Source organism: Allosphingosinicella deserti, assembly GCF_003012735.1.
GTDB lineage: Bacteria > Pseudomonadota > Alphaproteobacteria > Sphingomonadales > Sphingomonadaceae > Allosphingosinicella > Allosphingosinicella deserti.
Window position 1 is genome coordinate 111123 of sequence record NZ_PXYI01000002.1, and the last position, 52798, is coordinate 163920.

General features: G+C 65.6%; 61 protein-coding genes (2 of these 61 only partly in view). 28 read left to right on the forward strand and 33 right to left on the reverse strand.

All coding sequences use genetic code 11. From position 1 onward, the window contains the following. Both C7I55_RS04805 and dinB read right to left on the reverse strand, forming a co-directional pair. On the reverse strand, positions 1-246 hold the start of the coding sequence (locus C7I55_RS04805) for an oxygenase MpaB family protein (RefSeq protein ID WP_106511787.1). 693 nt of this gene lie to the left of the window's left edge; 246 of the gene's 939 nt are visible here — the first part of the coding sequence; the start codon lies at positions 244-246; its stop codon lies beyond the left edge, outside the window. A 33-nt stretch (positions 247-279) separates the two neighbouring features. After that, entirely contained in the window at positions 280-1356 is a 1077-nt protein-coding gene (dinB, locus tag C7I55_RS04810) for a DNA polymerase IV (protein ID WP_269845194.1), read from the reverse strand. A gap of 190 nt (positions 1357-1546) precedes the next feature. Between dinB and C7I55_RS04815 the strand changes: the two genes are divergently transcribed. Continuing rightward, a complete protein-coding gene (locus C7I55_RS04815; RefSeq protein WP_146150925.1) occupies positions 1547-1783 on the forward strand; it encodes a hypothetical protein in 237 nt (78 codons plus the stop codon). 319 nt (positions 1784-2102) lie between these two features. Here the strand turns inward: C7I55_RS04815 and C7I55_RS04820 are convergent, their stop codons facing one another. Together C7I55_RS04820 and C7I55_RS04825 are read right to left on the reverse strand one after the other, a co-directional pair. Further along, on the reverse strand, positions 2103-2561 hold the full coding sequence (locus C7I55_RS04820; RefSeq protein WP_146150926.1) for a hypothetical protein: 459 nt from the start codon (positions 2559-2561) through the stop codon (positions 2103-2105). A gap of 158 nt (positions 2562-2719) precedes the next feature. Continuing rightward, positions 2720-3142 carry a hypothetical protein gene (locus C7I55_RS04825; RefSeq protein ID WP_106511790.1) on the reverse strand — a complete coding sequence of 141 codons (423 nt, stop codon included), beginning with the start codon at positions 3140-3142 and terminating at the stop codon, positions 2720-2722. Between the two features lie 171 nt (positions 3143-3313). Between C7I55_RS04825 and C7I55_RS04830 the strand changes: the two genes are divergently transcribed. Both C7I55_RS04830 and C7I55_RS04835 read left to right on the forward strand, forming a co-directional pair. Continuing rightward, a complete protein-coding gene (locus C7I55_RS04830) occupies positions 3314-3616 on the forward strand; it encodes a hypothetical protein (protein ID WP_233222058.1) in 303 nt (100 codons plus the stop codon). A 55-nt stretch (positions 3617-3671) separates the two neighbouring features. Then, positions 3672-4082 (forward strand): low affinity iron permease family protein, encoded by a 411-nt coding sequence (locus tag C7I55_RS04835; protein WP_106511792.1) that lies wholly within the window; start codon positions 3672-3674, stop codon positions 4080-4082. 38 nt (positions 4083-4120) lie between these two features. Here C7I55_RS04835 and C7I55_RS04840 read toward each other — a convergent pair whose 3' ends face one another. After that, entirely contained in the window at positions 4121-4357 is a 237-nt protein-coding gene (locus C7I55_RS04840) for a DUF6894 family protein (RefSeq protein WP_106511793.1), read from the reverse strand. Between the two features lie 179 nt (positions 4358-4536). Here C7I55_RS04840 and sucC point away from each other — a divergent pair, with 179 nt between their 5' ends. The 3 genes from sucC to C7I55_RS04855 all read left to right on the forward strand — a co-directional run bounded on the left by sucC (position 4537) and on the right by C7I55_RS04855 (position 7536). Beyond that, a complete protein-coding gene (gene sucC / locus C7I55_RS04845) occupies positions 4537-5736 on the forward strand; it encodes an ADP-forming succinate--CoA ligase subunit beta (RefSeq protein WP_106511794.1) in 1200 nt (399 codons plus the stop codon). 124 nt (positions 5737-5860) lie between these two features. Then, the gene (locus C7I55_RS04850; protein WP_106511795.1) at positions 5861-6610 is read left to right on the forward strand and encodes an electron transfer flavoprotein subunit beta/FixA family protein; all 750 of its coding nucleotides are present in this window, start codon (positions 5861-5863) and stop codon (positions 6608-6610) included. After that, positions 6607-7536 (forward strand): electron transfer flavoprotein subunit alpha/FixB family protein, encoded by a 930-nt coding sequence (locus tag C7I55_RS04855; protein WP_106511796.1) that lies wholly within the window; start codon positions 6607-6609, stop codon positions 7534-7536. The genes C7I55_RS04850 and C7I55_RS04855 overlap by 4 nt, the downstream gene beginning before the upstream one ends. Before the next feature lie 193 nt (positions 7537-7729). Here C7I55_RS04855 and rplT read toward each other — a convergent pair whose 3' ends face one another. From rplT to C7I55_RS04870, 3 genes are all read right to left on the reverse strand, one after another. Continuing rightward, the gene (rplT, locus tag C7I55_RS04860; protein ID WP_106511797.1) at positions 7730-8095 is read right to left on the reverse strand and encodes a 50S ribosomal protein L20; all 366 of its coding nucleotides are present in this window, start codon (positions 8093-8095) and stop codon (positions 7730-7732) included. Positions 8096-8107: 12 nt separating this feature from the next. Then, entirely contained in the window at positions 8108-8311 is a 204-nt protein-coding gene (gene rpmI, locus C7I55_RS04865; RefSeq protein ID WP_106511798.1) for a 50S ribosomal protein L35, read from the reverse strand. A 153-nt stretch (positions 8312-8464) separates the two neighbouring features. Then, a complete protein-coding gene (locus C7I55_RS04870) occupies positions 8465-9397 on the reverse strand; it encodes a ribose-phosphate pyrophosphokinase (protein ID WP_106511799.1) in 933 nt (310 codons plus the stop codon). Between the two features lie 101 nt (positions 9398-9498). Between C7I55_RS04870 and gltX the strand changes: the two genes are divergently transcribed. The 7 genes from gltX to ribH all read left to right on the forward strand — a co-directional run bounded on the left by gltX (position 9499) and on the right by ribH (position 15322). After that, complete coding sequence (gene gltX / locus C7I55_RS04875; protein WP_106512417.1) at positions 9499-10836, forward strand: glutamate--tRNA ligase; 1338 nt, start codon at positions 9499-9501, stop codon at positions 10834-10836. 198 nt (positions 10837-11034) lie between these two features. Further along, the gene (locus C7I55_RS04880) at positions 11035-11715 is read left to right on the forward strand and encodes an energy transducer TonB (RefSeq protein ID WP_106511800.1); all 681 of its coding nucleotides are present in this window, start codon (positions 11035-11037) and stop codon (positions 11713-11715) included. A gap of 58 nt (positions 11716-11773) precedes the next feature. Further along, positions 11774-12124 carry a hypothetical protein gene (locus tag C7I55_RS04885; protein ID WP_106511801.1) on the forward strand — a complete coding sequence of 117 codons (351 nt, stop codon included), beginning with the start codon at positions 11774-11776 and terminating at the stop codon, positions 12122-12124. Positions 12125-12141: 17 nt separating this feature from the next. Beyond that, positions 12142-13092, forward strand: a complete 951-nt coding sequence (gene ribD / locus C7I55_RS04890) for a bifunctional diaminohydroxyphosphoribosylaminopyrimidine deaminase/5-amino-6-(5-phosphoribosylamino)uracil reductase RibD (RefSeq protein ID WP_106511802.1) — start codon at positions 12142-12144, stop codon at positions 13090-13092. A gap of 100 nt (positions 13093-13192) precedes the next feature. After that, complete coding sequence (locus tag C7I55_RS04895; protein WP_106511803.1) at positions 13193-13795, forward strand: riboflavin synthase; 603 nt, start codon at positions 13193-13195, stop codon at positions 13793-13795. Further along, positions 13796-14902: a 3,4-dihydroxy-2-butanone-4-phosphate synthase gene (gene ribB / locus C7I55_RS04900; protein ID WP_106511804.1), complete on the forward strand. Its 1107-nt coding sequence runs from the start codon at positions 13796-13798 to the stop codon at positions 14900-14902. It begins immediately after the preceding gene. Then, positions 14903-15322, forward strand: coding sequence for a 6,7-dimethyl-8-ribityllumazine synthase (gene ribH, locus C7I55_RS04905; protein ID WP_106511805.1), 420 nt, complete (start codon positions 14903-14905; stop codon positions 15320-15322). A gap of 25 nt (positions 15323-15347) precedes the next feature. Here the strand turns inward: ribH and C7I55_RS04910 are convergent, their stop codons facing one another. The 3 genes from C7I55_RS04910 to C7I55_RS04920 are packed head-to-tail and all read right to left on the reverse strand — an operon-like array spanning position 15348 to position 17518. Beyond that, a complete protein-coding gene (locus C7I55_RS04910) occupies positions 15348-16301 on the reverse strand; it encodes a zinc transporter ZntB (protein ID WP_106511806.1) in 954 nt (317 codons plus the stop codon). After that, positions 16298-17158 (reverse strand): UTP--glucose-1-phosphate uridylyltransferase GalU, encoded by an 861-nt coding sequence (gene galU / locus C7I55_RS04915; protein ID WP_106511807.1) that lies wholly within the window; start codon positions 17156-17158, stop codon positions 16298-16300. Before galU ends, C7I55_RS04910 begins: the two co-directional genes overlap by 4 nt. A 24-nt stretch (positions 17159-17182) precedes the next feature. Next, positions 17183-17518 (reverse strand): hypothetical protein, encoded by a 336-nt coding sequence (locus C7I55_RS04920; protein ID WP_332888409.1) that lies wholly within the window; start codon positions 17516-17518, stop codon positions 17183-17185. Here C7I55_RS04920 and C7I55_RS04925 point away from each other — a divergent pair. Next, the gene (locus C7I55_RS04925) at positions 17517-18077 is read left to right on the forward strand and encodes a TlpA family protein disulfide reductase (protein WP_106511808.1); all 561 of its coding nucleotides are present in this window, start codon (positions 17517-17519) and stop codon (positions 18075-18077) included. The two genes, C7I55_RS04920 and C7I55_RS04925, sit on opposite strands and share 2 nt — an antisense overlap. 45 nt (positions 18078-18122) lie before the next feature. On the opposite strand, the gene dapD is transcribed toward C7I55_RS04925, so the two are convergent. Beyond that, the gene (gene dapD, locus C7I55_RS04930) at positions 18123-18944 is read right to left on the reverse strand and encodes a 2,3,4,5-tetrahydropyridine-2,6-dicarboxylate N-succinyltransferase (RefSeq protein WP_106511809.1); all 822 of its coding nucleotides are present in this window, start codon (positions 18942-18944) and stop codon (positions 18123-18125) included. Further along, on the reverse strand, positions 18941-19615 hold the full coding sequence (locus C7I55_RS04935) for a pyrimidine 5'-nucleotidase (protein WP_106511810.1): 675 nt from the start codon (positions 19613-19615) through the stop codon (positions 18941-18943). Before C7I55_RS04935 ends, dapD begins: the two co-directional genes overlap by 4 nt. 112 nt (positions 19616-19727) lie before the next feature. Here C7I55_RS04935 and C7I55_RS04940 point away from each other — a divergent pair, with 112 nt between their 5' ends. Beyond that, positions 19728-22040 (forward strand): S8 family peptidase, encoded by a 2313-nt coding sequence (locus C7I55_RS04940; RefSeq protein WP_106511811.1) that lies wholly within the window; start codon positions 19728-19730, stop codon positions 22038-22040. A 33-nt stretch (positions 22041-22073) separates the two neighbouring features. On the opposite strand, the gene C7I55_RS04945 is transcribed toward C7I55_RS04940, so the two are convergent. The 10 genes from C7I55_RS04945 to C7I55_RS04985 form a co-directional block, all read right to left on the reverse strand. Beyond that, positions 22074-23054, reverse strand: coding sequence for a DUF4424 domain-containing protein (locus C7I55_RS04945; protein WP_106511812.1), 981 nt, complete (start codon positions 23052-23054; stop codon positions 22074-22076). A gap of 26 nt (positions 23055-23080) precedes the next feature. Continuing rightward, the gene (locus C7I55_RS04950; RefSeq protein ID WP_106511813.1) at positions 23081-23353 is read right to left on the reverse strand and encodes an usg protein; all 273 of its coding nucleotides are present in this window, start codon (positions 23351-23353) and stop codon (positions 23081-23083) included. Between the two features lie 228 nt (positions 23354-23581). After that, positions 23582-23947 (reverse strand): HesB/IscA family protein, encoded by a 366-nt coding sequence (locus C7I55_RS04955; RefSeq protein WP_106511814.1) that lies wholly within the window; start codon positions 23945-23947, stop codon positions 23582-23584. Between the two features lie 7 nt (positions 23948-23954). Beyond that, positions 23955-24425: an SUF system Fe-S cluster assembly protein gene (locus C7I55_RS04960; RefSeq protein WP_106511815.1), complete on the reverse strand. Its 471-nt coding sequence runs from the start codon at positions 24423-24425 to the stop codon at positions 23955-23957. Then, a complete protein-coding gene (locus C7I55_RS04965) occupies positions 24422-25636 on the reverse strand; it encodes a cysteine desulfurase (RefSeq protein WP_106511816.1) in 1215 nt (404 codons plus the stop codon). Before C7I55_RS04965 ends, C7I55_RS04960 begins: the two co-directional genes overlap by 4 nt. Then, complete coding sequence (locus C7I55_RS04970; protein WP_106511817.1) at positions 25636-26736, reverse strand: SufB/SufD family protein; 1101 nt, start codon at positions 26734-26736, stop codon at positions 25636-25638. The genes C7I55_RS04965 and C7I55_RS04970 overlap by 1 nt, the downstream gene beginning before the upstream one ends. Further along, positions 26733-27476, reverse strand: coding sequence for a Fe-S cluster assembly ATPase SufC (gene sufC, locus C7I55_RS04975; RefSeq protein WP_106511818.1), 744 nt, complete (start codon positions 27474-27476; stop codon positions 26733-26735). Before sufC ends, C7I55_RS04970 begins: the two co-directional genes overlap by 4 nt. Continuing rightward, a complete protein-coding gene (locus tag C7I55_RS28020; RefSeq protein ID WP_158266287.1) occupies positions 27463-27615 on the reverse strand; it encodes a hypothetical protein in 153 nt (50 codons plus the stop codon). Before C7I55_RS28020 ends, sufC begins: the two co-directional genes overlap by 14 nt. Next, positions 27612-29084, reverse strand: a complete 1473-nt coding sequence (gene sufB / locus C7I55_RS04980; RefSeq protein ID WP_106511819.1) for a Fe-S cluster assembly protein SufB — start codon at positions 29082-29084, stop codon at positions 27612-27614. Before sufB ends, C7I55_RS28020 begins: the two co-directional genes overlap by 4 nt. Next, positions 29081-29557, reverse strand: coding sequence for an RrF2 family transcriptional regulator (locus tag C7I55_RS04985; protein ID WP_106511820.1), 477 nt, complete (start codon positions 29555-29557; stop codon positions 29081-29083). The genes sufB and C7I55_RS04985 overlap by 4 nt, the downstream gene beginning before the upstream one ends. A 154-nt stretch (positions 29558-29711) precedes the next feature. Here C7I55_RS04985 and C7I55_RS04990 point away from each other — a divergent pair, with 154 nt between their 5' ends. The 5 genes from C7I55_RS04990 to C7I55_RS05010 all read left to right on the forward strand — a co-directional run bounded on the left by C7I55_RS04990 (position 29712) and on the right by C7I55_RS05010 (position 36021). Beyond that, positions 29712-30929, forward strand: coding sequence for a hypothetical protein (locus tag C7I55_RS04990; RefSeq protein ID WP_106511821.1), 1218 nt, complete (start codon positions 29712-29714; stop codon positions 30927-30929). A 93-nt stretch (positions 30930-31022) separates the two neighbouring features. Then, positions 31023-32060 (forward strand): quinone-dependent dihydroorotate dehydrogenase, encoded by a 1038-nt coding sequence (locus C7I55_RS04995; protein WP_106511822.1) that lies wholly within the window; start codon positions 31023-31025, stop codon positions 32058-32060. A gap of 107 nt (positions 32061-32167) precedes the next feature. Then, on the forward strand, positions 32168-32401 hold the full coding sequence (locus C7I55_RS05000) for a DUF2061 domain-containing protein (protein ID WP_106511823.1): 234 nt from the start codon (positions 32168-32170) through the stop codon (positions 32399-32401). Between the two features lie 39 nt (positions 32402-32440). Beyond that, positions 32441-34171 (forward strand): gamma-glutamyltransferase, encoded by a 1731-nt coding sequence (ggt, locus tag C7I55_RS05005; protein ID WP_106511824.1) that lies wholly within the window; start codon positions 32441-32443, stop codon positions 34169-34171. Positions 34172-34227: 56 nt separating this feature from the next. Further along, positions 34228-36021: an AMP-dependent synthetase/ligase gene (locus tag C7I55_RS05010; protein WP_106511825.1), complete on the forward strand. Its 1794-nt coding sequence runs from the start codon at positions 34228-34230 to the stop codon at positions 36019-36021. Positions 36022-36045: 24 nt separating this feature from the next. Here the strand turns inward: C7I55_RS05010 and C7I55_RS05015 are convergent, their stop codons facing one another. From C7I55_RS05015 to C7I55_RS28705, 4 genes are all read right to left on the reverse strand, one after another. Beyond that, a complete protein-coding gene (locus C7I55_RS05015) occupies positions 36046-36462 on the reverse strand; it encodes a hypothetical protein (protein ID WP_106511826.1) in 417 nt (138 codons plus the stop codon). A 73-nt stretch (positions 36463-36535) separates the two neighbouring features. Beyond that, on the reverse strand, positions 36536-37264 hold the full coding sequence (gene gloB / locus C7I55_RS05020) for a hydroxyacylglutathione hydrolase (RefSeq protein WP_106511827.1): 729 nt from the start codon (positions 37262-37264) through the stop codon (positions 36536-36538). A 102-nt stretch (positions 37265-37366) separates the two neighbouring features. Further along, complete coding sequence (locus C7I55_RS05025) at positions 37367-37783, reverse strand: VOC family protein (RefSeq protein ID WP_106512419.1); 417 nt, start codon at positions 37781-37783, stop codon at positions 37367-37369. A 56-nt stretch (positions 37784-37839) separates the two neighbouring features. Then, complete coding sequence (locus C7I55_RS28705) at positions 37840-38148, reverse strand: DUF1272 domain-containing protein (RefSeq protein ID WP_106511828.1); 309 nt, start codon at positions 38146-38148, stop codon at positions 37840-37842. 128 nt (positions 38149-38276) lie between these two features. Between C7I55_RS28705 and C7I55_RS05035 the strand changes: the two genes are divergently transcribed. Next, positions 38277-39311, forward strand: coding sequence for a GlxA family transcriptional regulator (locus C7I55_RS05035; RefSeq protein ID WP_106511829.1), 1035 nt, complete (start codon positions 38277-38279; stop codon positions 39309-39311). On the opposite strand, the gene C7I55_RS05040 is transcribed toward C7I55_RS05035, so the two are convergent. Both C7I55_RS05040 and C7I55_RS05045 read right to left on the reverse strand, forming a co-directional pair. After that, positions 39268-39852, reverse strand: coding sequence for an NUDIX domain-containing protein (locus tag C7I55_RS05040; protein ID WP_106511830.1), 585 nt, complete (start codon positions 39850-39852; stop codon positions 39268-39270). The two genes, C7I55_RS05035 and C7I55_RS05040, sit on opposite strands and share 44 nt — an antisense overlap. A gap of 21 nt (positions 39853-39873) precedes the next feature. Beyond that, the gene (locus tag C7I55_RS05045; RefSeq protein WP_106511831.1) at positions 39874-40740 is read right to left on the reverse strand and encodes a DMT family transporter; all 867 of its coding nucleotides are present in this window, start codon (positions 40738-40740) and stop codon (positions 39874-39876) included. Positions 40741-40808: 68 nt separating this feature from the next. Here C7I55_RS05045 and C7I55_RS05050 point away from each other — a divergent pair, with 68 nt between their 5' ends. After that, the gene (locus C7I55_RS05050; protein ID WP_106511832.1) at positions 40809-42206 is read left to right on the forward strand and encodes an aminotransferase-like domain-containing protein; all 1398 of its coding nucleotides are present in this window, start codon (positions 40809-40811) and stop codon (positions 42204-42206) included. A 13-nt stretch (positions 42207-42219) separates the two neighbouring features. Here the strand turns inward: C7I55_RS05050 and C7I55_RS05055 are convergent, their stop codons facing one another. Together C7I55_RS05055 and C7I55_RS05060 are read right to left on the reverse strand one after the other, a co-directional pair. Continuing rightward, entirely contained in the window at positions 42220-44019 is a 1800-nt protein-coding gene (locus C7I55_RS05055; RefSeq protein WP_158266288.1) for a DUF885 domain-containing protein, read from the reverse strand. A 37-nt stretch (positions 44020-44056) separates the two neighbouring features. Next, positions 44057-44608 (reverse strand): GNAT family N-acetyltransferase, encoded by a 552-nt coding sequence (locus tag C7I55_RS05060; protein WP_106512420.1) that lies wholly within the window; start codon positions 44606-44608, stop codon positions 44057-44059. Positions 44609-44855: 247 nt separating this feature from the next. Between C7I55_RS05060 and C7I55_RS05065 the strand changes: the two genes are divergently transcribed. Genes C7I55_RS05065 through C7I55_RS05085 form a run of 5 tightly spaced genes read left to right on the forward strand, consistent with a single transcriptional unit; the run spans position 44856 to position 49056 of the window. Further along, positions 44856-46139 carry a glycosyltransferase family 2 protein gene (locus tag C7I55_RS05065; RefSeq protein ID WP_199192729.1) on the forward strand — a complete coding sequence of 428 codons (1284 nt, stop codon included), beginning with the start codon at positions 44856-44858 and terminating at the stop codon, positions 46137-46139. A gap of 59 nt (positions 46140-46198) precedes the next feature. Then, complete coding sequence (locus C7I55_RS05070; RefSeq protein ID WP_199192730.1) at positions 46199-46840, forward strand: class I SAM-dependent methyltransferase; 642 nt, start codon at positions 46199-46201, stop codon at positions 46838-46840. After that, on the forward strand, positions 46837-47241 hold the full coding sequence (locus C7I55_RS05075) for a GtrA family protein (protein WP_106511835.1): 405 nt from the start codon (positions 46837-46839) through the stop codon (positions 47239-47241). The genes C7I55_RS05070 and C7I55_RS05075 overlap by 4 nt, the downstream gene beginning before the upstream one ends. Next, complete coding sequence (locus C7I55_RS05080; protein WP_106511836.1) at positions 47238-47894, forward strand: class I SAM-dependent methyltransferase; 657 nt, start codon at positions 47238-47240, stop codon at positions 47892-47894. The genes C7I55_RS05075 and C7I55_RS05080 overlap by 4 nt, the downstream gene beginning before the upstream one ends. 4 nt (positions 47895-47898) lie before the next feature. After that, a complete protein-coding gene (locus C7I55_RS05085; RefSeq protein WP_158266289.1) occupies positions 47899-49056 on the forward strand; it encodes a glycosyltransferase family 4 protein in 1158 nt (385 codons plus the stop codon). A gap of 6 nt (positions 49057-49062) precedes the next feature. Here the strand turns inward: C7I55_RS05085 and C7I55_RS05090 are convergent, their stop codons facing one another. After that, positions 49063-50817 carry a hypothetical protein gene (locus C7I55_RS05090; protein ID WP_106511838.1) on the reverse strand — a complete coding sequence of 585 codons (1755 nt, stop codon included), beginning with the start codon at positions 50815-50817 and terminating at the stop codon, positions 49063-49065. 116 nt (positions 50818-50933) lie between these two features. Beyond that, entirely contained in the window at positions 50934-51563 is a 630-nt protein-coding gene (gene upp / locus C7I55_RS05095; protein ID WP_106511839.1) for a uracil phosphoribosyltransferase, read from the reverse strand. Positions 51564-52043: 480 nt separating this feature from the next. On the opposite strand from upp, the gene cysT reads away from it, so the two are divergent. Then, positions 52044-52798 carry the 5' portion of a sulfate ABC transporter permease subunit CysT gene (gene cysT / locus C7I55_RS05100; RefSeq protein WP_106511840.1) on the forward strand. Its footprint extends 94 nt past the window's final position, so the window shows 755 of its 849 coding nt (coding positions 1-755); the start codon lies at positions 52044-52046; its stop codon lies off the right edge, out of view.

The following is a 52798-nucleotide window of genomic DNA, read 5'->3' on the forward strand; positions in this document are numbered from 1 at the left end:
CGGCTCGGCAAGCTCGAGAATGACGGCGGCAACGCCGCCGATGAACAAGGTGACGGGATTCTTGAAGATCCGCCAGGAAACGGATTCAGGGCCGACCAGCGCCGCTTCTCCGGCGGGGCGACTGAAATCGACAGGTGGCACGTCCGGTGGGTCGAACAGTTCGGCGGCGAGCGCATCGATCCACCTGCGCAGGGCAGCCGGAAGCGCAAGCCCGCCCCGGAGGATTGTTGGTTGTGCCGTCCTCATTCCGCATCAACGGCCTATCGCGGCGTCGGTGCCTCAGAGCGGCAGTTCGAGTTCGACGGGTCTTGCCGCTGGGGCTTGTCCCTCCCCGAGATTGGAGAGGCCGAGGCCGAGCAACCGGATGCTCTTCACCGGCGGCAGCAGCGATTGCAGCAATCCGATGCCGACCTGGAGGAATTCTCCCACATCTGCGACCGGCCGGTCCAGCGACCTCGCGCGGCTGATGATCTGAAAGTCGGCGTATTTCACCTTGAGATTCACCGTTCGGCCGAAGATCCGCTTGTTCTCGATCCTCGTCCAGACATGCCGGCCGATGCGATCCAATTCGGCGACCAGCGCTGCGGGATCGGCAAGATCGGTCAGGAACGTGTCTTCGGCGCTTACCGATTTGTATGGACGATCGGCCTTGACTTGGCGATGGCAGATGCCCCGTGCGAGATCGTGATAATATTGCGCGGAACTACCGAAATTGGCGGCGAGCCACTCCAGGCTGCGCGCTTTGAGGTCGGCTCCGGTCTCGATCCCCAGCCGCGCCATCTTCTCCGCGGTCTTGGGACCGACTCCATGGAAGCGCGTGACTGGAAGGCTCTCGACAAACGCTGGGCCACGCGCCGGAGTCACGACGCAAAGACCATTGGGCTTGTTCTGGTCGGAAGCGATCTTGGCAAGGAACTTGTTGTACGAAACGCCGGCGGAGGCGGTGAGGCCGGTCTCCGCCAGGATGCGCGCACGGATCTCCTCGGCAATGATCGTCGCGATGCCGATGCCCTTCAGGTCGTTGGTGACATCGAGATAGGCCTCGTCGAGGCTGAGCGGCTCGACGTGTGGCGTATAGTCGAGGAAGATTGCGCGGATCTGCTGGGACACCGCCCGGTAGGCGTCGAACCTCGGCTTGACGAATATGAGCTCCGGGCACCGTCTTCGCGCGGTGACCGCAGGCATCGCCGAACGGACACCGAATTTCCGGGCTTCGTAGCTGGCCGCCGCCACCACACCGCGTATGCCGCCGCCCACGGCGATCGGCTTGCCCCGAAGCTCGGGATGATCCCGCTGCTCAACGGACGCGTAGAATGCGTCCATGTCGACGTGGATGATCTTGCGAATCCCGTTCACGCTTTGTGCTCTTACGCGGCGGCGCAGCGCCTTGGAAGAGGTGATAATTGCTAGCGAACAGCGGTGCAAACCTACCACACTTCACTCGGATCGTCGCTTTTTTGCAGCGCAGCAGGCCGAATTGCTCACACGGGGCTTGAAATAATCGCCAATGCAAGTCAGCGATTGATCTCCGAAAAGGGAGACTATCGTGCTTAGGAAAATCAGTGCTGCGGTGATTGCCGCCAGTCTGGTCGTTGCTCCGACGGTCGCTGCCGCGCAAAGCTCGGCACCGACCGAGGTAGCACCGGCCAGCGAAAGCATCGACGGTGACAGTCAACTGCGTGGCGGATTCATTCTTCCGCTCGTGGCGCTTGTTGCCGTTGTCGTTGCGGTCATTCTCTTGACCGGCGACGACGACGATGAGGAAACGCCCGTTACCCCCTAAGGTATTCGGATCGCGTTCGAATTCGTGCGGCACGCTGTCGAGCATCGGCGGCGTGCCGTTCGTATTTGTAAGGACAGGGTTGGCTGCCGACGGTCCCGATGCATAGGCGTTGATTGACGGGAGCCGATTCGATGTCTTGGAGCAGAACTTGCGCGCTGAAGCCGCACTCCGGGCTCGCATTTTCGAAATCAGCTCGAGTCGCGTTCCGCACGGCTCCGCTGGACTCAATTGTGGAACTCGCGAATCGCGCTCGCGACCATAAGCTCGAAAACTTGACCATTAAGCGAGGAACCTGAGCTACGCTGCCCAGCGCGACGGATTAGAAGTTGACCCGCAACCCCGCGCCCGCAACCCGGCTTGTGCGGGGTGCGACATCGCGCATGGGGTCCGACTTGCGGATCTCCCGTTCCCGATTGGTTGCTCCGGTAACCGTGAACAGCCCCAGCCCCACATCCACCCGATCGAGAATCGGGAGGCGGCCGACCATGCCGTTCCGTAGTGCCGGCAGTCCATCGAGCCCAAGAAGCGGGTCCCCAGCCATCTGCACGCGCTTGTCCCGGCGAAGCATCCGGGCGGTCTCGCTGGGGCGCGATTCGCGTCCGATGCCGCTCAGGACGATGGTGTCGGGTGTGCGAGCGGCATCCGCCTCAGCGCCCTTGCGGGCGGCAGGATTTTTCTGCTCGCTGCCATCCCGTTCCTGGCGGCGGCCCGCCTCGGCAGGCGCCGTCGCAACCAGGCACATCATGAGCGCCGCGAGCCTGGTACATCCTCTCGTCATGCCAGGGCTCCAGTGACCAACGTGTATCAAGCCTTGATGACCCTCTCGGTTCCATATGATGGTAGATCGAGCCGATAATTATCATCAAGGCGAAAAGTTACACCTTCGAGACTTGCTGGAAGGTTTCAACGGCAGGTGTGCATGAAAGCTGTTTCCGATCAATTGCGCCGCTCGACGGCGTCCGCAATACGTCGAAGCTCGCGCACGGCGAGGGCGACGAGGATCAGCCCAATCGCCACGAGGCCGGCAAGGCCGAGCAGCGCATAAGCGACCGCTTCGATCCAGCGAGGATCGGGCGCCGTTCGAGGCACTGATGCCTGCGCCGGATCCGGAGCTTCCACCTCCTTCACCGCTTCTGGCCCGACGCTCGCGCCGATATTCCGCGGCAGCTCCGGATCGGATTCACCCTCCGTCGCGGGTGCACCCGGCAGGCTTCCGGGATCGCGTTTCCCGGCCAGCATCGACGTTCCGCCGTTACTGGTGGAAATCGCCGCGATCGAACCGAGTATGGACAAGGTTACCAGTCCGGCAAGAACCAGCATGAGGGTCCTGACGAACCAATCGAAAAGACGATGCGGCATCTCGGTCTTTCATCTGCGCGCCAGGGTGTTCGGTCGATCCGTAGGCAGTGGCAACGCCCGGCCTATGGACATCGGTTCCAAACCCGTAGGATGGAGCGCGTTGCTGGTGGCCGTGACGCATGCGATTCGCGTCGTTCGACATTCGTCTTCAAAGACCCGATGGGACAAGCAATGCGCATCTTGTTTGCAGCCGTGGCGCTGCTTCTCGTCTCCTGCTCGACGGTCGCCGAAAACCGGATCACCACGGCGCTGGCCGACGCGGGGCTCTCGGAGCCGGTGGCGGAATGCATTGCCGAACGGATGGTCGATCGCCTCTCCTGGGATCAGTTGCGCGGTTTGAGCGCACTGAGCGAGAAGCGGCGCGGGAAGAAGCTGAGCCTACCCGAATTCCTGCACCACTACCGGGCAGCGCTCGACCCCGAAGTCTATGCGGTAATGACTCGCGCAGGCGTCCGCTGCGCGCTCACCGCGTGATCCGATCGGTGATCCGCGCGTTCAGGCGGTTTCAGCGAAGAAGGCGACGTCGAACATGGACCGGTTGTTTACGATCTGCGCGTCGCGAATCGCCACTGCGGCCGGTCAGCCGCTTTCCTGTCTGATCGCGCTGCTCGTGATCGTCGGCTGGGGATTGACCGGCCCGCTCTTTCACTGGTCGGATACCTGGCAGCTCGTCGTCAACACCGCGACGTCCATCGTCACCTTCCTGATGGTCTTCCTGATTCAGAACAGCCAGAATCGCGATGGCGCTGCGCTTCAGGCGAAGCTCGACGAAGTCATCAGGTCGCTCGACAAGGCGCGCGAGCAATTTATCGGCATCGAGCATCTGTCCGACAGCCAGATCGAGAACCTGCGGGCCGCTCTCGAACGTGAAGTCGGCAAGGAGCCTGGAAAGCCCGGCACCGCCGACGATACCGTCGAGCGGCTCCTCGAGCGCTACTGAGAGGATGGGGCGCTTATGCTCGGCGCGCAGGACATCGGTCACGCCTTGATGCGACTGACTACACAGAGCGGGACTGCCAGCACGGGATTGCCATTCTCGTCCGCCAGCATGATGCGCTTGTTCAGCTCGGGCTGGCGCTCTGCGGCCGAGGCTGCAACCATCTCGCGGGCGGTCCGAACGGCCTCCTGGCGTGCTTCTTCGACGCTGTTGAAGAACTGCCCATCTTCGTAGCGAAGCGGCTCGTCCAGGTTCAGCTGAAAATAGAAGCGCGGCATGTGCAGCCAATGACTTGATTCAGATTAGGTTCCGGCCGAATTGCGTTTGTCACGGGCTCAATGAGGCCGGCGACGCCCTCTTCGGCTTCGGCAACGGGGCGCGGCGCGCTTGGCTTCCCGTCTCCGCTGTGCTTTAGGGCCGCCAAACCCTTCCACCGCTCAAGGAAGCTCCCCTCCCCATGAACATTCACGAATATCAGGCGAAGGAACTCCTCGCCAAGCATGGCATCCCCGTCCCTGCCGGTCACGCTGCCCTCTCCGTCGACGAAGCCGTCGCCGGTGCCGGCAAGCTGCCCGGGCCGCTTTACGTGGTGAAGGCACAGATCCACGCCGGCGGCCGCGGCAAGGGCAAGTTCAAGGAACTCGGCCAGGACGCCAAGGGCGGCGTTCGCCTCGCCAAGAGCGTCGATGAAGTCCGCGCCAATGCCGAGGAGATGCTCGGCAAGACGCTGGTGACCATCCAGACCGGCGGCGAGGGCAAGCAGGTCAACCGCCTCTACGTCACCGACGGCGTCGACATCGCCAAGGAATATTATCTCGCCCTGCTCGTCGACCGTGCCAGCGGCCGGGTCGCGATGGTCGTTTCGACCGAAGGCGGCATGGACATCGAGCAGGTTGCGCATGACACGCCGGAGCGCATCACCACGATCACGATCGATCCGGTGCAGGGCTTCCAGGGCCATCATGGTCGCGCGCTCGCATTCGCGCTCAAGCTGACCGGCGAGCTCAACAAGCAGGCGCAGGCGCTCGGCAAGAAGCTCTACGAGGCCTTCATTGCGCTCGATTGCGCGATGCTCGAAATCAACCCTCTGGTCGAGAGCAAGGATGGTCAACTGCTCGTCCTCGACGCCAAGATGAGCTTCGACTCCAACGCGATGTTCCGTCACCCCGACGTCGAGGCTCTGCGCGACGAAACCGAGGAGGATCCGGCCGAGGTCGAAGCCTCCAAATACGACCTCGCCTACATCAAGCTCGACGGTGACATCGGCTGCATGGTCAACGGCGCCGGCCTCGCAATGGCGACGATGGACATCATCAAGCTGAATGGCGCCTTCCCGGCCAACTTCCTCGACGTCGGCGGCGGCGCCTCCAAGGAGAAGGTCACCGCGGCGTTCAAGATCATCCTCTCCGATCCGGCGGTGAAGGGCATCCTGGTCAACATCTTCGGCGGTATCATGCGCTGCGACATCATCGCCGACGGCATCGTCGCCGCTGCCCGCGAAGTCGACTTGAAGGTGCCGCTCGTCGTTCGTCTCGAGGGCACCAACGTCGAGGAAGGCAAGCGCATCCTCGCCGATTCGGGTCTCGCCATCGTCCCCGCCAATGATCTCGGCGACGCCGCCCAGAAGATCGTTGCGGCGGTGAAGGACGTCGCTTGACGTTAACGTAAAGGTCAAGCTAGGGCCTTTCTCACAGTCTTCCTCTTTCTGTGAGCGAACCCGTCGAAGTTCCACTTTGGCGGGTCGCTCAGAGGAAGGGCGGTGTTCGTGAGGAGAAGGTTGCATGAAGCTGCTCGTGCCCGTGAAACGGGTGATCGATTACAATGTGAAGCCGCGGGTAAAGGCGGACGGCACCGGAGTCGATCTCGCCAACGTCAAGATGAGCATGAACCCGTTCGACGAGATCGCCGTGGAAGAGGCGATCCGGTTGAAGGAGAAGGGTGTCGCGACCGAGATCGTGGTGGTGTCGATCGGCCCTGCCAAGGCGCAGGAGACGTTGCGCACCGCGCTTGCGATGGGCGCCGATCGCGCGATCCTGGTTCAGACCGACGATGCGGTGGAGCCGCTCGCCGTCGCCAAGATCCTGGCGAAGATCGCCGCGGAGGAGCAGCCCGGCCTGGTCGTTCTCGGCAAGCAGGCGATCGACGACGATTCAAACCAGACCGGCCAGATGCTCGCCGCTCTCCTCGGCTGGGCGCAGGGCACGTTCGCCTCCAAGGTCGAGGTGTCCGGCGACAGCGTCGACGTCACCCGTGAGGTCGATGGCGGGCTGGAGACGGTGAAGCTGAAGCTTCCGGCGATCGTCACCACCGATCTGCGCCTCAACGAGCCGCGTTATGCTTCGCTGCCCAACATCATGAAGGCGAAATCGAAGCCGCTCGCGACCAAGTCTCCTGCCGATTACGCTGTCGACACGACGCCGCGGCTGACGACGCTTAGCGTGCGCGAGCCGTCGAAGCGCGAAGCCGGAGTCAAGGTCGGCTCCGTCGACGAGCTGATCGACCGCCTCCGCACCACGGGAGTCATCGGATGAAGAGCCTCGTTCTCGTCGAACATGAAAATGGCGATCTGAAGGACGCCACCCTGTCCGCGATTACCGCCGCCGCCAAGCTCGGCGAAGTCCACCTGCTGGTTGCCGGCGACAGCGTCTCCGGCGTCGCCGAGGCGGCCGCGAAGATCGCCGGCGTCGGCAAGGTCCACGTTGCCGAGGATGCCGCCTACGCCCACCAGCTGGCGGAGAATGTCGCGCCGGTCATCGCCCAACTGATGGGCCACCACGACGCGTTCGTCGCGCCGGCGACGACCACCGGCAAGAATGTCGCGCCGCGCGTCGCCGCCTTGCTCGACGTGATGCAGATTTCGGATGTGATCGACGTGGTCGATGCCGACACCTTCGTGCGGCCGATCTACGCCGGCAACGCGATCGCCACGGTCAAGTCGTCCGATGCGAAGAAGGTGCTCACCGTTCGCGGCACCGCGTTCGAGAAAGCGGCGCGCGACGGCGGCTCCGGCACGATCGAGGTGGTCTCGGGCAGCGGCGATGCCGGCCTGTCCAGCTTCGTCGGCGCCGAGATCGCCGCCTCGGAGCGCCCCGAACTGACCAGCGCCAAGATCATCGTCTCGGGCGGGCGCGCGCTCGGCTCGGGCGAGGCCTTCCACCAGGTCATCGATCCGCTTGCCGACAAGCTCGGCGCCGCGGTCGGTGCCAGCCGGGCCGCCGTCGATGCCGGTTACGCGCCGAACGATTACCAGGTCGGCCAGACCGGCAAGATCGTCGCTCCGGAGCTTTATGTCGCGGTCGGCATTTCGGGCGCGATCCAGCATCTTGCCGGAATGAAGGATTCCAAGCTGATCGTCGCGATCAACAAGGACGAGGATGCGCCGATCTTCCAGGTCGCCGACATCGGCCTGGTCGGCGACCTGTTCAAACTGGTGCCCGAACTGACCGAGAAGCTCTAGAACTCCTCGGTTCCTCTCCCCTTCAGGGGAGAGGTCAGGAGAGGGGGATTCGGGGCGAACCTCCCGCGCTCGCGTGCGGGCACGAACTTTCCCCCTCTCCCTTACCCTCTCCCCTGAAGGACAGAGGCAACAAAAAAAGGCGCGGAAGGATTGCTCCCTCCGCGCCTTTTTCGTGTTCGCTCGGCTTGGGCGGTTAGGCCTGGGCCGGCAGAGCCGCGCGGGCCTGCGCGATGATCGCGCTGAACGCCGCACCCTCGTGCATCGCGATGTCGGCCAGGACCTTGCGGTCGAGATCGACTCCGGCGAGCTTCAGGCCATGCATGAACTGACCATAGGTCAGGCCCTCGGCGCGGACCGCGGCGTTGATGCGCTGGATCCAGAGGGCGCGGAAGCTCCGCTTCTTAACCTTACGGTCGCGATAGGCGTACTGGCCGGCCTTCTCGACGGCCTGACGGGCGATACGGATCGTGTTCTTGCGACGGCCATAATAGCCCTTCGCCTGTTCCAGGATCCTCTTGTGGCGGGCCTTGGTGGTAGTACCCCGCTTGACGCGTGCCATGTCGGGTTCTCCTTACTTCAGGCCGTAGGGTGCCCAGGCCTTCACGCGCGCCGTATCGGCAACTGCGAGGACCTCGGTACCGCGATTCTGGCGGATATACTTGGCATTGTGGCTGATCAGCCGGTGGCGCTTGCCTGCCACGCCGTGCTTGATCTTGCCGGTCGCGGTGAGCTTGAAGCGCTTCTTCACGCCGCTCTTCGTCTTAAGCTTGGGCATTTTCGTCTCCTTGACCGCGATGCGGACGATTAAGAACGGCCACGGCAGCCCTGATGGCCGGGCCGTTCGATTTCTTCCAGAGTTCGGAAAGAAGCGGCGCCTATAGAGGGACATGCCGACAAAGGCAAGATCACCGAGCCGCCGCCTTGAGCGTCAGTCGAAGAGGCTTGAGACGCTGCTTTCGTCGGCAATGCGTTTGATCGCTTCGCCGAGCAATGGAGCGATCGTGAGCGTTCGAATCTTGGCTGCGGCGGCGGCGGCCTCCGAATAGATCGAATCGGTGATCACCAACTCGGTGAGTGCGCTCTTCTCGACGCGGGCAACGGCGCCGCCCGACAGCACACCGTGGGTACAATAAGCGACCACGCCCTCCGCCCCTGCCTCGAGCAAGGCGGCGGCGGCATTGCACAGGGTCCCCGCCGAATCGACGATGTCGTCGATCAGGATGCAGAAGCGGCCGGCGACGTCACCGATGATGTTCATGACCTCCGATTCGCCGGGACGCTCACGGCGTTTGTCGACGATCGCCAACGGTGCGTTGTCGAGACGCTTGGCAAGCGCCCGGGCGCGGACCACGCCGCCGACGTCCGGCGATACGACGGTGATGTTGCGGCCGGCGAACCGGGCAAGGATGTCGGCGGACATCACCGGGGCTGCGTAAAGATTGTCGGTCGGGATATCGAAGAAGCCCTGGATCTGTCCGGCGTGAAGATCGACCGAGAGCACGCGGTTGGCGCCGGCGACCGTGATCAGATTGGCGACCAGCTTGGCGGAGATCGGGGTACGCGGCCCGGGTTTGCGATCCTGGCGGGCATAGCCGAAATAGGGGAGAACGGCGGTGATCCGGGCTGCCGACGCGCGGCGGAGCGCGTCGATGCAGATCAGCACCTCCATCAGGTTGTCGTTGGCCGGATAGCTGGTCGACTGAACGACGAACACGTCCTCGCCACGGACATTCTCCAGGATCTCGACAAAGATTTCCTCATCGGCGAAGCGTCGCACGCTCGCCTCGGTGATCGGCAGCTCGAGATAGGAGGCGATGTTCTTCACCAGCGCCTGGTTCGAATTGCCCGCCATCAACTTCATGAAATGATCCCCGAATATGCGATGGCTCGAAGCCCATAAGGGTGCGGCGCCGGAAGGCAAGGTCTGTTGCCGCGCGTGTGTCCCATCCCTACAGCGCGGGCATGAACGTCGTCACCCGCTTTGCGCCCGCGCCGACCGGCCGCCTCCACGTCGGCAACATTCGCACCGCAATCCATAACTGGCTGTGGGCGCGAAAGCATCAGGGCCGTTTCATCCTCCGCTTCGACGATACCGATCGCGAACGCTCGTCGGAGGAATCCGCCGCCGCTATTCGGGCGGATCTCGCCTGGCTCGGCCTCCACGCCGATGAAGAGCATAAGCAAAGCGCCCGCTTCGACCGTTATGATGCGGCGCTGGAGCGGCTGCGTGCGTCCGGCCGGGTCTATCCCGCCTACGAGAGCGCCCAGGAACTCGATCTCAAGCGCAAGGTGCAGTTGAGCCGTGGCAAGCCGCCGGTCTACGATCGCGCCGCGGTTGCGCTCGGCGACGCAGATCGTGCCCGGCTCGAAGCCGAGGGCCGACGGCCGCACTGGCGCTTCCGCCTCGATCATGATGCGCCGATCACGTGGGACGATCTCGTCCGAGGCCCGCAGCATTTCGACCCCGTCTTGCTGTCCGATCCGGTGATCCGCCGCGAGGACGGCAGCTGGCTCTACATGCTGCCGAGCACGATCGACGACATCGAGATGGGAGTCACCCACGTCGTCCGCGGCGAGGACCACGTCACCAACACCGCGCTCCAGATCCAGATGTTCGAAGCCCTAGGCGCCGCCCCTCCGGCGTTCGCGCACGAAGCACTGCTGGTCGGCTCCGAAGGCAAATTGTCGAAGCGGCTCGGATCGCTCGGCGTCGACGCGATGCGGGAGGACGGCATCGAGCCGGCGGCGATCCTCGCCAAGCTCGCCCGTCTCGGCACGTCCTTGCCGGTAGAGCCGGCGGCCGATGCGTCGGCGCTGATCGAGACATTCGACTTCGCCACCTTCGGACGCGCCCCGGCACGGTTCGACCTGGAGGAGCTGAAAGCGCTCAATGCCCGCATCGTTCACCTTTTGCCGTTCGAGCGGGTGGCCGATCGCCTTCCCCAAGGCATGGGTGCCGAAGATTGGGCGGCAATTCGGCCCAATCTCAGGAGCATTGCCGAGGCGGCGGACTGGTGGGCGATCCTTCACGGCCATGTCGAAGCGGCGGCATCCGAGGAGGATCGCGGGTTTCTGCTCGAGGCCGCGTCGGCGGCGGAGTCGCTGGACTGGGCAGACGCGCCCTGGCCGCAGCTCGTCACCGCGCTCAAGCAGGGCACCGGGCGCAGCGGCAAGGCGCTGTTCCACCCCTTGCGACGTGCCCTTACCGGACGCGACAGTGGTCCTGAAATGGCGGCGATGCTCCCGCTGATCGGCCGCGATGAAAGCATCGCCCGCCTTCGCGCTGCCGCGGGCGTTTGAACCGGCGCCCGAATGCTGGTGATCGCCGGCATTCGGGACCGCATAACCGAACCCTTCGGCAAGACTCTCAAGGCCCTACCGGCGCTCCGACGCCAGCAGGAACGATTCTGCTGCTTGCCTATTGTGTAATGTTGTAACATCATGATACGAGATATTGTCTCATGAGTCGCAGCAGACGACGCAACAAGGAGAGCAAACATGGCCGAAGCCGCTTTCTTGCAACCGACAAAGAGCAACAGCACCGCGCTGACGGTGGTTATCGTCATGCACGCCGCTGCACTTGGTGCGCTGGCACTGTCGAAGATGGACGTGATCCCGAAACCGAATTTCGGGCGAACCACCGTCGTGAACATCAAGGATCCGGTCAAGGAACCCCCGCCCAAGCCGCAGCCCAAGCCGAAGACCGAGACGCCGCAACACGTGTCAGTCGTTACAATCCCGCCGCGGGTGATCGAAACGCCGGTGTTCACCAATGTCTTCCAGGCCGAGCCGCAGCCCACGACGCTGGCACCGCCGGTTGGGCCCGTCGGCCACATCGACGTCCCCCCGCCTCCGCCTCCCCTCCAAGCGCCCGAGCCCAAGAAGGTCGAACCCGCCCGCGGCAAGGCAAATCTCGCGAGCTACGTCACCGACGCGGACTATCCAGCCGCGGCAATCCGGGCGGAGGAGCAGGGCACCACCCGCTTCCTGCTCACCGTCGGCGCCGATGGGAAGGTGGCGAGCTGCACCGTGACCGGCTCCAGCGGATCCTCGGCCCTCGACAGCAAGACCTGCAGCATCATGCAGAAACGCGCACGCTTCACGCCCGCCCAGGACAGCGCCGGTAACAAAGTTGGTGACACGGTCAGCAATGCGATCCGCTGGGTGTTGCCCGAGTGACTTCACGAACCCTCCTCCCGTATCCCGTGGCGGGAGGAGGGGACTGGCGGCAGGACGGGTGAGAGCCTATCTTGCCGCCATGGGTTATTATCCGAAACCATCCTCGCCGCGCGCTCTGATCGCCGACATTCGCGCCTTCGCTCAGCAACGCAGTGCCGTCCAATGGGGCGCGCTGGCGACCGCGATCATCATGCCGATCGCGATGATCGTGCTGTTCATCACCGACGGGAACACCAACATCCAGCCAGGTCCGCGACTCATCTACGTGGAGAGCTGGAAGGCGGACCGCACCGATGCCGAGATCATCGCCGACCAGAAGAGGGACCAGGCGATACGCGACGCCGCGATCAAGGAGCGGCAGCGCCAGTTCCAGAAGGTCGAGAAGAAGATGGACGATCTCGGGCTTTGACCGATCACTCACGGTGGATGGCGGCGGCCGTCGCGATCGGCGAAAGAGGTCGTGGCCGCACAGCGCCCAACCCATCGGTCGGATGCCTGATCATCAAACGCGGGCGCATTGTCGGCGCAGGCTGGACCCAGCCGGGCGGGCGGCCCCACGCTGAGGCGATGGCGCTGGCGGAAGCAGGCACCAAGGCGCGCGGCGCCACCGCCTACGTGACGCTCGAGCCCTGCGCTCATCGAAGCCTCCGCGGCCCCCCCTGCGCCGAACTTCTCGCCGAGGCCGGCATCGCCCGAATCGTCGTCGCCGTCGGCGACCCGGACCCGAGGACCGACGGCCGCGGCCTGGACCGACTGCGTGCCGCCGGCATCGAAGTCGTTGTGGGCGCAGGCGCTGCCGAGGCCGAGCGCTCGCTCGCGGGCTTTCTCTCCCGCGTCAGACTCGGCCGCCCGTTCGTGACCCTGAAGCTTGCAATGTCGCTGGACGGCAAGATCGCGCTCCCGTCGGGGGAAAGCCGCTGGATCACCGGCGAAGATTCCCGCGCCCATGTGCACGGCGAACGCGCCCGGGCCGACATGATCATCGTCGGCCGCGGCACCTATGAAGCCGACAAGCCACGCCTCGACGTCCGCCTCCCGGGCCTCGAGCCCTGGTCGCCCCGCCGCGCTTTGCTCACCCGCGGCGAGGGCGTCGCGGAATGGCACCGGCTCGGCAGCCCGGCGGCAATATTCGACCTCGCCGACGTCAACGACTTGTTCGTCGAGGGCGGCTCCGGTGCGGCCTCCGCCTTCCTTCAGGCGGACCTCGTCGATCGCCTGCTGATCTACCGTGCACCGATCCTGATCGGAGACGGCAAACAGTCGATCGGCTACATCGGTCTCACCAGCATCGCAGAGGCGCACCGGCGATGGCGGCTGGCCGATTCGCGGATGCTTGGAATCGACCGACTGGAAGTCTACGAGCGCGACAGACTCTAACCATCCGTCCGCCCGCCTCCCGCACAGCATCCGGTTGCGTCTTCTACGCGCACCGGCGCGCCGCGGGGGAACGAAGCGGCCGGGCAGTGATCGGAACAGCATGTTCACCGGAATCATCACCGACGTCGGACAGGTCCGCTCGGCCGAGCAGCGCGGCGATCTTCGCCTCGTCATCGGCTGCCGCTACGACATGGCCGGTGTCGATCTCGGCGCCTCCATTTCCTGTTCGGGCGTCTGCCTCACCGTCGTCGACAAGGGCGAGGACTGGTTCGCGGTGGATCTCTCCGCCGAGACCCTTCGCCGCACCGCCGGGGGGCTTTGGCAGGAGGGCGCCCGCCTCAATCTGGAACGCTCGCTCCGCGTCGGGGACGAGCTCGGCGGTCATATCGTCACCGGCCATGTCGACGGCATCGGCACGATCGAGGGCGCGGCGGATGTCGGCGATTCGACCCGGCTGACGATCATCGCGCCCCCGGAGATCGAGCAGTATATCGCCGCCAAGGGCTCCATCGCGCTCGACGGCGTGTCGCTGACCGTCAACGAGGTCGAGCCGATCAGCGACGGAGTCCGGTTCGCGATCAACATCATCCCGCACACGGCGCAGCAGACGACGCTGCACGCACTCGCACCGGGTCGCCCGGTCAATATCGAGATCGATATCCTCGCCCGCTATATCGGGCGCATGATGGAATTGAGGCGCTGAATGGAACGCGGTTTTCTCTCCTCGCCGGAGGAGCTGATCGACGAGGCCCGCAACGGCCGCATGTTCATCTTGGTCGATGACGAGGACAGGGAGAATGAGGGCGATCTCGTCATCCCCGCCCAGATGGCAACTCCGGATGCGATCAACTTCATGGCCAAGCATGGCCGCGGCCTGATCTGCCTCGCGCTGGCCAAGTCGCGCGTCGATCAGCTCGGGCTCGGCCTGATGAGCCGCCACAACGGCACCCGCCACGAAACCGCATTTACCACCTCGATCGAGGCCAAGGACGGGGTGACGACCGGGATCTCCGCCGCCGATCGGGCGCGGACCATCTCGGTGGCGATCGACGCCTCGAAGGGGCCGGAGCATATCGTCACGCCCGGCCATGTCTTTCCCCTGGTGGCTCGGGACGGCGGCGTGCTGATCCGTGCCGGCCACACCGAAGCCGCGGTCGATATCGCCCGGCTTGCCGGGCTCAATCCGTCCGGCGTGATCTGCGAGATCATGAAGGAAGACGGGACGATGGCTCGGATGGACGATCTCGTCGCCTTCGCCCAGCTTCACGGCCTCAAGGTCGGCACGATCCGCGACCTCATCGCATACCGTCTGAAGAAGGACCATCTCGTCGAGCAGACCGCCGAAGCGGCGTTCGACAGCGACTGGGGCGGCCGCTGGACCGCGAAGTCGTTCCTCAACAAGGCACTGGGCACAGAGACCCTGGTGCTGATCAAGGGCCAGATCGATCCCTCCCGGCCGACCCTGGTTCGGATGCACCAGTTGAGCCTCTTCGAAGACGTGTTCGCAGAAGCGAACAGCCGCGGCGGGCTGCTGGCGGGCGCGATGCGAGCGATTGCGGAGGAAGGCTCCGGCGTGATCGTCGCCCTCACCCGTCAGGTTCCGATCTCGGCCCTGCTCAACGTCCGTTCGGGCAAGAGCGACGAGCGCGACATGGAGCAGTTGCGCGATTATGGCGGCGGCGCGCAGATCCTGTCGGCGCTCGGCATCCACGACATGGTACTCCTCACCAACACCCACCACACCCCGATCGCGCTCGAAGGCTATGGTCTCAAGATCGTCGGTGAGCGCCCGATTCCCCTGGAGAATTGAATGGCCCGCTTCCTCATCGTCGAAGCCCGCTTCTACGACCATCTCAACGACATGCTGCTCGACGGCGCCCGCACTGCGCTCGAGGATGCCGGGCACGGGCATGAGACCGTCACAGTCCCCGGTGCTTTGGAAGTGCCGGCGGCAATCGCGCTCGCGGCGGAGACCGGCCGCTATGACGGATTCATCGCCCTGGGTGTCGTCATCCGCGGCGAGACCTACCATTTCGAAGTGGTTTCGAACGAAAGCGCCCGCGGGATCATGGCCCTGACCCTCGACGGCCTTGCGATCGGCAACGGTATCCTCACCGTCGAGAACGAGGCCCAGGCCCTCGCCCGTGCCCGCCGCGCGGAGAAAGACAAAGGCGGCGAGGCAGCAAAGGCAGCCATCGCCATGCTCGGCCTCAAGGAACGTTTCGCCTGAAGGGGCGGGGTCGAGGATCTTTCTGCTAACGCCGCAGCCAATGCCGCGCCATGAACCACGCGAGCACCCCGGCGCCGATCGCCACGCAAACTCCGACGACCCCCCAGAAGGCCCAGGGCGCTTCCGCGAACGGAATTCCCTTGACGTTCATGCCGAGCAGGCCGGTGACGAAGGTCAGCGGCAGGAAGATGAAAGCGACGATCGAGATGACGAGGGAGCGTGATTCCATGAGCTCGCCGCGCAGATCGGTAAGCTGCTCGTGCAGCAAGGCGGCGCGCTCGCGGACCGCCTCGAGTTCCTCGGTCATGCGCGCGAATCGGTCGGCGGCCTCGCGGATGTGGAGCCGATCCTCTTCGTCGAGCCAGTCCATGTCGAGACCGGCGAGGGTCTCGAGTGCGTCGCGATCAGGCGCGACGAACCTGCGGAACGCGATCGCTTCGGAGCGGATTCCGGCGATCGTCGTGCGCAACCGGTAGACGTTGCCCGCCTCCATGCTGCTCTCGCAATCGTCCAGCTGGTCGCCGAGGTCCGCGACTTGCGGATCGAGCTGCTTCGAGATCGCGCGGGCGAAGGCGGCGACCAGATCACCCGGATCGAGAATCTTCCCCGCTTCCATCTGGGCGGTCACCTGCGGCGTGACGGCAAGCGGGTAGCGGGTGACGGAATTGACCTTTCCGTGCCGAGCCCAGAGTCGGATCGACACGAGCCGATCGGATCCGGCGCTTTCATCCGCCGCCGGACCGCGAAGATTGATCAGCGCGCCATCTTCGAAGCGGTCGCAGCGCGGCCGGGTTTCGGTCGCGACCAGCGCGTGCGCGGCGATATCGGGAATGCCTTGGCCACCGAGGATCGCCAGATCCTCATCCGCGGTGCCTTCAAGGTGAATCCAGACGAAGCCGGGGCCCTCATAAGCGGCGGCGTCCTCGGGGGACAGCAGCCTGACGGCGCCGTCCGCAACGAGGAGCGCCGCGCATGTCATGCTCGTCCGGCGAGATAATCGCGGATCGCCGGGCCGACGTCGTCGCGCCGCAGAGAAAGCGCGATATTCGCCTTCACGAAGCCGATCTTGTCGCCGCAATCGTGGCGCTCGGCGTCGACGGTGACGCCGTGGAAGGGCTGGCTGCCGATCAGCTTGGCCATCGCGTCGGTCAACTGGATTTCGCCGCCGGCGCCCTTTTCCTTGGCTTCGAGGATCGCCATCACTTCGGGCTGAAGAATGTAGCGGCCGACGACACCGAGATTCGAAGGTGCTTCCTCGGGCTTGGGTTTCTCGACCAGGCCCTTCACTTCGGTGAGGTTGCCGTCGCGGCTGCCGGGGCTGAGAATCCCATAGCTCGCCGTTCTTTCGTGCGACACCTCCTCGACGCAGACGATGTTGCCGCCGACCTTTTCGTAAGCCGCGACCATCTGAGCAAGGCAGCCGGGCTGCCCAACCATCAGATCGTCAGGCAGCAGAACCGCAAAGGGCTCGTCGCCGACCAGGTGCCGCGCGCACCACACGGCGTGACCCAGGCCGAGCGGCTCCTGCTGGCGCACCGAAGCGATCGATCCGGGGAGAAGACGAGTCGAGTCGAGCACCTCCAGCGATTTGCCCCGCGACCGCATCGTCGCTTCGAGTTCGAACGCAATGTCGAATTGATCATCGAGCGCCGTCTTGTTGCGGCCGGTGACGAAGATCATCTCCTCGATCCCGGCCTCCAGCGCTTCCTCGACGGCATATTGGATGAGTGGCCGATCGACGACCGTGAGCATTTCCTTCGGCATCGCCTTCGTGGCCGGCAGGAAACGCGTGCCGAGCCCGGCGACCGGGAACACGGCCTTTCTGACTTTCTTCATTCGAACTCCGTGATGGGCCGCGCCTTATCGGGGCGGCAGGTCGAAGGGATCGTCCTCACGCTCTTCGGATCGACGCAGCGTGTCCTCCTGCCGCACTGGCCGCGCCACGGTGGGCGGCGTGAGCATTTCCTCGGTGGTCGGAGCCCGGGCCGACTGCGCGGGCGCGACCGGCGCGCGCGTGCCGACGGCAGGCTGCAGCGGCTCCACCTGCCCGCAGGCGGCAAGCGGCAGCAAGCTCAGGAAAAGGGCGTGTCTCATGGGCGAGGCATAAACCGGGAGGAGGGGAGGGTCGATTGAAAAAGCGTCGGACTGGGCGCACGTGGTTGCCCCCGGGCGCATCGGATCGTAACCGAACGCCATGCACCGGTTTCTCCTTGTCCTGCTGATGATCGTCACCGCGTGCGAATCCGGCGAAGCACCCATGGATCAGCCGCGGAACGACACCTCCGGGACACTGCCCGGACCGGAATCCGCCGGCGGGCTCGGTGTCGATCGCAGTCGCGCGGGAACTCCGGCACCAGACGTCGAATTCGAGGATCCGGACGGGGATCCGGCGAGTGTCGCCGGTTTTCGTGGCAAACCGCTCTTGCTCAATCTGTGGGCGACCTGGTGCGCGCCCTGCATCAAGGAGCTGCCGACGCTCGACGCGCTAGCCGTCCGCGAAGGCGAGAGGCTGCAGGTGGTGACTTTGGCCGAGGACGAGCGCGACAAGGTGGAAGCGTTTCTCGCGGCGCGCAATTTCCGCAGCCTCGAAGCCTGGGTGGATCCGGAACTGACATCGATGACTGCGCTCGGAGTCGGGACTTTGCCGACGACGATCCTCTATGACGCGCAGGGGCGGGAGATCTGGCGTTTTACGGGCGATCAGGATTGGACCGGCAAGGACGCAGCGGCGCTGCTCGCCGAATCCAGGAAGTAGGGCCCTCCCTCGAAGCGGAAGGGCCTCACCGTCCGCGACCGTTGGTTAGTCGCGCAGCAACTCGTTGATGCTGGTCTTGGAGCGAGTCTGCGCATCGACGCGTTTGACGATCACGGCGCAGGCCAGGCTCGGTCCACCATTTTTCGACGGCAGCGTGCCGGGCACCACCACCGAATAAGCCGGCACGCGGCCGATGAACACTTCGCCCGTTTCGCGGTCGACGATCTTGGTCGAGGCGCCGAGGAACACGCCCATCGACAGCACTGCGCCTTCCTCGACGATCACGCCTTCAGCGACCTCCGAGCGGGCGCCGATGAAGCAATTATCCTCGATAATCACCGGGCCCGCCTGGAGCGGCTCGAGCACGCCGCCGATGCCAGTACCGCCGGAAATGTGGACGTTCTTGCCGATCTGGGCGCAGCTGCCGACCGTCGCCCAGGTGTCGACCATCGTTCCTTCATCGACATAGGCGCCGATATTGACGAAGCTCGGCATCAGCACCGCGCCCTTGCCGATGAAGGCACCGCGGCGGACGACCGCACCCGGTACGGCGCGGAAGCCGGCAGCCGTGAACTCCGTTGCGCCCATGGCTGCGAACTTGGACGGCACCTTGTCCCACCAAGACGCACCGCCGGGGGCGCCGGATATCGTCTCCATTGGCGTCAGGCGGAAGGAAAGCAGCACCGCCTTCTTCAGCCATTGATTGACCGTCCAGCCATCCGCCCGCTTCTCTGCGACGCGCGCTTCACCCGTGTCGAGCGCCGCGAGCGCCGCCTCGACGGCGTCTCGGACCTCGCTGTCGCCGGCGCCGAGCGTCTCGCGCCGCTGCCAGGCGTCCTCGATCGTCTGCTGAAGGGCGTCGGTCATGAATGTTCCTCTTTCACGATGTCGGTAAGCCAGTCGCCGATATCGGCGGTTCGGAAATCGATAAAGGCCGGATCCGCGTCGCGGCCGGCCTGCTCGGAGCCGTTGTCGACCCAGACGGTGGTCATGCCCAGCGCCTTGGCCGGGATCAGGTTGCGTGCCATGTCCTCGACGAACAGGGCCCGCACGGGATCGATGTCGAAACGGGCGCACAGCGCCGCATAGGCGCGGGGATCGGGCTTCGGCACATAGCCCATCGCATGGATGTCGTGGAGGCCGTCAAACGCATTGGCGAGCCCCAGTTTATCGAGCACCCGGCTGGCATAGGCATCGTCGCCGTTGGTGAACACGAACTTGCGTCCGGGCAGGCGGTCGAGCGCCTCGACCACCCGCGGATCCGCTGAGATGCGGGCGAGATCGATGTCATGGACGTAGTCCAGGAAAGTACGCGGATCGGTGCCGTGGGTTTTCATCAGCCCGGCAAGGGTGGTGCCGTGCTCGTGGAAATAGCCTTTCTGAATGCGTCGCGCCTGTTCGGCGTCGCAGCCGACGAGTTCCTGAATGAAGGCGCCCATGCGGATGTCGATCAGATCGAACAGGTTCGCCGAGGCGGGGTACAGGCTGTTGTCGAGATCGAAGATCCAGCAATCGATATGGCGGAGAACGGGCAGCATCGCGCGGCCCTACATCAGGGACGCGTCTTCATCAAAATGAAAGCCCTCCCGCGTTAGAAGATGGTTAGGAATTTCTAAAGTTTACGAGCACTTAGCGCCCGAGGAGCGGCCGATGGACCGGCGGATGACCAAGCAGATCCTGATTTTGTCGACCTGTGCCTTCGCGCTCGGGCTCGCCGGATGCGGCGGTGGCGGCGGCGGATCTCGCCCGGCGCCCTCGCCGATCGCGCCGCCGCCCGCACCACCGCCCCCGGCTCCCCCGCCGCCACCGCCGCCACCCCCTCCGCCACCGGCGCCGACGACGGTGAACTATAACGACGCCGAATATCAGCGCTCGAACGGCGCGGTGTCGGCCGGTGCGATCACTGCGTGGAATGCGGGTGCGACAGGACGCGGCATCAAGGTCGGCGTGATCGACACCGGCATCAATGCCAGCCTTCCGGAATTCGCGGGCAGGATCGATCCGGCCAGCCGCGATCTCGTCGCCAGCCGCGGCCTCGCCGACAGCGAGGGCCACGGCACCGCAGTGTCCGGCGTGATCGCCGCCGCCCGCAACGGCACCCAGAATGTCGGGCTTGCGTTCGAATCGACGATCATCTCCCTGAACAGTTCGAACCCGAACAATTGCGACGACGAAGACGGCTGCAAACACAATGACAGCGACATCGCACGAGGTATCGATGTGGCGGTCGCGAACGGCGCGCGGGTCGTCAACATTTCGCTCGGCGGCGAGGGTATCGGCTCGACGATGGTGAGCGCCGTGCGCCGGGCCACGGCGGCCGGCGTGGTCATGGTGATCTCCGCTGGAAACGATTCGGCGGCGGATCCGAGCGCCTTCGCGATCGGCGCCGCGCGGCAGAGCGGGGGTCTGGTGATCATTGCCGGAGCGCATGATGCGTCCGGAGCGATGGCAAGCTTCAGCAACAAGGCAGGAAGCGATCCGACTTACTATCTGACTGCGCTCGGAGCGCGCGTCCGGACCATCGACGAGACCGGTACCGGTACCTTGTGGAGCGGAACCTCCTTCTCGGCACCGGTCGTCACCGGCGCCGCGGCCCTTCTCGCCCAGGCCTTTCCAAATCTCACCGGGCGGCAGATCGTCGACCTGCTGCTGACCACTGCGACCGACGCCGGTGCGGCCGGGACCGATGCGGAATATGGCCGCGGGGTGCTCAATCTCCAGCGTGCGTTCCAGCCACAGGGAAATGTCACCATGGCCGGCAGCGCCGCGCCGGTCCCTGCCGGCAGCAGCGGCGGATCGGCGTCGGGAGTGATGGGCGACGCGACGGCCGAGGGGGCGATGAAGGGCGCGATCATTCTCGACGGCTATTCACGCGCGTTCGTCGCCGATCTCGCCACCCGCCTCGTTCAGGCGCCGCAGGATCGCCCGCTCGCCCGCGGCCTCATGGGCGACCAGCGCAGTGCCACCGCCCAGAATCGTATGGTCGCGGTTTCGCTGACGCTCGACCGGCGCCGGACCACGCAGCCCCAGGTCGGATTAGCGCAACTCGGACTTACCTATGAAGACGGGCGGCGCGCCCGTTTGCTTTCGGGCCTGATGGTAAGCCGGCTCAGCCCCAAGACCGCGGTCGCGCTCGGTTTCTCGGAAAGCGGCAGGACGCTCCAGCAGCGGCTCGCAGGTGGCACCGGCAATGCCTTCCTCGTTGCCCGCGATCCGGGCGTGAAGATGGGCTTCTACGGCGACGATGCCACGAGCATCGGCCTACGCCATGATCTCGGCGGGGTCGGCCTCACCGTCACCGGCGAGCGCGGCGAGGTGTTCGAGGAGGGGCTTGACCGTGCCCGGCGCGCGCGCCGTCGCGGCTATTCTGTCGGGTCGGTCACGTTCGACCGCCAGATCGGCCCTGCTGCGGTGACGCTCGGCGCCACGCGGCTGGAGGAGCGCGAGACGATACTCGGCGGGCGCCTGTCGGCCTCCTTCGGCACGGGGGGCGCGACGAGCTGGTTCGCGGACGCCGCCGCCAATGTCGATCTCGGCGGCGGCTGGAGCGGCCACGCGAGCTATCGCCGCGGCACCACTAGCCTTGCATCGGGGCCGCTGGCCACCGGTGGGCGGCTCAGCACCGACGCCTGGGCGCTGGATCTCTCCAAGCGGGATGCTTTTCGTGGTGGTGACATGCTGGCAATCCGGGTGATGCAGCCGCTTCGGGTCCGATCGGGCGGCTACGACATCAATCTGCCCGTGTCCTACGATTATGCGGACGGCAGCGTCGGCTATGCGCGCCGCTTCTTTAATCTCGCGCCGACCGGCCGCGAGATCGATTTCGAGACCGCTTACGCCGTAGGTCTGTGGGGCGGTTCGCTTAGCGGCAATGCCTTCGCCCGCCGACAGCCGGGCCATATCGCCGATGCCGATGCCGACGTCGACGTCGGCGGGGCGATACGGTTCACGACGGGCTTCTGACCCGCCGCCACGCCCGGGCGGAAGCCTCGGCAGCTATTCGACCGTGCCCGGCGTGACGATCAGCACGTCGAGATCGTCGGTCGGCCGCCAGTTCGTGTGGCGCACTTCGAACTGCGTCGGCCCGATTTTGCGAACGCCTGCGCCGCAGAAGCTGACCAGATTCTCGGGTGCGCCTTTGTCGACCACGAGCCGGAAGCGGCCGATCGGCGAGCGCCAATTGGCGCCAGTCTTGAGCACATATCCAATGCTGAGGTTCGGTAGCGCGGCATTCTCGCCGCCCTTCTTGCGTGCAAGCCGATCGACGCCGGCAAGAAACGCCGCATCCGCGCAATAGCGGGCGATCATCGCCTTGCCCTCCGACGATTCGCGGAACCCCGCTATGGCGAAAGGGGTGCCGACGCTGCCGCCGGTACCAGGCACATAGGCATGCTCGACCACCAGATCGCGCCCGGCTGGGAAGAGCTGCTCCCAATAGTGCGTCTCCTTCACCGTCCATGCAGGAGCGAGATGGCGTTCCATGCCGCCGCCGCGCTCATATTCGTCGGGCTGAACGAGGCCGAGCGCAACCAGCCGGTCCTGCGCCGCCTTGCCCAGCCGGTCGAGCGCGTCACCAGGCTCGTCGGACAGGGGCACACCGAGCGATGTAAGCAAGGCGGTGTGATCCTTGCCGCCCAGCACCGCCTTCCGCTCCACCGCCATTCGGACCGGCCTGCCGTCGACCCTGGTCGCAAAATTGTGCGGGAAGGCGACATCGCCATGTTCGCGGTTCGCAAGATCGTCGTCGGGCATGGGAAAGGCGACGATCGTCCGCACATCCTTGGCCGTCCGGTTGCGGAAGACGTAGCGTACTCGAACCTTCTCCGCGGAGACGAACAGGTCTTCGGACACCATGTCGATGGCGTCGGTGCGAGTGAGGACGAGCCCTCCGGCGGCGGTCTCGGCGGTGCTGTCATTGGCGAGCGCAGGCGCGGCGAGCAGCCACGCCAATGCGATCGAAGCTGCAATCTTCTTCATGGATCCCCCAGAATAGGGGAACCGCCTTAGTTGATCGTGATCACGCCATCCACTGCCCGCCATTCCGCCGGCCGGATGAGATGCTGATGCGCGATCCGTACGGAGTGGATCGCCGCCTCGATGTCGGTCCGCCAATGATCGAGGAAGCGGTGCAGGACCGGGAAGCGCGGCGCAAGATCATATTCCTGCCACACGAACAGTTGGAGGAGGCCCGGATGATCGGGCATGTAATAGCTGATTTCGGCCGTCATCAGGCCGTAGCCCTGAACCTGCCGGATGAAGTCGCGGTCACCACTCATCTCGCCCTCCCGATCTCGGGTGTGGAACGAACGCCATCATGATGCAGGCGGGTTAAGAGCACGCAAACCATCGGTCGACCTCTCAGCTCAGTCACATTCTCCTTCCACACGCCAGATGGCGGGGCGAATAATACGAGTGAGGCCGACACTCGTTCCGGGCCGGTTCCGAAACGAGGACGCCGCCGGCAGAAGCCGGCGGCGCCTGTTCGATCATCAATGCGTGACGGCTTAGACGGTGAAGCTCTCGCCGCAGCCGCACGTGCCTTTGGCGTTGGGATTGTTGAACACGAACCCGGCGGTGAAATCGTCTTCCTGCCAGGTCATCGTCGAGCCGATGAGATAAAGGATCGAGGATCCGTCGACGAAGAAAGGTCCCGCCGGGGTCTCGATCCGCTCGTCGAACGGCTTCGCCTCGGTGACATAGTCGACCGAATAAGCGAGGCCGGAGCAGCCGCGGCGCGGCGTCGACAGCTTGACACCGATCGTGCCGTCGGGCGCCTTTGCCATCAAGTCGGCGATCCGCGCCTCGGCGCTCGGCGTCAGGATCAAAGCGGCCGGACGCGGGCGGCGGGTCTTGGTTGCAGTCTCGGTCATTGCGTCCTCACAACATGCCAAGTTCGAGCTTGGCTTCGTCCGACATCCTCTGCGGGTCCCAGGGCGGATCCCAGACGAGTTCGACTTCGGCATGGCCGACGCCCGGCACCGCCCCGACCCGAAGCTCGACCTCGCCGGGCATCGACTCTGCGACCGGGCAGTTCGGAGTCGTCAAGGTCATTTGGACCTTGGCGTGGTGCTCCGGCGTGATCTCGACATGGTAGACCAGCCCGAGGTCGTAGATGTTGACCGGGATCTCGGGGTCGTAAATCTCCTTCAGGGCGTCGATAACCGCTTCGTAGAGGTCGCCGCCCGGAACATCGGCAGGAGGCGCCGCCGGTGCCGCCTGCTGCGCCAGGAAGCCATCGAGATAGTCGCGCTTGCGCTCGAACGTCTCGACGACGTCGCTCACGCGCGCCTTGGGAGGCGCTGTCGCCTCGGTGACTTCCTCGATCTCGATCTTGCGTTCGTGGTTCATCCGAAGATTCTCGTTACCCGTTCGATTCCGCGGACGAGCGCCTCGATGTCGCGCCGTCCATTATACACGCCGAAGCTCGCCCGCGCGGTGGCATCGACCCCGAGATGCGCCATCAGCGGCTGGGCGCAGTGATGCCCGGCGCGGATCGCGACCCGGCTCTCGTCCAATATGGTGCCGATGTCGTGCGGATGCACCCCTTCGAGCGCGAAACTGATGATGCCGGCACTGTCCTCGGGCCCGAAGACTCGAAGGCTGTTGATGCTCGAGAGCGCATCGCGGGCCTCACGCACCAGGGCGTTTTCATGCGCGCTGATCGCTTCGACACCGATGCTCTCGACATAATCGACCGCCGCCTCGAGCCCGAGCACTCCGACGACGTGCGGCGTGCCGGGTTCGAACCGCGCCGGCGGCGGCGCATAGGTCGTGCCTGCGAAACTCACCCGATCGATCATCGCGCCGCCGCCCTGCCAGGGCGGCATCGCCGCGAGGAGTTCGGCGCGGCCCCAGAGCACGCCGATGCCGGTCGGTCCGTAGAGCTTGTGACCGGAAAAGACGTAGAAGTCGCAGCCGAGATCGGCGACATCGACGGGAAGCCGCGGCACAGCCTGGCAGCCGTCGAGCAGCAGCAGGGCGCCGACTGAATGGGCGAGCGCAGCCGCGCGCTTGGCGTCGAGCACCGATCCGAGCACGTTCGAAACATGGGCGAGCGCGACGATCCTATGCCGCGCCGTCAGAATGTCCGCCATCGCATCGAGATCGATCCGACCGTCTTCGGTAAGCGGGGCGACATCGATCGTCGCGCCGGTGCGCTCGGCGATCAGCTGCCAAGGCACGATGTTCGAATGATGCTCGAGCATCGACAGCATGATCCGGTCGCCGGGCTGCAGATTTGCGCCGCCCCAGCTCTGCGCGACGAGATTGATCCCCTCGGTCGCGCCGCGAACGAAGATGACCTCGTCCGACGACGGCGCACCGATGAACCGCGCCACCCGCCGCCGCGACGCTTCGAACGCCAGGGTCATCTCGGACGAGCGCTGATAGACGCCGCGATGCACGGTCGCATAGGTCTCGGAATAGCCGCGGGCGATCGCATTGATCACCGCCTGCGGCTTCTGCGCGGTCGCCGCGGTGTCGAGATAGGCCCAGCCTTCGGGAATTGCCGGAAAATCGGCGACATGGTCGAGTGGGCGGGTGGGGGAGAAGGTGTCCATCAGCTCTGGGCTCCGCCGTGCGCGAGCCACGCATTCGCATCATCGAGGAATGCAGTGCGGACGTCTTCCTCGCCGATCCGCTCGATTGCGTCGGCCACGAACGAGGCGGTGAGCAACGCCTTGGCTTCCGCCGGTGCGATGCCGCGGCTGGCGAGATAGAAGAGCGCGTCGCGGTTGAGTTCGCCAACGGTCGCCCCGTGGGCGCACTTGACGTCGTCGGCAAAGATCTCGAGCTCGGGCTTCGCATTGATCGTGGCGGTGCGGGAGAGCAACAGCCCCTTCAGCGACTGCTCGCCGTCCGTCTTCTGCGCGCCGCGCGCCACTTCGACCCGCGCAGCGACCGAGCAGGTCGCTTGGTCGTCGGCCACCGAGCGCCACACCTGCCGGCTCTGGCCATTTGGCTGTTCGTGGCGGATGACGAGATTGGCATCGTGCCGCTGGCGGCCGCGGGCCAGCAGCGCACCACCGACCTCGGCAAAGCCCGCATTGCCGGCAAGATGTACTTCGCCGTCGAACCGCGTGTCGGCCCCGCCACCGGCAAGCGTGGTCAGCACGAAGCTCGCGCCTTCGCCGACCGCCACCCGATCGGACAGGCTGACATAGCCGCTGGCGGTCAGGATCCGCCGCGACAGCATCAGCCGTGCGCCCTTGAACAGGGTGATTCGGGTCAGCCGGTTGGTCCAGCCGTCGCCGAGAAAGGTCTCGACGATCGACGCCTGCGCGTCGACATCGAGCTCGATCCGCGCGGGCAGGTGATCCGCCGCGCCGGTCGAGACGTGAATCACCTGGACTAGGCCGAGCGGCGCATGGCCGGAGCCGAGGCGCAATGTCCAGCCTTCGCTGCCGACCAGCCGCCCCAGCGCATCTTCTCCGACTGGCGCCTCGACCGTGCCGAGCGCGACATCGCCGGGTTCGCTCGCGTCGGCGACCAGCCTGCCGTCGACGAACAGCAGGCGCGGTCCGGGCGTGGCGCAGTCGAGCCATGGAAGCCGCTCCGGCATCTGGCCGGACGGCGCACGCGCCGCGATTTCCGGCAGCGCCGAGAGGTCGCTCCAGCGCCACCGTTCCTCTCGGTTGGAGGGAAGCTCCAGCAGGCTCATGCCGCGATCGCTCCATAGCCTTCGCGTTCGAGCTCGAGCGCGAGTTCGGCGCCGCCGGAACGAACGATACGTCCGGCAGCGAGGACGTGGACGAAATCCGGTTCGACGATCTCGAGCAGGCGCTGATAGTGGGTGATCAGCAACACCGCCTTGTCGGGCTTGCGCATGATGCGATTGATGCCGTCGCCGACGACCCGCAGCGCGTCGATGTCGAGCCCGGAATCGGTCTCGTCGAGGATCGCGAGCTTCGGATCGAGGATGCCCATCTGCACCATCTCGTTGCGCTTCTTCTCGCCGCCCGAGAAGCCGACGTTCACCGGCCTTTTCATCATGTCCATCGACATGCCAAGCGCATCTGCCTGGGCGCGGGAAAGGCGCAGGAAGTCTCCCGCCGACATCTCCTCGTCGCCCCGCGCACGCCGCTGCGCGTTCAGCGCAGTGCGCAGGAACTGGACGTTGGAAACGCCGGGAATCTCGACCGGATACTGGAATCCGAGGAACAGGCCGGCCGCGGCGCGCTCGTCCGCGCCCATGTCGAGCAGATCCTTGCCGTCGAAGGTAACGGCGCCCTCGGTCACCTCATAGCCGGCGCGGCCGCCGAGCACGTAGCCCAGAGTCGACTTGCCGGCGCCGTTCGGCCCCATGATCGCGTGGATCTCGCCGGCGTTCACCGAAAGATCGAGCCCCTTCAGGATCGGCTTGTCGGCAATGGTGGCGTGGAGATTGTCAATCTTGAGCATCGTCGTCTTTCGTCGTCGGAATATCGTTCGTCATCCCGGCGGAGGCCGGGATCTCAGGTCGGAAATGCGCCGCGGCTGGTCCCGCCGTCATTCGGGCCTGCGCCGGGATGACGGAAGAGGCGCGCTTGAGGCCAATCATCCGACACTCCCCTCGAGGCTGATGCCGAGCAGTTTCTGTGCTTCGACGGCGAATTCCATGGGAAGCTGCTTCAGCACTTCGCGGGCGAAGCCGTTGACGATCAGCGCGACCGCGTCCTCCTGGGAGAGGCCGCGGCTCATCGCGTAGAAGAGCTGGTCCTCGCTGATCTTGGACGTCGTCGCCTCATGCTCGATCTGCGCGGTCGGGTTGCGCACTTCGATATAGGGCACGGTGTGGGCGCCGCACTGATCGCCGAGCAGCAGCGAATCGCACTGGGTGAAGTTGCGGACATTCTCTGCCGTCGGCCCGACCCGAACGAGGCCGCGATAGGTGTTGTCGGAACGGCCGGCGCTGATCCCCTTGGAGACGATCGTCGAGCGGCTGTTCTTGCCGAGGTGGATCATCTTGGTGCCGGTGTCGGCCTGCTGGCGATTGTTGGTCAGAGCGACCGAATAGAATTCGCCGACGCTGCCTTCGCCGGCCAGCACGCAGGACGGATATTTCCAGGTGATCGCCGATCCGGTCTCGACCTGAGTCCAGCTCACCTTCGAATTTCTGCCCTGGCAGAGCGCCCGCTTGGTAACGAAATTGTAGATCCCGCCCTTGCCCTCGGAATCGCCCGGATACCAATTCTGGACGGTCGAATATTTGATCTCGGCATCGTCCAGCGCGACCAGCTCGACCACCGCGGCATGGAGCTGGTTCTCGTCCCGCATCGGTGCCGTGCAACCTTCGAGATACGAGACGTACGAGCCCCTGTCGGCGACGATCAGGGTGCGCTCGAACTGGCCGGTATTGGCAGCGTTGATCCGGAAATAGGTGCTGAGCTCCATCGGGCAGCGCACGCCTTCGGGGATGTAGACGAAGGTCCCGTCGGAAAAGACCGCGCTGTTCAGCGTCGCAAAATAATTGTCGTGCATCGGCACGACCTTGCCGAGCCACTTGCGGATCATCTCGGGATATTCCCGGATCGCCTCCGAGATGGAGAGGAAGATGACTCCAGCCTTCTTCAACTCCTCGCGGAAGGTGGTCGCGACCGAGACGCTGTCGAACACCGCATCGACGGCGACCTTGCGCGCGCCCGCGACGCCGGCGAGCACCTTCTGCTCCTCGATCGGAATGCCGAGCTTCTCGTAGGTGCGGCGAATCTCCGGATCGAGTTCGTCGAGCGATGCCAGCTCGATCTTCTTCTTGGGCGCGGCATAATAATATGCGTCCTGATAATCGATCGGCGGCACCTGCATCTTCGCCCAATCGGGCGCGCGCATCTCGAGCCATTTGCGATAGGCCTTTAGCCGCCAGTCGAGCATCCACTCCGGTTCGTTCTTCTTGCCCGAGATGAAGCGGACCGTGTCTTCCGACAGGCCCTTTGGCGCGAATTCCTGCTCGATGTCGGAGGTGAAGCCCCACTCGTAGGTGGCGGCCTTCTCGGCCGCGTCATGGGCTTCCCGGTTCCTCACGTCACTCACTTCACTTCACCTTGTAGCTGGGGCTCCGCCGCGCGCGGCGCGGGGCTCTGGGCCGGAATTGCAGCGCCCGCAAGAGTGGCAAGGCTGGCGAGGCTGACGCCCTGAAGAGCGCCGCGGACGGCGCCGTTGACCGCCAGCAAATGGGGCTTCACCTGACAATTGCCTTCGAGAACGCAATCGTTGCGGGCTTCGTCCGCACAAGTGGTCATCGCAATCGGACCCTCCACCGCCTCGACGATGTCGGCGAGGCTGATCTCCGGCGCTGCGCGGGAGAGTGTGAAGCCGCCGCCGGTCCCGCGCGCCGATTGTAGCAGGCCCGCAGAGGCCAGCCGTCCCATCAATTTCTGCGCGGTCGGCAGCGGCACGCCGGTTTCCTCCGCCAGCGCCGTCGCGGACAGCCGTGCGCCAGCCGCGCGGCGGGCCGCGGCGGCCATCATCACGACGGCATAATCGGCAAGGGAGGTGAGGCGCATGGTTCCAATCGGATCGATTCTATCCGATTGCGCATGTGGCGGCGATCGCCACGTTAATCAAGCCTTTGCCGGCGCGGTACGATGAACGGAAAATCCGGTTGTATCCGACTCGGGGGCCGGGCTAGCGTTTCGTGGATTTCAGGGGGGTTTTATCATGCGCATCACACATTTCGCTGCGGCGCTCGCCGCAGCGTCGCTGCTGGCGTCCGCCGTGTCGGCACAGACACCGCCGGCCCCGACCGACGACAGTGCCGAAGACATCGCCAAGGACGCCGCGCGCGATCTCAAGGATAGCCGCTTCTACAACAAGCCTGGTGCGACCCGCGCGCAGTATGACTCGGATTGGCAGGAATGCCGCCTGATCGCGCGCGGCTCTCGAACGCCGACCGGAACCATCCCTTATTACTACAATCCCGCCGTCGTGTCGCCGATCGCTGCAGGTATCGGGGCGGGCATCGGCGGCCTGATCGCCGGCGCGATCGCCGAGGGCCAGCAGCGCCGCGCCAATCGCCGCACGTGCCTGATGATCAAGGGATGGCGCCTGGTCGAGCCGTCGCCGGCCGTGACGGCGAAAGTCGCGGCGATGACGGAAGCGCAACGGGAGGCGCATTTCAACGCCATTGTCGGTGCCGAGCGCGTCGAGGGCGAGATCACCGAGCGGAAGACGTTCGCGCTGGCGGCCGATCCCGCTTTGAAGCTTGACGCACCGGTGGACGGGCCGTCTTCCCTCTACCTGGGCAAGAAGATCGACATTGCGGCGCCACTCACGCTCGCACCGGGCGAAGGTGCGATCGTGATTGCCTTCCGCCGGCCGGACGAGGGCAGCGCCGGCCGCTCCGCCTCCCTTGCCATGGCGCGTTACGACGTCGAGGGCCGCGATCTCGTCTACCAGCCGCGCGACTGGAAGAAGACGGGCGACAAGACGACCTATGCGGTGATCGCACAGAGCAGCGACCGCAAGGCTCCGCTCGAGGTTCAGGTGCTGCGAGTCACTGCGGGCGATTACGTCATTACCGGTTCCTCGGTCGGCAAGGGCGTGATCGTCACCAGCAATTGCTTCGGTGCGCCGACCTTCCATGTCGGCGCCGGGAAGACGGTCTATCTGGGCGACTTCATCCCCTATATGGACGTCAAGCTTTCGACCGGCAAAAAGTTCTTCGGGCTCGGCTATTCCGAACATCTCGCGGATGCCCGCGCAGCCCTTGCTGCCAAGCAGCCCGAACTTGCGTCCGCCATGCAGCCGGCCACGATCCGCAACCGGGCGACCTTCGCCTGCTCGGCAATCACGATGGACCGCTGGGATCTTCCCGGAAAGGAGGAATTGGCGCTTCCGGAGCCGAAGACGGATCCGGTGACGCTCTCCAGACGCTGAGGGGAAGTGAAACGAGGCCGGACTCTGCCCGGCCTCGATATTCCTGCCGATGCGGCGCTCGATACCTCGAAGGAGCTGTGCCATAGGCCGGCCATGGCGCTCTACCCTCTGTTTCGTTCTTTCGTCTTCGCCCTCGATGCCGAGCGGGCGCATCGCCTCACCCTTGCTGCGCTCAAGACCATGCCGGGCCGCGATCCTCCGGGGACGGACGCGATGCTCGCTGTCGATCTTGCCGGACTTTCCTTTCCCAACCCGATCGGCCTGGCCGCCGGGTTCGACAAGAACGCCCAGGTTTATCGGCAGATGCTCGGCCTGGGCTTCGGGTCCGCCGAGGTGGGCACGCTGACGCCGCTCCCACAGGTGGGCAATCCCAAGCCGCGCCTGTTCCGGCTCCCGGAGGATCGGGCGGTGATCAATCGGATGGGGTTCAACAATGGCGGTCTCGAAGCCGCCAAGGCCCGGCTTTCCGGCCGGGTGCGCGGCAACGGCATCGTCGGCGTGAACATCGGGGCCAACAAGGACAGCGTCGATCGGATCGCCGATTACGCTCGCGGCGTGCGCGAAATGGCGCCGCTCGCCGACTATCTCGCCGTCAACATCTCCTCGCCCAACACGCCGGGCCTGCGTGCCTTGCAGGACCGCGCTGCGCTGGAGGATCTGCTAACGGCGGTGGTCGAGGCACGCGCGGCGGCGGGCAACGCGCCGCCAATCTTTCTCAAGCTCGCGCCGGATCTGGAGCGCGCCGATATAGACGACATCGCCGCCGTTTCGGTGGGACGAATGGATGCGCTGATCGTGTCCAACACCACGATCAGCCGCCCCTCGCTCCGGTCCTCGCACCGCGGGGAGGCCGGCGGTCTGTCCGGCGCGCCGCTCAAGGCGCTGGCGCTCGCGCGGCTGCGCGATTTCCGTGCCGCGACGGGCGGCGCGATCCCGCTGATCGCGGCGGGGGGAATCGAAACCGGTGCCGACGCTCTTGCACGGATCCGCGCCGGAGCGAGCCTCATCCAACTTTATAGCGCGCTCGTCTACGAGGGGCCGGGGCTGGTGAAGCGGATCGCCGCGGAACTCAAGGCGCTTCTGCGCCAGGACGGATTTGCAAATGTGATGGATGCGGTCGCGGCCGACTGATCATCGGGCACCCGCTTGGCCAGAATATTCCGATCACTGTCATCAAAGCTCCTCGTTGGCGCGCAGCACCGCGCTGAGCCATGACTGCGGACGACAGGAAATCCGCCATGCCGACCGATCTTCTCAAGACACTCACCTATCTTTCGATCCACCTGACGATCGGCTTCAGCGTCGCTTATTGGTTTACCGGCTCGCTGAGCATTGCCGGCGGCATTGCGCTGATCGAGCCGTGTATCAACGCCGTTGCCTTCTTCTTCCACGAGAAAGCCTGGAATAGAGAGGTCCCATTCGGCCTGCGGCGACTGATCGCCCGGCGCCCTCATCGGGGCCTTGCCTCTTAAGCCTTGCCGCGCGCGGCGGGGAGGCTAGTGTCCCGCCCCATGCTTCGTCATTTTTTCCTGCCGGTTTCGGCACTTCTCGCCGCCTGTGCCACGACGCCTCCCGTTATCAACGCCGAAGCGCCGGCGCGCGCCGAGACGGCGGCGTCGGCGGTCGCCCTTCCGGGGATGGTTTCCGCCGCAGATCCGCGCGCGGCCGAGGCGGGGCGGGAAATCCTCAACGCCGGCGGTTCCGCTGCCGACGCGGCGCTGGCGATGATGCTCGCGCTGACCGTGGTGGAGCCGCAATCGTCCGGCATCGGCGGCGGCGGCTTCTTCCTCTATCATGACGAGAAGGCCGACAGGCTTTCCACGATCGATGGCCGCGAGGAAGCTCCGGCGGCGGCGGGGCCGAACTGGTTCTACGACGCCGGGGGCGAGCCCTTGCCCTATCGCCGGGCGATCCCGGGAGGTCGCAGCGTCGGCGTGCCCGGGAACATCCGGCTGATGGCGCGCGCCCATCAGGCGCATGGCAAGCTTCCCTGGGCAAAAGTCTTCGCGCCGGCGATCCGCCTCGCTCGCAATGGGTTCGCGATCACGCCGCGCTTTCATCGCACGCTCACCGCCAATGCGGATCTGGCTGCGTCGACTCCGATGGGCCGCTCGCTCTTCTACGACGCCGCCGGCGCTGCCAAACCGGCGGGCACGATCGTCCGCAATCCGGAGCTCGCCCGTTTCCTCGAGGAGCTCGCCACCCGCGGGGCCGAATGGTTTTACACGGGACCGAACGCACAAGCGGTCGTCAGCGCCGTCAACACCGCCGCGCGCAATCCGTCGCAGATGAATGTGGGCGACATCGCCTCCTATGAGGCGAAGGAGCGCGAGCCGGTCTGCGGTACCTATCGGCGCTATCGAATCTGCGGAATGGGCCCGCCCTCGTCCGGGGGCACCACCGTCTACGCGATCCTGAAGCAGCTCGAGCGGTTCGACATGGCCGCGATGGGCCCGAACGATCCTGCCGCCTGGCATCTTATCGGCGAATCGATGCGGCTCGCTTATGCCGACCGGGAGGCCTATGTCGGCGACCCCGACAATGTCCGGGTCCCGGTCGAGGGGCTGATCGATCCGGAATACCTCAAGACACGGTCGCAGCTGATCCGAACGGACAAGGCAATGACGCAGGTCACCGCCGGAACGCCGCGGGGAGCGCCCAAAGTCGCCTCGGTCCGCGATGGCGAGGTACCGGCGACCACCCACTTTGTCGCGGTCGACGGCGCCGGCAATGTCGCCAACATGACGTCCACGATCGAGGGTCCGTTCGGCTCCGGACTGATGGCCAACGGCTATTATCTCAACAACGAGCTCACCGACTTCAACATCGTGCCCGACCGGAACGGCATCGCGACGGCGAACCGCGTGGAACCCGGCAAGCGTCCGCGCAGCTCGATGGCGCCGACCATCGTTTACGGGCCTGACGGAGACGTCCGGATCGCGATCGGCGCCGCGGGCGGCGTGACGATCATCGCGCAGGTGGCCAAGGCACTGATCGCGGTGCTCGACTGGAACATGAGCGCGCAGGATGCGATCGCCCTCCCGGTGATGATCGGCCTGGAGGATCAGTTGCGTCTGGAGCGGGGCGGCACGCTGGAAGCGATGGCCCCCGCGCTGCGTGCGATGGGCCACCAGGTTCAGGTGGTCGCTCCGGGCTTCAAGGCCAATGCGATCGAGCGAGTCGGCAGGCATTGGGCCGGCGCCGCCGACCCGCGCAGCGAGGGCGTCGCCCTCGCCCAATGAATTCGGCAAGCCTAAGCATAGGCGCCGGCAGAGAGAGAAATGCCCTGGGAGGGGAAATGCGCGCGTTCGAACACTTTCCGAATCTGGTGACGATGTTCTTCAGCCGCGCCGCCGAGAAAGGCGACGCGCCGTTCCTGTGGGCGAAGGCGGACGGAGAATGGCGCTCGATCAGCTGGCGAGAGGCCGCTCAACGCGTGGCCTCGCTCGCCGCGGCGCTGCGCAGGATCGGGCTTCAGCCGGGCGACATGGTGATGCTGGTGTCCGAGAACCGGCCGGAATGGTGCATCTCGGATCTGGCGATCATGGCCGCCGGCTGCGTCACGGTACCGACCTACGTCACCAATACCGAGCGCGATCACAATCACATCATGAACGACAGCGGCGCGCGCGCGGTGATCGTGTCGACGGCGAAGCTCGCGCGGCCGCTGCTTCCCGCAGCGATCCGGTCGAACAGCTGCGAGCATGTGATCGGCATGGAGCCGCTGCCGGGAGGGCAGACCGGCAACGTCTCTTTCCACGACTGGCACGAACTGATCGCGCGTGAAGCGCCCGATGTGTCGGCCGTCGCTGCCGAGGCGGCGCGGGTGCGTCGGGAGGACCTCGCCTGCCTGATCTACACGTCCGGAACCGGCGGCGCGCCGCGCGGCGTCATGCAGCATCACGGCGCCATCCTCCACAATGTCGAAGGCTGCATCGCGGTCATCGACGAGGATTTCGGCTGGGAGGATGAGGTGTTCCTGTCCTTCCTGCCCGCGAGCCACGCTTATGAGCATAGCGGCGGCCAGTTCTTCCCGATCGGGCTCGGTGGCCAGATCTATTATTCCGAAGGGCTGGAGAAGCTCGCCTCCAACATCGAGGAGGTGCGGCCGACGATCATGGTGGTCGTCCCGCGGCTGTTCGAGGTCCTCCGCCAGCGCATCCTCAAGAGCGTCGAGAAACAGGGCGCGGTCACCAACTATCTGCTGAAGCGCGCGCTCGAGATCGGCGCCAAGGACTATGCGGGCGGCGTGCCGATCTGGGATCGCCCCATGGACCTCATCCTCTCGCGCACCTTGCGGCCGAAGATCAGCGCCCGATTCGGCGGCCGCATCAAGGCGATGGTGTCCGGCGGCGCCCCGCTCAATCCGGACGTCGGCATCTTCTTCCACTCGATCGGCCTCACCCTGCTGCAGGGCTACGGCCAGACCGAGGCGGCGCCGGTGATCAGCTGCAACCGCCCAAGCGTCGGCATCAAGATGGATACGGTCGGGCCGCCGCTGAAGAATACAGAACTGCGCATCGCCGAGGATGGCGAGATCCTGGTGCGCGGCGAGCTGGTCATGAAGGGCTATTGGCGCAATCCCGGCCAGACCGAGCAGGCGCTCGAGGGAGGCTGGCTGCACACCGGCGACATCGGTCATCTCGACGACAAGGGCCGCCTGGTGATCACCGATCGCAAGAAGGATCTGATCGTCAACGACAAGGGCGACAATGTCGCACCCCAGAAGGTCGAAGGCATGCTCACCCTGCAGGAGCCAATCCTGCAGGCGATGGTGGTGGGCGATCGCCGCCCCTATCTGGTCGCGGTCATCGTGCCCGATCCCGAGTGGACTGCTGAGTGGAGCAAGGCGGAAGGAAAGAAGCGCGATCCGGAGGCGCTTCAGCGCGATCCCGACTATGTCCGCGCCATCAGTGCCGCGGTCGATCGGGTCAACAAGGATCTCTCGGTGATCGAGAAGGTGCGCCGCTTCATCCTCGCCGACGAGGCATTCACGGTCGAGAACCAGCAGCTCACCCCCTCGGTCAAGATCCGTCGCCATGTCATCCGCAAGGTCTACGAGGACAGGCTGGACGCGCTCTACAAGAAATAAGGCGGTGCGGGGCCGGCGTCGCGGCTACCGCGAGTTGCGCTTGTAAGGCGTGAAATCACCGAGGCCGCAGCTACCGTAATCGATGCCGCTCACCGGATCGAACACGCTGACGATATCGCCGCGGCAGAAACGGGTGCTCGGTGTGCGGATCCGGAGAGCGCGGCCGCCGCTGAGGCTGGGGCAGCCTGCGGCAGGGCGGTTCACGTAGATGCGGCGGCCAGTCCCCTCGAAGATGATGGCTTCCTCGCCGACGCTGCGATTGCCCTGAAGGTCCCGGCTGTTGACGCAAGACAGCGCTTCGCCGGTCTGTCGGTAATCGGCAAGTTCCGCCGCCAGTCGGGACTCGCCGGACCGGCTCACCTCGGCCGGCGCGTTCTCGCCTGCCTGTTGGGTGCAGCCCGCGAGCAGCGCCAATGTCGGAAAGAGCAGGATTTGCTTCATCGTCTATTCTCCTCGCTCGCGAGAACGCCAAGGCGTGCGTTCGGACCCACGCCTTGATCGAGATCAGACGGATTCAGCCGCGGAAATTGTCCTTGGCCAACCGCCGGGCGGCGAGCTCCTCCGCCGATCGCGCGCGCATGAACACGTTGGTGGCGCGTTCCAGCGCGATCGTCGTCGGCACCGTCGCTTCATTGACGGCACGCGCCGCCTCGACCCGCACCATCCGGTCGCGGATCGCCTCATTGTCGGGTTCGGCCACCAGCGCGAACCTGCCGTTCGAAAGAGTATATTCGTGGGCGCAGTAGATCCGAGTCTCCGGCGCCAGGGCGCCAAGCCGCTGCAAGTTGGCGTGCATCTGCTCGGCCGTGCCTTCGAAAAGGCGGCCGCAGCCCATGGCGAACAGGGTGTCCCCGACAAACGCCGCCTTTTCCGAGGGGAGATGATAGGCGATGTGCCCAGCCGTGTGCGCGGGAACCTCGAGCACCTCCGCGTCAACGGTGCCGATCCGCACCCGGTCGCCTTCGCGCACTTGGCGGTCGAGCGTCGGGATCCTGGCCGCTTCCGCCGCCGGCCCGGTGATGGTGCAGCCCGTCGCCCCCTTCAAAGCAGCATTGCCGCCGGTGTGATCGGGATGCCAATGCGTGTTCCAGATCTGGGTGATCCGCCACCCCCTCGCCTCGGCGGCGGAAAGCACCGGCGCAGCCTCGGCAGGATCGACGACCACCGTCTCTCCGGAGTCCGGCTCATGCACCAGCCAGATATAATTGTCGCTGAGGGCGGGGATGCGGACGATCTCGATCATGACGCAACTCTAGCGGAAGCGGGGGAGGGGAGCACGATTTTCCAGCAATCCGGATGAACAAAGGCGCCAGTCCCGCGCCGGTCGATCGTGCCCCCGATCCTCTCACCAATGGCCGGTATTCGGCATCGACGCCCAAGGCTCCTGCGGCGGCTTCGAATCGCCGGCCTGGAGCAATTCGATCGAGATATTGTCGGGACTGCGGACGAACGCCATGTGGCCGTCGCGCGGCGGCCGGTTGATCGTCACCCCATTGTCCATCAGCCGTTGGCAGGTCTCATAGATGTCGGCGACGCGGTAGGCCAGATGACCGAAATTGCGCCCCTCCGAATAGCCTTTCTCGTCCCAATTGTGGGTGAGCTCCACCTGTGCCTGTTCGTCGCCCGGTGCAGCAAGGAAGATCAGGCTGAAGCGTCCTTTCTCATTGTCCATTCGGCGGATCTCCCGCAGGCCGAGCAGCTCGAAGAAGCGGATCGTCGCCTCTGGATCGGAGACTCGGATCATCGTGTGGAGGTATTTCATGGCGGTCCTTTCGCGCGCGCATATGGCGGCGGAGACGCGCCGGTTCCAGTCGAGCATCATCTCCGTTCGGGCGAAATGTCCCGGATACGTGCGCTGAATGCGGCCAGCTCCTCGTGACCATAAGCCAGCCGGCGGCGTCGCTCGGACGGCGGCTGGAGACTGCGCGAAAGTCCGCGACGCCATTCGCGGGCCGGGCGGATCGGCCTTCGTGCGAAGCCGCCCCCGCAATTCGGGCAGACATTGCCGAGCGTTGCGACGCAAGGCTCGCAATAGGTGCATTCGTACGAGCAGATGAAAGCGTCGGCCGTCTCGGGCGGCAGATCGGCGTCGCAGCGTTCGCAATTGGGCCTGAGTTCGAGCGCCATTCCTGATCTCCTTTTGAACCTCTTAGCGCTCCGAAGCGAAGACCTTCTGCCGACCGAGCCTCGTTTTCTGCCACTTTCCCGGCAGTGGCTTGCTAAGCCTCCCTCATCCGCCAAACCGGAAACTCGAGATGAACGTCGGCTTCTTTCTCTTCGACAATGCCCTTGCGCTCGACATCGCCGGCCCTGCCGAGGTGTTCGCCGCCGCCAACAGACTGCGTCGCTCGGGCGAAGCCTACGCGCTCAGTTATTGGTCGCCGAGGGGCGGGCCGGTGGTGACCGCCAGCGGCATGATCATCGATACGCAGCCGATCGCGGCCTGCACGCCGGACGCTCTTTCAACCTTGATCGTTTCCGGCGGCATCGGGCTGGACGATGCGGCAAGGCTCCGGGCGCTCGTCGAGCCGCTTGAGCCGATCGCCCGCGGCTGCGAGCGCGTCTGCAGCGTCTGCAGTGGTGCCTTCATCCTCGCCGCCGCGGGCCTTCTCGACGACCGTCGTGCGGTCACGCACTGGGAAGACGTCGCACGCTTCAAGACATTGTTCCCCGCCGTCCATGTCGAGACGGACCCGATCTACGTGCAAGACGGCCATATCTGGACCTCGGCCGGAGTGAGTGCCGGCATCGATCTGGCGCTGGCGCTCGTGGAGCAGGATCTCGGCCGCAGAGTCGCGCTTACGGTGGCGCGGCAGCTCGTCGTGTTCCTGCATCGACCAGGTGGTCAGGCGCAATACAGCAAAGTCCTCACCGGCCAGATCGCGGCAGAAAGCAGGGGTGCCACGTCTCGCCTTGGCGCGCTCTCCGGCTGGATTGCGGACCGTTTGGGGGAGCGGCTCGACGTCGAACGGCTCGCCCGTCACTGCGCAATGTCGAGCCGCAGCTTCGCGCGCAAGTTCGCCGCGTGCTACGGCACGACACCGGCGCGCTTCGTCGAGGATCTCCGGCTCGAGGCGGCGATCGGCGCCCTCGAAGCGGGGAGGACCTCTATCAAGCGCATCGCCGCCGAAACCGGCTTTGGCGACGAGGAGCGCATGCGCCGGGTCTTTCATCGGCGTCTCGGCATCTCGCCCCAGAGCTTCCGTGCACGTTTTGGGCAGTGCGCGCCTAGCAACCCTCCACCGGTTAGCTCCGGAACAGATTCAACGCTGCATATTGCACCAGCATGATCGTCTTGCCGTCGCAGATCCGGCCGTCGCCGATCATGGTCAGGGCTTCGTCGATGTCGATCTCCAGGACGGCGATGTCCTCGCCCTCGGCGACGCAGCCGCCGCCCTGGCCCACCCGATCCCCGGGTGCATATTCGCCGACGAAGAAGTGGAGCTTCTCGGTCACCGACCCGGGGCTCATATAGGCTTCGAATATCTGCCTGACCTCGCCGACCGCGAACCCGGTTTCCTCCGCAACCTCGGCCCGGATCGCTTCGGCCGGGGCGCGCGCGTCCAGCAGGCCGGCCGGAGCCTCGATCAGCAGATCGTCGTGGCCGTTGACGAAGGCGGGGAAGCGAAACTGCCGCACGAGCAGAATCGTGCGGCGCTCGCGATCGAAGAGCAGGATGGCGGCGCCATTGCCACGATCATAGGTTTCCCGGGTCTGCTCCTGCCAGCGCCCGTCGGAACGCAGAAAGGAAAAACGGGTCTTCTTCAGGATGTACCAATTGTCGGACAGCAGGGTGACGTCGTGGATCCGCACGCGGTCGGCGATGCTCATTCTTGGTCCTCGGTCAGGGGGTCAGGCGTAGCGGCGCGCGCCGGCCACGCAGGGCAGGACGGCCAGAGCGGCCAGCAGTGTCGGCCAGCCGACGGCCTCGCCGAGCAGCAGGGCACTCAAACCGAAGCCGACCAGCGGCTGCAGCAATTGCAGCTGACCTACCTTCGTCGTCCCGCCAAGCGCGAGGCCACGATACCAGAAGACGAAGCCGATCAGCATCGAGAAGAGTGATACGTAGCCAAGACCGATCCATGCCGACGGCTCTATGCCGGACAAGGTAGCTGGCCACAGCCAAAGTGCGACGAACAGCATGGCCGGCGAGGAGAGCAAGAGCGCCCAACAGATCACCTGAATTCCGCCCAGGGTCCGCGCGAGCTTCGCCCCTTCGGCATAGCCGAGGCCGCAGAGCAGGATTGCGACAAGCATCAGCCAGTCGCCGACATGGTCGGCGCGCGCGGCTGCGCCGTTCAGCAATGCGAAGCTCCCGACCACGCCTGCACCGGCGATCGCGAACAGCCAAAAGGGAAGGCGAGGGCGCTCTCCCCCGCAAAGGATTGCGGCGGCGGCGGTGGCGATCGGCAGCAGTCCGGTAAACAGGATTGCGCGGGCCGAGGGCATATGGGTGAGCGCGATTGCCGAGAGCAACGGGTAGGCCAGCACGACACACAAGGCCACCACGATGAGGCTGCGGATTTCCTTCCGGTCGGGACGTTGCCGTGCTCCGATGAGCAGCAGGAGGCAGGCCGCGAGCGTTGCCAGCAGCGCTCGCGCCGCCGTGAGAAAGACTGGGTTGAACCCGTCCACTGCCGCGCGGGTGGCAGGCAGCGATCCGCTGAAGATCAGGATACCGATGAGCCCGAATGCGAGGCCCTGCTGTTGCCGTGTCATGTCTGCCAACGTCGCCCAGAGCCGCCGGACTGGCCAGTCACAGTGCAGTACGATAAGGCCGAACTGTCATGGTAAGCAGTCCAGTACGCACCGCGAGCAAGGTAACCCAGGTGATGGAGGTCATCCGGCACAGGGTCGATCGCCGGCTGTTGACCCCAGGAGCGCGCATTCCGTCGGTCCGCGCAATGGCCGGTGCGCTCATCGTCTCCAAATCGACCGTGGTGGAGGCCTATGACCGGCTCGCTGCGGAGGGGCTGGTGGAAGGGCGGCCCGGTTCGGGCTTCTACGTCGCCGCGCCGCTCGCGCCCTTGCGGCTGTTGTCGGCAGAGGCCGACACCGATCCGACCGCCGACCCTTTATGGACGATGCGGCAATCTCTGCGGCCCGCCGGGACCGCCCTGCGCCCAGGCTGTGGCTGGCTGCCCGACAGCTGGATGCCCGAGGACGCACTTCGCCGTGCGCTCCGGTCGCTTGCGCGCGACGGCAGCGGCGCAACCCTGTTCGAATATGGGCCGCCTCAGGGTGATGAAACACTGCGCACGCTGATCGCGCGACGGATGGCGGAGCAGGGGGTGGACGTCGCTCCGGAGCAGGTGCTGCTGACCGATTCGGGTTCGCATGCGATCGATCTCATCTGCCGCTTCCTGCTGGAGAGCGGCGACACGGTGCTGGTCGACGATCCTTGCTACTTCAACTTCCACACGGTTCTGCGTGCGCATCGGGCGAAGGTGATCGGCGTCCCCTACACGCCCACCGGCCCCGATCTGACAGCATTCCGAACCGCCGTCGAAGCCCACCGTCCCCGGCTCTACATCACCAACGCAGCGCTCCATAATCCCACGGGCGCGACGCTCTCCGCGGCGGCGGCGCACCGGGTTCTGAGGATCGCCGAGAGCCACGACATGGTGATCGTGGAGGACGACATCTTCGGTGATTTCGAGAGCGAGCCGGCACCACGGCTGGCCGCTTTCGACGGGCTCGACCGGGTGATTCGCATCGGCAGCTTTTCCAAGACGCTGTCGGCTGCGGTTCGCTGCGGCCATATCGCAGCGCGGAACGACTGGATCGCCGATCTCACCGACCTGCGGCTTGCCACCGGCATGGCGTCGAGCCCGCTCAGCGCCGCGTTGCTCGTCTCCGTCTTGACCGACGGAAGCTACCGCCGTCATGTCGAGCGCCTTCGTGTCCAACTGGCGCGCCGTCGCGGCCGGGTGCTCGACCGCCTCGGCAGGCTCGGGATCGAAGCGTGGCACGTCCCTACAGCCGGCATGTTCCTCTGGTGCCGCCTTCCCGAAGGCAGTGATTCGGCGGAGGTCGCACGCCGCGCACTGGCCGACGACGTCGTGCTCGCGCCCGGCAATGCCTTCAGCGTCTCCGGCAATGCAGCCCGGTTCATGCGCTTCAATATCGCGCAAATGGACGACGTTAGAGTGGACGCAACGCTCGCAAGGGTCATCACCAGCTGACCCTTTCGGGTGATTATTTCCAGTCGTCGATCACCCTGGCCAGCACGTCGAGCGGCATCGAACCGGCGAGCAGGCCGCGATCGTGGAAGGTGCGGATGTCGAACCGGGTGCCGAGCCGTGCTTTCGCGCGCTCGCGCGCCGCCGTCCACACCCGCCATCCGAGCATGTAGCTGGAAGCCTGTCCGGGCTGCACGCAATAGCGCTCGACCTCCCGAGTGACGGTGCTTTCGGCATCGCCGAGCGTGTCGACCATGTAGCGAATCGCCTGGGCCCGGCTCCAGCGCATGTGGTGGATGCCTGAATCGACCACCAGACGGGTCGCCCGGAACAGCATCGACGCGATGTAGCCGAGACGGGCGAGCGGCGCGTCCGCATACGCGCCCATCTCGTCGGCGAGTTGCTCGGCATAGAGCGCCCAGCCCTCCGAATAGCCCGAGAAGATCGGCATGCGCCGCAGCATCGGCAGGTCGGCCGCTTCGATCATCAAGGCATTCTGGAGATGATGCCCGGGTATCCCCTCGTGGAAGACCAAGGTTGGCAGGTCGAGGCGCGGCCACTCGGCCAAATCACGCAGGTTGATCGAGAACAGCCCCGGACGGTTACCGTCGAGACTCGGCGTCTGATAGGTCGCGCCGGGTGCGCCTGCTTCGATCGAGGGCGGCATTCGCACGATGTCGAGCTTCGCCTTCGGCAGCTGGCCGAACCAGGCGGGAAGCTGCGTCTGCACATGCTCGACCGTACGTCCGAGATCGGCGAGCAACATGGCGCGGCCTGCCTCGTCGTTCGAATAAAGCTGCGCTGGATCGCGCCGAAGCGAAGCGATCCGCGTTGCCACGGATCCGGAGGTGAGGCCGCTCGCGCGCAGGATCGTGTCGGCCCTGGCGGTGAGTTCGGCGACGAGTTCGAGGCCGAGGCGGTGGATCTCCGCTGGAACCATGTCGGTCGTGGTCGCGGCCCGTATCGCGTAGCGGTAATAATCCTCCCCGCGCGGCAGGCGCCACACACCGGCGTCATCGCCCGCCCGAGGCAGTGCGCCGGAAAGGAGCGCAGCCTGTCGCCGAAGTGCCGGGTAGACGTCGCGTCCGACGATTGCCGCGGCCCCGGCGTTCCAAGTGCCTTCGATCCCCTTCGCCGTCGCGCGTGCGCTGAGGCCAGTCGCAAGCTCGGATCGGCTCGGATCCGGAAATGTCAGCGCCGCTAGCTGCGCCGACGTTGTCCGCAGCACAAAATCCGGGGGAATTACGCCGCGCTCGAAATCGGCGCGGGCGCGCTCCGTCTCTTGGTCCAGCACCTTGGCGAAGGCAAACAAGCGCGAAAGATAGGCTTCGGCATCGGCGCGGCTGTCCACCCGGTGCTGGGTTGCGAGAAACGACGGGATGCTGCGATACGAACCGGAAAGCTGAGAGACGATATAAGGCGTCGCCACGCCGACGTTCGGATCGCCGAAGGGGAATGAGAAACTCTCGAGCGTCGTCGCGGCGAGATAGGCGGCCGACTGATGGTTGATCCAGTCGCTTCCTTGGAGCTTTGCCGGATCATGCCGGGCGAGGCCCGCCGCGAGATCGGCGAAGATCGCCCGCATCCGCCCGACACCCCCGGGTGACCGATCGTCGAGCTTGCCGCGCGCGGCGGCATTGTTTCCGGCATCGAGGCCCGTCAGCGTCAGAAGCTGCGGCGAGTCCTGCAAGGCGCGCTGTACTGCATCGTCGAGCAGTTTGGTGATCGGATCGCCCGCTTCCGCCGAGGCGCGGACCGGGAGCGCAAGTGTAGAGAGCGACGCTGCGGATGCGATGAACTGGCGACGATCGAACATCGGCATATCCTCGATTGCGGCCCGGTGCTGGAGGGGTTCAGCGCGTGGCAACGCGCCAGCGTAGGGCAAAGCTGGCGGCCCCGTCATGGCTACGGTGCGTGGGGAACGCAACGCACCCGCAACGACTTCCCATGCGAACGAGCGGCACCGACACCTCGCCGACGGCGGCGGCGGTCCGCTCAAGCTCGACATAACCGCACGCGCGATAGAGCGGCTCTCCGGCGAGAGTGGCCATCAACTCGGCGGCGGCAGAGCCTTCCGCAGCCGCCGCCTGCTCGCAGGCTGCGAGGATCCGGCGTCCGACTCCGCGGCCCGCAACCGCCGGATCGGTGTACATCGCCCGCACGCGGGCTGGATCCTGTTGCGGATGGAGCAGACGCGACTCACGCCGCGCATGGCTGTGGTCGCCCCCGTATAGGGTCGCGCGCCGGCTACAGCCGCCGCAGCCGACGATGCTTCCGTCCAGCTCGGCAACGAAATAGGTGCCGTCGGCAGCGAGTTGGGTGTCCAGTCCCATGACCTCGCGGCTGGCGTCGATCTCCGTCGCCGAGAGGAAATCGCGCTGCAGCTCGGCGATGGCGCGCTCCATCAGGGCGCGAAGTGCGGCGAGGTCATTCTCCAGCGCCAGCCGGATGATCGGGCCGTCGGGCGTGTCGGTCACGATGGTTTCTCCGCCGATCTCGGACGCCGAAGCCGGCGCCAATCGGAGTTGGCCGCAGACCGCACGGCGCGGGGCCCCGAGGGGACGTCGCACGCTCCGGCGTCTCACCGGCCCAAACTTAAATCCGTTGTTAACCAAAGGCGTTTAGCCCTGCTCCGTCACAGGCGGGAACCAGATGCGCGAGCTTTCGACACCGGATTTGAAGACCATGGTCTCCGAGGGTCAGGCCCTTGCGGTATCCATCGTCATGCCATGTCTCAACGAATCGGAATGCCTCGAGCATTGCATCGTCAATGCGCGCGCGGCCTTGTCCGAGATCGAGCGCCGCTTCGGCCTCGCCGGCGAGATCGTGATCGCCGACAACGGATCAACCGACGGCAGCCAGGCGATCGCCGAGCGACTCGGCGCACGAGTCGTGCCGGTTGCGGCGCGAGGCTACGGCGCCGCGTTGATCGGCGGGGGCGAGGCCGCATTCGGCCGCTACATCCTGATGGGGGATGCGGACGGGAGCTACGACTTCACCGATGGCGTGGCGATGATCGGCCGCCTTCACGCCGGCGCCGATTTCTGCATGGGTTCGCGCTTTCGCGGCGGTATCGCGGCCGGTGCGATGCCGTGGAAGAATCGCCACATCGGCAACCCGATCCTCACCGGCATTCTCAACATCCTGTTCCGCTCGGGTATCGGCGATGCCCATTGCGGCCTTCGCGCGATTCGCAAGGATGCCTTCCAGGCGCTGAAGCTCACCGGCACCGGAATGGAATTCGCCAGCGAGATGGTTATCAAGGCCGCCCTGCTCGGCCTGCGGATCGACGAGGTTCCGGCAAAGCTTCTGGTCGACAAGCGTAGTCGTCCGCCGCATCTGCGCCCCTGGCGCGACGGCTGGCGGCACCTGCGCTATCTCTTCATGTTGAGCCCAAGCTGGGCGTTCGGAGCGCCGGCGATGCTCGCCATGGCGCTCGGCAGCCTGATACTGCTGACCGCGTTCCTGCATCAATCCGGCCTGCTCCCCGGGAGCGGTCCGTTCGGAGCAAGCTGGTCGATCGTCGCCGGCTTCCTCCTCACCAGCGGCCATTTTGCGGGCCTGATGGCCTTGGCGATGCACCTGCATGGTGTCCGTGCCGGATATCGCCGCCCCGCGCCCCTGCTTTCGAAGTTCCGCGGGCTGCTGCAGCTGGAAGTCTTCCTTGCCGGTGGCGGCGCCCTGCTGCTGTCGTCGCTCACGCTGTTCGCCGCAATCGGGTTCCAATGGTCGGGCGCTAGCTTCGCTGCCCTCCCGTCGGTGCTGCCGCTCACGGCCGCGGCCGCGCTAGGCGCAACTGGGCTGCAGACGATGCTGGGCGGCTTCGTCGTCGCCATCATCGCCGGCCACAATGCCGAGTTCGGTGCCGCCATCCCGCCCGCGGCGCGGCAATCCGGGCCGATCTCGCCGCCTTTCCCGGGGATCCCGGTCCGATGAACGCGGCGCACGAGGCCTCCCGCAGGCGTGTCCCACGGCCGTGGGACACGGACTGGCTGATGCTCCGCGGTCTCGCCGGCGCGCTCGCCCGTCAGGCGCAAGCGTGCGTTCGGAGCGGCGGCCAGGTGCTCGATTTCGGCTGCGGCACCATGCCGTACCGCGCCATGATCGAAAACCAGGGCGCGCACTATCTCGCCGCCGATCTCGATGGCGCGCCGCAGGTTCGGATTGCGCCCGATGGCACCCTCCCCGTCGCCGACAGGAGCATCGACACCGTCTTGTCGGTGCAAGTGCTGGAGCATGTTCGCGATCTCGATACCTATCTTGGCGAGGCGGCGCGGGTGCTGAAGGCGCAAGGGTCGCTTCTGCTGTCCACACACGGTAACTGGCTGTTCCATCCCCACCCCGAGGATCATCGGCGCTGGACCCGCACCGGATTGGTGGTCGACATCGAAGCCCGTGGATTTCGGGTGGAGTCGATGGAGGCGATCGCCGGGCCGCTCGCCACTACCACCATGATCAGGCTCGCCGGCTACGCTTATTTCCTGCGCAGACTTCCTCTCGCCGGCCCGGTCGTGGCCGCCGCCTTGGCGCTGGTCATGAATCTGCGCGCCTGGCTTGAAGACCGGATCACGCCGGCCGGCCTGCGGGACGACAATGCCTGCATCTATGTCGTTCGCTGCACCAAGGCGGCGGCATGAGCATGCCTGCCAAGAGCCTGCGCTATCTCACGGTCTCAGCGGTCTGCTGGGTGATCCACAATGCGACGATGATCGCGGGCGATGCGGCAGGCCTGCCGCTGCTGGCGAGCATAGCGGCATCCTTCGCGATCGTCGTCGTCGTGGGCTATCTGCTGCACAGCCGCTACACTTTCGAGACGTCGAACGGCCCGGGCAGTTTCGTCCGTTACGTGTTGGCGATGCTGCCAAATTTCCCGCTCTCGGCGGCCTTGCTCTGGCTGCTCTCGAAGGCAATCGGTTTGCCGATGGTGGTAGCCGCTCCACTGGCCACCATGGTCATGCTTGCCGTAAACTATTTCGGCAGCCGGTGGGCGATCACAATGCCGGATTCGCGGCGCCATGAACAAGGAACATTGGGGTGACTGCGACGATGATGATCAGCACGGCGGACGTCAGCCGAACGTTGGCGCGCCATCTCCGATTCTATCGGGGCAAGCGCCCAACCTATCAGACGGTGATGCTGAACGATCTCCTCGCCGTCTGGCAGCAGCATCACGCGCACGTGCTCGATGTCGGTGGCGGCACCGGTGTGATCGGCCAGTGCATCGCCGATTTGCTGCCCGCCGGATCGGTAACCGCGGTCGACGTCGAAGACCGTTTCTGCCCTGATCTGACGATCGCCACCCAGGTCTATGACGGTGCGGCGATGCCCTTTGCGGCGAGTGCCTTCGCAGCGGCGACGATCAACAATGTCGTCCATCATGTTCCGGCGCAGCGGCGTTTGCCGCTCTTTCGGGAAATCGCACGGGTGGTCGACGGTCCGCTCTATATCAAGGATCATGTCGCCGGCGGTCCGCTCGATCATGTCCGGCTGACGATCCTCGATCTGCTCGGCAATCTTCCCTTTTCGGGCATGTTGAAGGCGTCGTATCTGAGCCGCGCCGAATGGCGTGCGCTCGCCGAGGCGAGCGGTTATCGCATCGCCGCCGAGCGTGAAGGCCGCTATCGCCGCGGCCTGTTCGCGCTGCTGTTCCCCAACCGTCTGGAGATCACGATGCGCTGGGAGCGGCGCTAGCCCAGTGAGCCCGCCAGCGCCGGATCGATCGCTGCGCCTCCTCAGCGTGACGCACTTCTTCGGCGCGCATGGCGGCGGCATCGAGCGCGTGGCCGAACATCTCAACCGAGAGTTCACCCGCCTCGGGCATGCGCCTTCATGGGCTGCCAGCGATGCCGATCCCGCGCCTGACCCCAGCATCGCCGATGCTGTGCCGATGCGCTGCATCGATCCCCTGGAGCGACTGACTGGGCTGCCAATGCCTCTGCCCGGCCCGCGAGCGCTCCGCAGCCTATGGCGCGCCGTCCGGGAAGCGGACGGGATCATCATCCATGATTCGCTCTACGTGACCTCGATTGCAGCGATGATGGCGGCGAGATGGGTCGGCAAGCCGGTGGTCCTGGTCCAGCATATCGCCGAGATCCCGTTCCGGAGCCCTGTGCTGCGCGCCGCGATGCGGATTGCCAATACCATCGTCACTCGGTCGATGCTCCGTTCGGCGGACCGGGTGGTGTTCATCAGTGCCACGGTTCGCGACGCGTTTCGGCGCTGGAAGACGCGCCGATCGCCGGAACTCATCTTCAACGGAGTCGATCGGGCGGTCTTCCGCCCGGATCCGGACGCCGGGGCACGTGCGCGTTCGGCTCTCGGTCTCGCGACGGGCGATCGCCTGATGCTGTTCGTCGGGCGCTTCGTCGAGAAGAAGGGGCTCCCGGTCCTGGCGGCGCTGGCGCAGACGCGGCCGGATCTCCTCTTCGTGCTTGCCGGCCGAGGCCCAATCGATCCGGACGCCTGGGGCCTGCCCAACGTCCGTGTCGTCCGCGACCGGGCCGGACCATCGCTCGCCGCGCTCTACCAGGCAGCCGACCTGTTGCTGCTGCCGAGCATCGGCGAGGGCTATCCGCTGGTGGTTCAGGAAGCGATGGCGTGCGGGCTTCCGGTCCTCTGCGGCGTGGAAAGCGCGAAGGCCGATCCCGAGGCGGCACGCTGGCTGACCGGACTCGAGGTCGCCCCCGGCGACCCTCCCGGAACCGCACACCGATTCAGCGATGCGATCGATGCCGGTTCTTGCGATCCGGACGCGCGGGCCGCGATGGCCTGCTGGGCCGGTGCGCGCTATTCGTGGGAACATGCGGCCCGCAGCATCGTCGCGCTGATCGCCGGCAACCTGACGCGGTCGTAGACGAACTCACTCGCCGGTCGGCGAGAAGGGCCGCTGCACGCAGCCTGCGGCCCGGGCGGCGGCGTGGAGCTCGATCTGATCCGGGGTGGGCCCAGTTCGAACCGGCTCACGAACGCTTCGTGCGATCGGCGCAAGGTCCGGTCCGTCGACGAAGCTGATCGTGCCTCGTCGGCAGAGGCTCGCCATGTCGGCGGCCCCGAGCGACCAGCCTGTCATCCGCAGCGGTCGATTGGAGAGATCGGGACGGTTGATGACCAGATCGGCAGCGAAGGAGGTCGCACTCGAGTCGACGATGACGAAATCGGCATCGGTCTCCGCGATCCGGCGATCGAGCGCCTGCATCGGCGCGACGAGCCGGTTCGCCATCCACAGGTGGACCGGAAGCATGACCAGCAGGCTCAGCGCAGTCGCCCAGCGGAATGCGCGTCCCGGCGCCATCTTGTTCTTCTCGAGCACCGCCCAGCCGAGACCCCCCAAGAGACAGAAGCTGCCGAGCACGCCATGGAGGTAGCGATAGCCCCAGCCATGGCCCTGATAGGGAAGCAACACGGTCATGACCAAGATCGGGAGGAGCAGCGTAAGCGCCAGGGCGCGCACCAGCGGATCGTGCCGCCAAAGCGCGCGGATCGCCACTGCGGCCAACGGGAGCAGCAGCAGATGCTGCCAAGCGGCCAGCCGCAGCAGGTTGACGGCCATCAGCCACAACGAGCTGTAGCCGAACGGTGCGATCGAGGCCTGCAGCCGGCTGAGATACCCGATCCCTGCGGGAGTCGCTCCGGCAGCGAGAGGCACTGCGGCGTGGCTCGATATCCAGTTCGGCCAGGCCAGCCAGAACAGTCCGATGATGCCGTAGACCAGAATGAACAGGGCGAGCCGGGGCCATGCTCGCTGCTCGATCAGCAGCAGGAGGAAGGGCGCGACGAACATCGGATGGAAGAGCGGCTGATGAAGTCCGGTCGCCAGGAATCCGACGCCCAGCGCGAGCAGATCGTATCTGCGGCGGCCCTTCAGGAACAGCCACAGCCACAGCAAATTGAAGCCAAGGTGGGCACTCATCGCGTACGTCGTGGTGCCGGCAATCAGGATCTGCGACGATCCCACGTAGAGGGCGACCGACACACGCGCCACGCTCGGCCGGTCGGGCGCGATCTGGCGCGCAATGCCCCACAGACACGGAATCCCGATCCCGACGAGAAGCGGCGAGACCCAGCGCTCGCCGCCGATCAGACCGGCCAGACCGCGCAGGGCGGCGTTGACCGGCAGATATGCGGAAACCCAGGCCTCGTGACGGCCGATTGGCTGGATGAACATGGTGTTGAGCGCGTCCGCGAACGGTCGCCAGCCCTGCTCGATCGGCCAGAACAGCCGTCCGGAGGCGAAGATTGCGGCGTCGAACGTGGCCATCTGCTCGTCGCGGCTGAGATCATGATCGTGAAGGATGAACGCGCCGGCGAGACGACAGAAGAGGATGGCGAGCAGGGTTCCTCCCAGCAGCAGCGGTGTGCCATGGCGGGTGCCGGACGTGGCCGGCCACAGGGAGGGCGTATCGCCTTGCTCCCGGAACCGGATCAGGAAAAAGATCAGCACCAACGGCAGAAGCGGCTGATCCTGGGTTAGGAAAAGGATCACGCTGATCGAACCGGAGCGAAGCGGCAGTCCGGCGGACAGGATCGCATTGGCGAACGCGATCAGCACGATGAACGACAGCAACAGCAACCGGGACGTTGCTCCCGTCACGATGCCTGCACGCTCACCGACCATGCCCGTCTCCAACCGCCCGCTCCTCGTTTGCGATTCCATTTCCAGCGATGGCGGATTTTGGTTGAGGGCGCGTTAAGCCTGAGGTTGGGTGACCCTTGGCGGCCGCTTCGGCACGCTTAGCGTGTACCGTAGGTCCTGTCCCCGGCGTCACCGAGGCCCGGAACGATATAGCCATGATCATTGAGGGTCTCGTCCAGCGCCGCAGTCCAGATCGGGACGTCCGGATGCGCCGCGCGGAGCGCCTCTGCGCCGGGGCGTGCGGCGAGCAGGCACACGAATCGAAGATCCGCGACGCCTGCCGCCTTCAGGCGATCGATCGCGGCGATCGCGCTGTGACCTGTTGCGAGCATCGGGTCGACGACGATCACGAGTCGGGCGGCGATGTCTACCGGCGCCTTGAAATAATATTCGACGGGGTTGAGCGACACCGGATCGCGATACAGACCGACATGGGCGATGCGCGCGGACGGCACCAGATCGAGCATGCCCTCGGCCATCGCCAGCCCGGCGCGCAGAATCGGCGCGAACACCAGTTTCTTGCCGGCGAGCTCATGCGCCTCGGTTTCGGCAACCGGGGTCTGAATGCGGATCGGTACCGTCGGTAGATCGCGGGTCACTTCGTAGCAGAGCAGGGTGGCCGTCTCCCGCATCACCGTGCGGAACAGCTGAATCGAGCTCGCCCGATCACGCAGAAGTCGAAGCTTGTGCTGTACCAGGGGGTGCCGAACGATCGTCAATCCATTCATGTCGTGCCCTGCCGCCGTTGTTGATCTTCCGGGATCGCTCCGCGCCGGAACCCTAAGCACGTGGCGGAAGATCGGCCAGCCGGCGCGCGCGATTCGCCGGAGGAAACGTCAGCCGCAAGGACGGAACCAGCCGGTGGGTCGCCGCATTCTGACTAGCCTCGGTCGGGCGCTCGTTTCAGCCGCTTGGGCGCGGGCACCTTGTCAACCGCCCCGCTTGGCTATTCTCTTGCAGTTCCTCCGCGACAGCGAAGGGTGGCGTATGCGTCGGACAAAATCCGGCGGCGAGATTCTCCGGATTGTCAACCAAGCTGGTTGAGTTACAAGGCCGATGTACGGAGGACGTCATGGGCGGTGCGCCATCACGAAGTGAAACGAAGTTCCTGACGATCGTCGGGGTGCGTGCCCTGCGGCCGGGCTGGACGGCGTCACGCAAATCCTGATCATGCCATTCAGGTTCCCTCTCACCGCGCTCGGCGCGGCATGACGGCGGCAGCCCTGCTGCCGCGGCTCCGGCGCAAGCGGTCCGCCATGCCCGGTCTCGGGCTGACGCTCGGCATCTCCTTGCTTTGGCTGTCGCTGATCGTCTTGCTCCCGCTCAGCACCGTGTTCGTGAAGAGCGCCGGCATCGGCTGGGACGGCTTCTGGCAGGCCGCTGGATCCGAACGCGCGATGGCAGCCTATCGGCTGAGCTTCGGCGCCGCATTCGTTGCTGCCCTGATCAACCTCGTCTTCGGCCTGCTCGTCGCCTGGGTGCTGGTCCGCTACCACTTCCCGGGGCGCCGGCTGCTCGGCGCCGTGGTCGATCTGCCATTCGCCTTGCCGACCGCCGTCGCCGGGATCGCGCTCACCACCATCTATTCGCAGAACGGGCTGGTCGGCAGCGTGCTCGCGCCGCTGGGGCTGCCCATCGCCTATCGACCCGCCGGGATCGTCATCGCGCTGGTTTTCGTCGGCCTGCCCTTCGTCGTGCGGACGGTCGAACCGGTGCTCGAGCAATTGTCGAAGGAAGTGGAGGAAGCAGCGATCACGCTCGGCGCGACCCGCCGCCAAACCTTCCTTCGGATCATCCTGCCGGCGATCGCGCCGGCGCTTGCCACGGGCTTCTCGCTCGCCTTCGCGCGCGGTGCCGGGGAATATGGCTCGGTGATCTTCATCGCCGGCAACATGCCGTATCGCACCGAGATCGCGCCGTTGCTGATCATCACCCAGCTCGAGGAATATGACTATCCCGGCGC

Excerpts from the sequence above, each read along its gene's own strand:
- ribB (WP_106511804.1), top strand. The coding sequence starts at position 13,796 with ATGGAACGCGGTTTTCTCTCCTCGCCGGAGGAGCTGATCGACGAGGCC.
- C7I55_RS04880 (WP_106511800.1), top strand. The coding sequence starts at position 11,035 with ATGGCCGAAGCCGCTTTCTTGCAACCGACAAAGAGCAACAGCACCGCG.
- C7I55_RS04995 (WP_106511822.1), top strand. The coding sequence starts at position 31,023 with ATGGCGCTCTACCCTCTGTTTCGTTCTTTCGTCTTCGCCCTCGATGCC.
- C7I55_RS05035 (WP_106511829.1), top strand. The coding sequence starts at position 38,277 with ATGAACGTCGGCTTCTTTCTCTTCGACAATGCCCTTGCGCTCGACATC.
- C7I55_RS04940 (WP_106511811.1), top strand. The coding sequence starts at position 19,728 with ATGGACCGGCGGATGACCAAGCAGATCCTGATTTTGTCGACCTGTGCC.
- gloB (WP_106511827.1), bottom strand. The coding sequence starts at position 37,264 with ATGATCGAGATCGTCCGCATCCCCGCCCTCAGCGACAATTATATCTGG.
- C7I55_RS04920 (WP_332888409.1), bottom strand. The coding sequence starts at position 17,518 with ATGGCGTTCGGTTACGATCCGATGCGCCCGGGGGCAACCACGTGCGCC.
- C7I55_RS04895 (WP_106511803.1), top strand. The coding sequence starts at position 13,193 with ATGTTCACCGGAATCATCACCGACGTCGGACAGGTCCGCTCGGCCGAG.
- C7I55_RS05040 (WP_106511830.1), bottom strand. The coding sequence starts at position 39,852 with ATGAGCATCGCCGACCGCGTGCGGATCCACGACGTCACCCTGCTGTCC.
- C7I55_RS04990 (WP_106511821.1), top strand. The coding sequence starts at position 29,712 with ATGCGCATCACACATTTCGCTGCGGCGCTCGCCGCAGCGTCGCTGCTG.
- C7I55_RS28705 (WP_106511828.1), bottom strand. The coding sequence starts at position 38,148 with ATGGCGCTCGAACTCAGGCCCAATTGCGAACGCTGCGACGCCGATCTG.
- rpmI (WP_106511798.1), bottom strand. The coding sequence starts at position 8,311 with ATGCCCAAGCTTAAGACGAAGAGCGGCGTGAAGAAGCGCTTCAAGCTC.
- C7I55_RS05090 (WP_106511838.1), bottom strand. The coding sequence starts at position 50,817 with ATGGTCGGTGAGCGTGCAGGCATCGTGACGGGAGCAACGTCCCGGTTG.
- sufC (WP_106511818.1), bottom strand. The coding sequence starts at position 27,476 with ATGCTCAAGATTGACAATCTCCACGCCACCATTGCCGACAAGCCGATC.
- C7I55_RS05045 (WP_106511831.1), bottom strand. The coding sequence starts at position 40,740 with ATGACACGGCAACAGCAGGGCCTCGCATTCGGGCTCATCGGTATCCTG.
- C7I55_RS05000 (WP_106511823.1), top strand. The coding sequence starts at position 32,168 with ATGCCGACCGATCTTCTCAAGACACTCACCTATCTTTCGATCCACCTG.
- C7I55_RS04960 (WP_106511815.1), bottom strand. The coding sequence starts at position 24,425 with ATGAACCACGAACGCAAGATCGAGATCGAGGAAGTCACCGAGGCGACA.
- C7I55_RS04970 (WP_106511817.1), bottom strand. The coding sequence starts at position 26,736 with ATGAGCCTGCTGGAGCTTCCCTCCAACCGAGAGGAACGGTGGCGCTGG.
- C7I55_RS04840 (WP_106511793.1), bottom strand. The coding sequence starts at position 4,357 with ATGCCGCGCTTCTATTTTCAGCTGAACCTGGACGAGCCGCTTCGCTAC.
- C7I55_RS04830 (WP_233222058.1), top strand. The coding sequence starts at position 3,314 with ATGCGCATCTTGTTTGCAGCCGTGGCGCTGCTTCTCGTCTCCTGCTCG.
- C7I55_RS04870 (WP_106511799.1), bottom strand. The coding sequence starts at position 9,397 with ATGAAGTTGATGGCGGGCAATTCGAACCAGGCGCTGGTGAAGAACATC.
- C7I55_RS05010 (WP_106511825.1), top strand. The coding sequence starts at position 34,228 with ATGCGCGCGTTCGAACACTTTCCGAATCTGGTGACGATGTTCTTCAGC.
- dapD (WP_106511809.1), bottom strand. The coding sequence starts at position 18,944 with ATGACCGACGCCCTTCAGCAGACGATCGAGGACGCCTGGCAGCGGCGC.
- C7I55_RS04985 (WP_106511820.1), bottom strand. The coding sequence starts at position 29,557 with ATGCGCCTCACCTCCCTTGCCGATTATGCCGTCGTGATGATGGCCGCC.
- C7I55_RS04925 (WP_106511808.1), top strand. The coding sequence starts at position 17,517 with ATGCACCGGTTTCTCCTTGTCCTGCTGATGATCGTCACCGCGTGCGAA.
- C7I55_RS04950 (WP_106511813.1), bottom strand. The coding sequence starts at position 23,353 with ATGAGTGGTGACCGCGACTTCATCCGGCAGGTTCAGGGCTACGGCCTG.
- C7I55_RS05025 (WP_106512419.1), bottom strand. The coding sequence starts at position 37,783 with ATGAAATACCTCCACACGATGATCCGAGTCTCCGATCCAGAGGCGACG.
- ribD (WP_106511802.1), top strand. The coding sequence starts at position 12,142 with ATGGCGGCGGCCGTCGCGATCGGCGAAAGAGGTCGTGGCCGCACAGCG.
- C7I55_RS04935 (WP_106511810.1), bottom strand. The coding sequence starts at position 19,615 with ATGCTGCCCGTTCTCCGCCATATCGATTGCTGGATCTTCGATCTCGAC.
- C7I55_RS04825 (WP_106511790.1), bottom strand. The coding sequence starts at position 3,142 with ATGCCGCATCGTCTTTTCGATTGGTTCGTCAGGACCCTCATGCTGGTT.
- C7I55_RS04910 (WP_106511806.1), bottom strand. The coding sequence starts at position 16,301 with ATGACATGCGCGGCGCTCCTCGTTGCGGACGGCGCCGTCAGGCTGCTG.
- C7I55_RS04850 (WP_106511795.1), top strand. The coding sequence starts at position 5,861 with ATGAAGCTGCTCGTGCCCGTGAAACGGGTGATCGATTACAATGTGAAG.
- ribH (WP_106511805.1), top strand. The coding sequence starts at position 14,903 with ATGGCCCGCTTCCTCATCGTCGAAGCCCGCTTCTACGACCATCTCAAC.
- galU (WP_106511807.1), bottom strand. The coding sequence starts at position 17,158 with ATGAAGAAAGTCAGAAAGGCCGTGTTCCCGGTCGCCGGGCTCGGCACG.
- C7I55_RS04955 (WP_106511814.1), bottom strand. The coding sequence starts at position 23,947 with ATGACCGAGACTGCAACCAAGACCCGCCGCCCGCGTCCGGCCGCTTTG.
- C7I55_RS04835 (WP_106511792.1), top strand. The coding sequence starts at position 3,672 with ATGGACCGGTTGTTTACGATCTGCGCGTCGCGAATCGCCACTGCGGCC.
- rplT (WP_106511797.1), bottom strand. The coding sequence starts at position 8,095 with ATGGCACGCGTCAAGCGGGGTACTACCACCAAGGCCCGCCACAAGAGG.
- C7I55_RS05075 (WP_106511835.1), top strand. The coding sequence starts at position 46,837 with ATGAGCATGCCTGCCAAGAGCCTGCGCTATCTCACGGTCTCAGCGGTC.
- C7I55_RS04855 (WP_106511796.1), top strand. The coding sequence starts at position 6,607 with ATGAAGAGCCTCGTTCTCGTCGAACATGAAAATGGCGATCTGAAGGAC.
- C7I55_RS04945 (WP_106511812.1), bottom strand. The coding sequence starts at position 23,054 with ATGAAGAAGATTGCAGCTTCGATCGCATTGGCGTGGCTGCTCGCCGCG.
- C7I55_RS05015 (WP_106511826.1), bottom strand. The coding sequence starts at position 36,462 with ATGAAGCAAATCCTGCTCTTTCCGACATTGGCGCTGCTCGCGGGCTGC.
- C7I55_RS05055 (WP_158266288.1), bottom strand. The coding sequence starts at position 44,019 with ATGTTCGATCGTCGCCAGTTCATCGCATCCGCAGCGTCGCTCTCTACA.
- C7I55_RS05065 (WP_199192729.1), top strand. The coding sequence starts at position 44,856 with ATGCGCGAGCTTTCGACACCGGATTTGAAGACCATGGTCTCCGAGGGT.
- C7I55_RS04965 (WP_106511816.1), bottom strand. The coding sequence starts at position 25,636 with ATGGACACCTTCTCCCCCACCCGCCCACTCGACCATGTCGCCGATTTT.
- C7I55_RS05070 (WP_199192730.1), top strand. The coding sequence starts at position 46,199 with ATGCTCCGCGGTCTCGCCGGCGCGCTCGCCCGTCAGGCGCAAGCGTGC.
- C7I55_RS05050 (WP_106511832.1), top strand. The coding sequence starts at position 40,809 with ATGGTAAGCAGTCCAGTACGCACCGCGAGCAAGGTAACCCAGGTGATG.
- C7I55_RS28020 (WP_158266287.1), bottom strand. The coding sequence starts at position 27,615 with ATGATTGGCCTCAAGCGCGCCTCTTCCGTCATCCCGGCGCAGGCCCGA.
- C7I55_RS04820 (WP_146150926.1), bottom strand. The coding sequence starts at position 2,561 with ATGACGAGAGGATGTACCAGGCTCGCGGCGCTCATGATGTGCCTGGTT.
- sucC (WP_106511794.1), top strand. The coding sequence starts at position 4,537 with ATGAACATTCACGAATATCAGGCGAAGGAACTCCTCGCCAAGCATGGC.
- C7I55_RS05060 (WP_106512420.1), bottom strand. The coding sequence starts at position 44,608 with ATGGAGCGCGCCATCGCCGAGCTGCAGCGCGATTTCCTCTCGGCGACG.
- ggt (WP_106511824.1), top strand. The coding sequence starts at position 32,441 with ATGCTTCGTCATTTTTTCCTGCCGGTTTCGGCACTTCTCGCCGCCTGT.
- gltX (WP_106512417.1), top strand. The coding sequence starts at position 9,499 with ATGAACGTCGTCACCCGCTTTGCGCCCGCGCCGACCGGCCGCCTCCAC.
- upp (WP_106511839.1), bottom strand. The coding sequence starts at position 51,563 with ATGAATGGATTGACGATCGTTCGGCACCCCCTGGTACAGCACAAGCTT.